51 protein-coding genes, 1 tRNA gene and 1 pseudogene (1 of these 53 running past the window's edge) are annotated in these 57,671 nt (G+C 46.9%); 36 read left to right on the top strand and 17 right to left on the bottom strand.

The features are described 5' to 3' along the window. The 3 genes in view from kdsC to ACF8PK_RS20525 are tightly spaced (at most 12 nt apart) and all read right to left on the bottom strand, a layout consistent with a single transcriptional unit that may run on beyond the window. On the bottom strand, nt 1–158 hold the beginning of the coding sequence (kdsC, locus tag ACF8PK_RS20535) for a 3-deoxy-manno-octulosonate-8-phosphatase KdsC (protein ID WP_014204382.1). 400 nt of this gene lie to the left of the window's left edge; the window shows 158 of its 558 coding nt (coding positions 1–158); it begins with the start codon at nt 156–158; its stop codon lies off the left edge, out of view. Beyond that, entirely contained in the window at nt 158–1,132 is a 975-nt protein-coding gene (gene kdsD, locus ACF8PK_RS20530; protein ID WP_014204383.1) for an arabinose-5-phosphate isomerase KdsD, read from the bottom strand. The genes kdsC and kdsD overlap by 1 nt, the downstream gene beginning before the upstream one ends. Before the next feature lie 12 nt (nt 1,133–1,144). Further along, nucleotides 1,145–2,110: a calcium/sodium antiporter gene (locus ACF8PK_RS20525; RefSeq protein WP_143680304.1), complete on the bottom strand. Its 966-nt coding sequence runs from the start codon at nt 2,108–2,110 to the stop codon at nt 1,145–1,147. 346 nt (nt 2,111–2,456) lie between these two features. Between ACF8PK_RS20525 and mlaF the strand changes: the two genes are divergently transcribed. The 8 genes from mlaF to ACF8PK_RS20485 all read left to right on the top strand — a co-directional run bounded on the left by mlaF (nt 2,457) and on the right by ACF8PK_RS20485 (nt 7,861). Then, the gene (gene mlaF, locus ACF8PK_RS20520; RefSeq protein ID WP_038152623.1) at nt 2,457–3,260 is read left to right on the top strand and encodes a phospholipid ABC transporter ATP-binding protein MlaF; all 804 of its coding nucleotides are present in this window, start codon (nt 2,457–2,459) and stop codon (nt 3,258–3,260) included. Next, nucleotides 3,250–4,041, top strand: a complete 792-nt coding sequence (gene mlaE, locus ACF8PK_RS20515; RefSeq protein WP_004728668.1) for a lipid asymmetry maintenance ABC transporter permease subunit MlaE — start codon at nt 3,250–3,252, stop codon at nt 4,039–4,041. The genes mlaF and mlaE overlap by 11 nt, the downstream gene beginning before the upstream one ends. 2 nt (nt 4,042–4,043) lie before the next feature. Continuing rightward, nucleotides 4,044–4,538: an outer membrane lipid asymmetry maintenance protein MlaD gene (gene mlaD, locus ACF8PK_RS20510; RefSeq protein ID WP_004728669.1), complete on the top strand. Its 495-nt coding sequence runs from the start codon at nt 4,044–4,046 to the stop codon at nt 4,536–4,538. A gap of 2 nt (nt 4,539–4,540) precedes the next feature. Continuing rightward, on the top strand, nt 4,541–5,200 hold the full coding sequence (locus ACF8PK_RS20505; protein WP_004728670.1) for a phospholipid-binding protein MlaC: 660 nt from the start codon (nt 4,541–4,543) through the stop codon (nt 5,198–5,200). Beyond that, a complete protein-coding gene (locus ACF8PK_RS20500) occupies nt 5,197–5,526 on the top strand; it encodes a lipid asymmetry maintenance protein MlaB (protein ID WP_014204386.1) in 330 nt (109 codons plus the stop codon). The genes ACF8PK_RS20505 and ACF8PK_RS20500 overlap by 4 nt, the downstream gene beginning before the upstream one ends. Continuing rightward, nucleotides 5,519–5,773: a BolA family iron metabolism protein IbaG gene (gene ibaG / locus ACF8PK_RS20495; protein WP_004728672.1), complete on the top strand. Its 255-nt coding sequence runs from the start codon at nt 5,519–5,521 to the stop codon at nt 5,771–5,773. The genes ACF8PK_RS20500 and ibaG overlap by 8 nt, the downstream gene beginning before the upstream one ends. Nucleotides 5,774–5,782: 9 nt before the next feature. Then, nucleotides 5,783–7,048 carry a UDP-N-acetylglucosamine 1-carboxyvinyltransferase gene (gene murA / locus ACF8PK_RS20490; RefSeq protein WP_004728673.1) on the top strand — a complete coding sequence of 422 codons (1,266 nt, stop codon included), beginning with the start codon at nt 5,783–5,785 and terminating at the stop codon, nt 7,046–7,048. A gap of 72 nt (nt 7,049–7,120) precedes the next feature. Next, entirely contained in the window at nt 7,121–7,861 is a 741-nt protein-coding gene (locus ACF8PK_RS20485) for a 1-acylglycerol-3-phosphate O-acyltransferase (RefSeq protein WP_004728674.1), read from the top strand. A gap of 56 nt (nt 7,862–7,917) precedes the next feature. Here the strand turns inward: ACF8PK_RS20485 and ACF8PK_RS20480 are convergent, their stop codons facing one another. The 5 genes from ACF8PK_RS20480 to ACF8PK_RS20460 all read right to left on the bottom strand — a co-directional run bounded on the left by ACF8PK_RS20480 (nt 7,918) and on the right by ACF8PK_RS20460 (nt 12,629). Further along, nucleotides 7,918–8,307, bottom strand: coding sequence for a RidA family protein (locus ACF8PK_RS20480; protein ID WP_004728675.1), 390 nt, complete (start codon nt 8,305–8,307; stop codon nt 7,918–7,920). A 106-nt stretch (nt 8,308–8,413) separates the two neighbouring features. Beyond that, nucleotides 8,414–8,881, bottom strand: a complete 468-nt coding sequence (gene pyrI, locus ACF8PK_RS20475; RefSeq protein WP_004728676.1) for an aspartate carbamoyltransferase regulatory subunit — start codon at nt 8,879–8,881, stop codon at nt 8,414–8,416. A 12-nt stretch (nt 8,882–8,893) separates the two neighbouring features. After that, the gene (pyrB, locus tag ACF8PK_RS20470; protein WP_004728677.1) at nt 8,894–9,823 is read right to left on the bottom strand and encodes an aspartate carbamoyltransferase; all 930 of its coding nucleotides are present in this window, start codon (nt 9,821–9,823) and stop codon (nt 8,894–8,896) included. A 307-nt stretch (nt 9,824–10,130) separates the two neighbouring features. Beyond that, entirely contained in the window at nt 10,131–11,135 is a 1,005-nt protein-coding gene (gene argF, locus ACF8PK_RS20465; RefSeq protein WP_392443363.1) for an ornithine carbamoyltransferase, read from the bottom strand. A gap of 117 nt (nt 11,136–11,252) precedes the next feature. Then, nucleotides 11,253–12,629 carry a PhoH family protein gene (locus ACF8PK_RS20460; protein ID WP_004728679.1) on the bottom strand — a complete coding sequence of 459 codons (1,377 nt, stop codon included), beginning with the start codon at nt 12,627–12,629 and terminating at the stop codon, nt 11,253–11,255. A 417-nt stretch (nt 12,630–13,046) separates the two neighbouring features. Between ACF8PK_RS20460 and rapA the strand changes: the two genes are divergently transcribed. Next, nucleotides 13,047–15,956 (top strand): RNA polymerase-associated protein RapA, encoded by a 2,910-nt coding sequence (rapA, locus tag ACF8PK_RS20455; protein ID WP_206981738.1) that lies wholly within the window; start codon nt 13,047–13,049, stop codon nt 15,954–15,956. 61 nt (nt 15,957–16,017) lie between these two features. On the opposite strand, the gene ACF8PK_RS20450 is transcribed toward rapA, so the two are convergent. Further along, a complete protein-coding gene (locus ACF8PK_RS20450; protein ID WP_392443356.1) occupies nt 16,018–17,289 on the bottom strand; it encodes an Nramp family divalent metal transporter in 1,272 nt (423 codons plus the stop codon). 305 nt (nt 17,290–17,594) lie between these two features. Between ACF8PK_RS20450 and ACF8PK_RS20445 the strand changes: the two genes are divergently transcribed. Together ACF8PK_RS20445 and ACF8PK_RS20440 are read left to right on the top strand one after the other, a co-directional pair. Continuing rightward, complete coding sequence (locus tag ACF8PK_RS20445; protein WP_038152636.1) at nt 17,595–18,332, top strand: RluA family pseudouridine synthase; 738 nt, start codon at nt 17,595–17,597, stop codon at nt 18,330–18,332. A gap of 45 nt (nt 18,333–18,377) precedes the next feature. Further along, a complete protein-coding gene (locus tag ACF8PK_RS20440; RefSeq protein ID WP_392443354.1) occupies nt 18,378–19,340 on the top strand; it encodes a D-2-hydroxyacid dehydrogenase in 963 nt (320 codons plus the stop codon). 81 nt (nt 19,341–19,421) lie between these two features. Here ACF8PK_RS20440 and ACF8PK_RS20435 read toward each other — a convergent pair whose 3' ends face one another. The 3 genes from ACF8PK_RS20435 to pepA all read right to left on the bottom strand — a co-directional run bounded on the left by ACF8PK_RS20435 (nt 19,422) and on the right by pepA (nt 24,409). Continuing rightward, complete coding sequence (locus ACF8PK_RS20435) at nt 19,422–22,283, bottom strand: valine--tRNA ligase (RefSeq protein WP_392443352.1); 2,862 nt, start codon at nt 22,281–22,283, stop codon at nt 19,422–19,424. 92 nt (nt 22,284–22,375) lie between these two features. Then, nucleotides 22,376–22,825 (bottom strand): DNA polymerase III subunit chi, encoded by a 450-nt coding sequence (locus ACF8PK_RS20430; protein ID WP_004728685.1) that lies wholly within the window; start codon nt 22,823–22,825, stop codon nt 22,376–22,378. 75 nt (nt 22,826–22,900) lie between these two features. Further along, nucleotides 22,901–24,409: a leucyl aminopeptidase gene (gene pepA / locus ACF8PK_RS20425; RefSeq protein WP_004728686.1), complete on the bottom strand. Its 1,509-nt coding sequence runs from the start codon at nt 24,407–24,409 to the stop codon at nt 22,901–22,903. A gap of 191 nt (nt 24,410–24,600) precedes the next feature. Between pepA and lptF the strand changes: the two genes are divergently transcribed. Together lptF and lptG are read left to right on the top strand one after the other, a co-directional pair. Next, the gene (gene lptF, locus ACF8PK_RS20420; RefSeq protein ID WP_014204393.1) at nt 24,601–25,704 is read left to right on the top strand and encodes an LPS export ABC transporter permease LptF; all 1,104 of its coding nucleotides are present in this window, start codon (nt 24,601–24,603) and stop codon (nt 25,702–25,704) included. A 3-nt stretch (nt 25,705–25,707) separates the two neighbouring features. Further along, a complete protein-coding gene (gene lptG, locus ACF8PK_RS20415) occupies nt 25,708–26,778 on the top strand; it encodes an LPS export ABC transporter permease LptG (protein ID WP_004728688.1) in 1,071 nt (356 codons plus the stop codon). 60 nt (nt 26,779–26,838) lie between these two features. Here lptG and ACF8PK_RS20410 read toward each other — a convergent pair whose 3' ends face one another. Continuing rightward, a complete protein-coding gene (locus ACF8PK_RS20410) occupies nt 26,839–27,312 on the bottom strand; it encodes an RDD family protein (protein WP_055465800.1) in 474 nt (157 codons plus the stop codon). A gap of 278 nt (nt 27,313–27,590) precedes the next feature. Between ACF8PK_RS20410 and ACF8PK_RS20405 the strand changes: the two genes are divergently transcribed. From ACF8PK_RS20405 to ACF8PK_RS20395, 3 genes are all read left to right on the top strand, one after another. Continuing rightward, on the top strand, nt 27,591–28,964 hold the full coding sequence (locus ACF8PK_RS20405; RefSeq protein WP_392443347.1) for a GGDEF domain-containing protein: 1,374 nt from the start codon (nt 27,591–27,593) through the stop codon (nt 28,962–28,964). 143 nt (nt 28,965–29,107) lie between these two features. Continuing rightward, nucleotides 29,108–29,192: transfer RNA gene (locus tag ACF8PK_RS20400), tRNA-Leu, on the top strand. 510 nt (nt 29,193–29,702) lie between these two features. Next, the gene (locus tag ACF8PK_RS20395; RefSeq protein ID WP_029841376.1) at nt 29,703–30,263 is read left to right on the top strand and encodes a hypothetical protein; all 561 of its coding nucleotides are present in this window, start codon (nt 29,703–29,705) and stop codon (nt 30,261–30,263) included. Nucleotides 30,264–30,777: 514 nt separating this feature from the next. Here ACF8PK_RS20395 and ACF8PK_RS20390 read toward each other — a convergent pair. Next, nucleotides 30,778–32,331, bottom strand: coding sequence for a helix-turn-helix domain-containing protein (locus ACF8PK_RS20390; protein ID WP_392443345.1), 1,554 nt, complete (start codon nt 32,329–32,331; stop codon nt 30,778–30,780). Between the two features lie 422 nt (nt 32,332–32,753). Here ACF8PK_RS20390 and ACF8PK_RS20385 point away from each other — a divergent pair, with 422 nt between their 5' ends. The 4 genes from ACF8PK_RS20385 (at nt 32,754) to ACF8PK_RS20370 (ending at nt 35,552) form a co-directional block, all read left to right on the top strand. Further along, nucleotides 32,754–33,989, top strand: coding sequence for a tyrosine-type recombinase/integrase (locus ACF8PK_RS20385; RefSeq protein ID WP_392443343.1), 1,236 nt, complete (start codon nt 32,754–32,756; stop codon nt 33,987–33,989). Nucleotides 33,990–34,091: 102 nt separating this feature from the next. Beyond that, nucleotides 34,092–34,475 (top strand): hypothetical protein, encoded by a 384-nt coding sequence (locus ACF8PK_RS20380; protein WP_332192732.1) that lies wholly within the window; start codon nt 34,092–34,094, stop codon nt 34,473–34,475. A gap of 44 nt (nt 34,476–34,519) precedes the next feature. Beyond that, a complete protein-coding gene (locus ACF8PK_RS20375; protein WP_332192734.1) occupies nt 34,520–35,020 on the top strand; it encodes a hypothetical protein in 501 nt (166 codons plus the stop codon). 100 nt (nt 35,021–35,120) lie between these two features. After that, nucleotides 35,121–35,552 carry a DUF2787 domain-containing protein gene (locus tag ACF8PK_RS20370; protein WP_392443340.1) on the top strand — a complete coding sequence of 144 codons (432 nt, stop codon included), beginning with the start codon at nt 35,121–35,123 and terminating at the stop codon, nt 35,550–35,552. Nucleotides 35,553–36,562: 1,010 nt separating this feature from the next. Here the strand turns inward: ACF8PK_RS20370 and ACF8PK_RS20365 are convergent. Next, complete coding sequence (locus ACF8PK_RS20365) at nt 36,563–37,444, bottom strand: helix-turn-helix transcriptional regulator (RefSeq protein ID WP_392443338.1); 882 nt, start codon at nt 37,442–37,444, stop codon at nt 36,563–36,565. 267 nt (nt 37,445–37,711) lie between these two features. Here ACF8PK_RS20365 and ACF8PK_RS20360 point away from each other — a divergent pair, with 267 nt between their 5' ends. The 9 genes from ACF8PK_RS20360 to ACF8PK_RS20320 all read left to right on the top strand — a co-directional run bounded on the left by ACF8PK_RS20360 (nt 37,712) and on the right by ACF8PK_RS20320 (nt 45,864). Further along, nucleotides 37,712–37,957, top strand: coding sequence for a hypothetical protein (locus ACF8PK_RS20360; RefSeq protein ID WP_392443336.1), 246 nt, complete (start codon nt 37,712–37,714; stop codon nt 37,955–37,957). Between the two features lie 146 nt (nt 37,958–38,103). After that, nucleotides 38,104–38,301 carry a hypothetical protein gene (locus tag ACF8PK_RS20355; RefSeq protein WP_044362227.1) on the top strand — a complete coding sequence of 66 codons (198 nt, stop codon included), beginning with the start codon at nt 38,104–38,106 and terminating at the stop codon, nt 38,299–38,301. Nucleotides 38,302–38,862: 561 nt separating this feature from the next. Further along, nucleotides 38,863–39,162, top strand: a complete 300-nt coding sequence (locus ACF8PK_RS20350) for a hypothetical protein (protein WP_392443334.1) — start codon at nt 38,863–38,865, stop codon at nt 39,160–39,162. 284 nt (nt 39,163–39,446) lie between these two features. Next, nucleotides 39,447–40,604, top strand: a complete 1,158-nt coding sequence (locus tag ACF8PK_RS20345; protein WP_392443331.1) for a tyrosine-type recombinase/integrase — start codon at nt 39,447–39,449, stop codon at nt 40,602–40,604. 10 nt (nt 40,605–40,614) lie between these two features. Continuing rightward, entirely contained in the window at nt 40,615–40,797 is a 183-nt protein-coding gene (locus ACF8PK_RS20340; RefSeq protein ID WP_044362224.1) for an AlpA family transcriptional regulator, read from the top strand. A gap of 94 nt (nt 40,798–40,891) precedes the next feature. Continuing rightward, on the top strand, nt 40,892–41,323 hold the full coding sequence (locus ACF8PK_RS20335) for a hypothetical protein (protein WP_392443329.1): 432 nt from the start codon (nt 40,892–40,894) through the stop codon (nt 41,321–41,323). Nucleotides 41,324–41,387: 64 nt separating this feature from the next. Continuing rightward, nucleotides 41,388–44,123, top strand: coding sequence for a DNA polymerase (locus ACF8PK_RS20330; RefSeq protein ID WP_392443327.1), 2,736 nt, complete (start codon nt 41,388–41,390; stop codon nt 44,121–44,123). A gap of 187 nt (nt 44,124–44,310) precedes the next feature. Then, the gene (locus ACF8PK_RS20325; RefSeq protein ID WP_392443324.1) at nt 44,311–45,147 is read left to right on the top strand and encodes a hypothetical protein; all 837 of its coding nucleotides are present in this window, start codon (nt 44,311–44,313) and stop codon (nt 45,145–45,147) included. Nucleotides 45,148–45,243: 96 nt separating this feature from the next. Continuing rightward, nucleotides 45,244–45,864, top strand: a complete 621-nt coding sequence (locus ACF8PK_RS20320) for a LysR family transcriptional regulator (RefSeq protein ID WP_222745363.1) — start codon at nt 45,244–45,246, stop codon at nt 45,862–45,864. Between the two features lie 172 nt (nt 45,865–46,036). Here ACF8PK_RS20320 and ACF8PK_RS20315 read toward each other — a convergent pair whose 3' ends face one another. Beyond that, nucleotides 46,037–47,587, bottom strand: a complete 1,551-nt coding sequence (locus ACF8PK_RS20315) for a diguanylate cyclase (RefSeq protein ID WP_222745361.1) — start codon at nt 47,585–47,587, stop codon at nt 46,037–46,039. Nucleotides 47,588–48,124: 537 nt separating this feature from the next. Between ACF8PK_RS20315 and ACF8PK_RS20310 the strand changes: the two genes are divergently transcribed. The 4 genes and pseudogenes from ACF8PK_RS20310 to ACF8PK_RS20295 all read left to right on the top strand — a co-directional run bounded on the left by ACF8PK_RS20310 (nt 48,125) and on the right by ACF8PK_RS20295 (nt 53,104). Further along, a complete protein-coding gene (locus ACF8PK_RS20310) occupies nt 48,125–49,996 on the top strand; it encodes a methyl-accepting chemotaxis protein (protein ID WP_222745359.1) in 1,872 nt (623 codons plus the stop codon). A 143-nt stretch (nt 49,997–50,139) separates the two neighbouring features. Beyond that, the gene (locus tag ACF8PK_RS20305; RefSeq protein ID WP_392443319.1) at nt 50,140–51,645 is read left to right on the top strand and encodes an EAL domain-containing protein; all 1,506 of its coding nucleotides are present in this window, start codon (nt 50,140–50,142) and stop codon (nt 51,643–51,645) included. Between the two features lie 127 nt (nt 51,646–51,772). Beyond that, nucleotides 51,773–52,564 (top strand): annotated as a pseudogene (locus ACF8PK_RS20300) (PAS domain-containing protein); the annotation flags it as partial. A gap of 33 nt (nt 52,565–52,597) precedes the next feature. Beyond that, nucleotides 52,598–53,104, top strand: a complete 507-nt coding sequence (locus tag ACF8PK_RS20295; RefSeq protein WP_392443520.1) for a methyl-accepting chemotaxis protein — start codon at nt 52,598–52,600, stop codon at nt 53,102–53,104. 483 nt (nt 53,105–53,587) lie between these two features. On the opposite strand, the gene ACF8PK_RS20290 is transcribed toward ACF8PK_RS20295, so the two are convergent. Then, nucleotides 53,588–54,016, bottom strand: coding sequence for a hypothetical protein (locus ACF8PK_RS20290; RefSeq protein ID WP_004728691.1), 429 nt, complete (start codon nt 54,014–54,016; stop codon nt 53,588–53,590). Between the two features lie 450 nt (nt 54,017–54,466). Between ACF8PK_RS20290 and ACF8PK_RS20285 the strand changes: the two genes are divergently transcribed. The 3 genes from ACF8PK_RS20285 (at nt 54,467) to ACF8PK_RS20275 (ending at nt 57,370) form a co-directional block, all read left to right on the top strand. Beyond that, nucleotides 54,467–55,429: an isopenicillin N synthase family oxygenase gene (locus ACF8PK_RS20285; RefSeq protein ID WP_004728694.1), complete on the top strand. Its 963-nt coding sequence runs from the start codon at nt 54,467–54,469 to the stop codon at nt 55,427–55,429. Between the two features lie 157 nt (nt 55,430–55,586). After that, on the top strand, nt 55,587–55,991 hold the full coding sequence (locus ACF8PK_RS20280; RefSeq protein WP_055465798.1) for a VOC family protein: 405 nt from the start codon (nt 55,587–55,589) through the stop codon (nt 55,989–55,991). Between the two features lie 113 nt (nt 55,992–56,104). After that, nucleotides 56,105–57,370, top strand: coding sequence for an HD-GYP domain-containing protein (locus ACF8PK_RS20275; RefSeq protein WP_038152628.1), 1,266 nt, complete (start codon nt 56,105–56,107; stop codon nt 57,368–57,370). Nucleotides 57,371–57,671 lie beyond the last annotated feature (301 nt).

The raw sequence follows: 57,671 nt of genomic DNA, 5'->3' as shown, positions 1-57,671 counted from the left end.
GTATGAAACGTTTTCAACTCTTCACCGTGATTGCCCATGTAAATCAGGCCGTCGGAGAAGACGCCATCGACGTCACAAATCAGCAGTTTGATCGTTTTGGCAATCGCCAGCAGTGATGCATCGACTTCACCGTACAGGGTTTCAACCGGTTGGTTCATTACATCACTCCAGCTTTGAGTAAATCGTGCATGTTCAAGGCGCCAACCAGTTTGCCGTCTTCGACCAACATCAAACCATTGATGCGTTTTTCCTGCATCAAGTTCAGCCCTTCAACCGCCAGAATGTTGGGCGAGGCGACGGTGGGGTTGCAGGTCATCACGTCGCGAATACTGGCGGTGTGAATATCAATGCGTTTGTCGAGAATGCGGCGTAAGTCGCCGTCGGTGAAGATGCCCAGCAGATGATCGTCTTCGGCCACCACCGCGGTCATGCCGAGGCCTTTCTGGCTGATTTCTAGCAGCGCATCGCGCACCAATGCATCGGGAGACACTTTGGGCAGCTCTTCACCACTGTGCATGATGTCATGCAGTTTCATCAACAGTTTACGACCCAACGCGCCGCCAGGGTGAGACAGTGCAAAGTCTTCGGCAGTGAAGCCGCGCGCCTGTAATAACGCGACCGCGAGCGCATCGCCCATCACCAACGTTGCCGTGGTGCTGGAGGTCGGGGCCAAGCCGAGCGGGCAGGCCTCTTTCGGCACCGTGATTTGCAAATGAATGTCCGCCAGTTTCGCCATATTCGAGTGCGGGTTGCCAGTCATGCTGATGATGCGGTTATTGAGGCGTTTTAACACTGGGAACAGGGCCAGAATCTCGGATGATTCACCAGAGTTGGAAATGGCCAACACGATGTCGCCGCTTTCAATCATGCCCAAGTCGCCATGTGACGCTTCCCCGGGATGAACAAAGAACGCGGATGTGCCGGTGCTTGCCAGCGTCGCCGCAATTTTCCTGCCGATATGGCCAGACTTACCAATACCCATCACGACCACTTTCCCGCTGTTGTTGGCGAGGATCATCTCGCACGCACGGCAAAAGTCATCATTAAAATATTGGTCGAGTTGTTGCAGAGCTTCGATTTCCGTTGCCAGCACTTGCTGGGCAACACCGCGGTAGTCAAAGTGATCAGACATTCTAAACTCCAGTTAAGCTGCCATATTCATAAAGAGGTAAACCTGATATGCGAGAAACGCCGCAAATAGGATAGCTCCTTCAATGCGGTTGATACTGCGAGATTTACCCAGCGCCATCAGAACCAGCAGGAGTGACACTGCCAGCATGACCCAAAAATCACGACCCATCGCTAAGCTGCTCAGCAGCGATGGGTTCAGAATACCCGGTAGACCCATGACGGCCAGAATGTTAAAGACGTTGGACCCGATGATGTTGCCCACCGCCATGTCATCTTCACCTTTCAGAACGCCAGCCAGCGAGGCGGCCAGTTCTGGTAGGCTGGTGCCGATGGCGATGATCGTCAGGCCTATCACCAAATCGCTCATGCCAAAGTATTTGGCGATGATGACGGAGTTATCTACCAACAAGTTGGCTGCCAGGGGCAGCAGAATCAACCCAATCACCACCCACATGATGGCTTTTTGATTGCTCACGTTGTCTGGAATTTCAGATTCATGTTCTTCAAGCAGGCTGTCGCCATTTTTGTGTTCACTGCGGCTGATTTTCAGCATGGCTAAAATAAAAGCGGCGAACAGCACAAACAGCAGCACGCCTTCGTAAAAGCCGAGGTGGTTGTCCCATAAAATCGCGCCCGCCAGTAATGTGACGCCAATCATCAGCGGAAGTTCACGACGCACGACCGTGGAACTTATGGCCAGTGGCTTAATCAAAGCGGTAATGCCAAGAATCAAAGCAATGTTGGCAATGTTCGATCCCAAGACGTTGCCCACGGCGGTGTCGGTGTGGCCGTCAAGCGCTGCCGTGGCGGACACCATCATTTCTGGCGCGGAAGAGCCCATGGCCAGAATGGTCATGCCGATCACTAAAGGGGAAATGCCAATGTTGCGTGCGAGGGCGGCGGATCCGTAGACCAATTTATCGGCACTCCAGACCAAAAGAATGAGACCTACAATAAGAAACGCAACGGCTTCAAGCATGACAATTCCTAACGTTGTGAAAAATAGAACGAGTAACCGCTAATTTTGACGTGTTGGTCATTAAAAGGGAAGTCGAAGATCCAATTTATTGTCTCATTTTCGCTGTTCATTGGGGTGGGCAAGCGTGCCAAGAACGGACGAATTTTGATGTTTGGACAAGATGTTACCCGCATAATCCGTAGGCTAGAGTGATGAGTTTATCAACAAAAATGCGGGGAAAACTGGAATTCATCCTTAATTTCAGTTTGAATGTTAAATGTAATTGAACAGTGCTTTTAATTTACGGGCAATGTGCTTATGATTGCCCATTCTTTGGATGGAAACCCCACAACAGCGAATCGTGAGTATGTCCGAAACCGATCTAGTGACCATAAACAATCTGACGTTTTCCCGAGCAGAACGGGTGATTTTTGATGACATCAGCCTGCAAGTCCCGAAAGGAAAAGTCACCGCCATTATGGGGCCTTCCGGGATCGGGAAAACCACTTTGCTGCGCTTGATTGGCGGACAGTTACTGCCGGAAAAGGGCGAGATCTGGTTTGATGGCCAGAACATCCCCACCTTAACTCGCAGTAAACTCTACAAAGCCCGCAAAAAAATGAGCATGTTGTTCCAGTCTGGCGCACTGTTCACCGATCTGAATGTTTTTGATAACGTCGCTTTTCCCTTGCGTGAACACACGCAACTCGATGAATCCCTGATTCGCACGCTGGTGCTGCTCAAGCTCGAAGCGGTGGGGCTGCGTGGCGCGGCACAATTGATGCCCAGTGAACTGTCCGGCGGCATGGCTCGCCGAGCGGCGCTGGCGCGAGCCATTGCACTCGACCCTGAACTCATCATGTTCGATGAGCCGTTCGTGGGCCAAGACCCGATCACCATGGGCGTGCTGGTGGAACTGATCCGCAACCTCAACCAAGCGTTGGGCGTGACGTCGATCGTGGTGTCCCATGACGTGCCGGAAGTGATGAGCATTGCCGATTGGGTGTATCTGCTCGCCGATGGCAAAGTGATTGCATTTGGGTCGCCGCACGATCTCATCAATAATCCCGATCCGCGGGTGCAACAATTTTTACAGGGCGAAGCCGACGGTCCGGTGCCTTTCCGGTTTCCGGCCCAACCGATAGAAAAGGATCTGTTCCATGTTGGATAATCTGCAGCGCTGGATCAGCGGTGTTGGCCGACGCGTGTTGTCAATCTGCGAATCGTTTGGCCGTGCCAGCTTGATGCTGTTTGGAGCGCTCGCGGGGCGCCCGCGTCCGATTCAAAACCTCCCTTTATTAATCAAACAACTGTACAGCGTTGGCGTGCAGTCACTGGCGATCATCGTGGTTTCCGGCCTGTTTATCGGCATGGTCTTGAGCTTGCAAGGCTACGTGATTCTGGTCGACTACGGCGCGGAAACCAGCTTAGGCCAAATGGTGGCCTTGTCGCTGCTGCGTGAACTCGGGCCGGTGGTTACTGCCTTGCTGTTTGCCGGACGTGCCGGCTCCGCGTTGACTGCTGAAATCGGGTTGATGAAAGCAACCGAACAGCTGTCGAGCCTTGAAATGATGGCCGTCGATCCGCTCAAACGCGTGATTGCTCCGCGTTTGTGGGCGGGGCTGATTTCGATGCCGCTTTTGGCGATGATCTTTATGGCGGTCGGTATTTGGGGCGGTCAATTGGTCGGCGTGGATTGGAAAGGCATTGATCATGGCAGCTTCTGGTCGGCGATGCAGGCTTCCGTCGAGCTGGGTGAAGATATTGGGAACAGTGTGATTAAGTGTGTGGCGTTTGCTATTACTGTCACTTGGATTGCTCTGTTTAATGGCTATGATGCGATTCCGACTTCTGAAGGCATCAGCCGTGCGACAACACGAACCGTTGTACATTCGTCCTTGGCTGTTTTAGGGCTGGACTTTGTACTAACCGCATTGATGTTTGGGAACTAATCATGCAACAAACACGAAAACTAGAATTTTGGGTAGGCAGTTTTGTGCTGGCAGGAATTTGCGCAATTCTGGTGATGATTTTTCAAGTCGCTGACGTGAAGGGCATTGGCTCCAACGATACTTACTTGGTCCAAGCGGAATTTGATAACATCGGCAGCCTGAAAGTTCGTTCGCCTGTGAAAGTTGGTGGTGTGGTGGTGGGGCGCGTGCAGTCGATTGCACTCGACACCGAACGCCTACTGCCGTCGGTCACGCTGGCGATTGATAGCCGTTACAATCAATTTCCGGAAAACTCCAGTGTGCAGATCCTGACGTCTGGCTTGATTGGTGAACAGTACATCAGCTTGATTCCCGGCTTCATCTTCGATGACGAAGAGATGCTGAAAGATGGCGACCGTATTGAAGACACCAAGTCGGCGTTGGTACTGGAAGATCTGATTGGCCAAGTGCTATACAGCATGGGTGGATCAGACAAAGACGACAAGAAGAGTGAGTAATCATGTTCAGCAAAACAAAATGGCTAAAACAATACGTTATTCTTCTGATGAGTGTGCTGCTGTCTTGGACGGCCAATGCCGCGCAGGAGATTGATCAGACCGATCCGTATCTGATGATGAAGCAAGTGGCGCAAAAGGCATTTGACCGCCTGAAAGCGGAGCAGGATCTGGTGCACAAGGATCCGGACCATTTGAAAGTGATTGTTGAAGAAGAGCTGATGCCTTACGTCAACGATCAATACGCGGCGCTGAAATTGCTCGGCTCGAACCTGAAAGGAGCCAAGCGCGAAGATGTGGGTGAATTCATCAAAGCATTTCGTGCTTACTTGGTGGCGAACTACGCGCAAGTCCTGACTCAGTACACGGATCAGACCATTGAATTTGGTCCGGAACCATCGGTGGGCGATGATCGTCGCATCACCAGTGTGAAAGTCGATATCGTCGACACGCCGCGTCCGAACATCAAACTGGAATTCAAACTGCGCAAAGAGAAATCCGGTGAGTGGCGTGCGTTTGACATGATTGCTGAAGGCATTAGCTTGCTGTCGAGCAAACAATCGGAATGGAACGGGAAGATTCGTCAGGAAGGTATCCTGTCGGTTGCGAAAGAGCTGGAAAGCTTGGCAGCACAACCGATTCGCTTTGAGAGTAAAACCCAATGAGCCATCCACAATGGCAACTGCAAGGCCCAGCACTGGCGGCGTTAAGTGGTCCATTAGATCGTGATACGGTGCCCGAATTGTGGGCCGTTTTGCAACAATGGCAGCCACAAAACGCTGAATGTGAGCTCTCGCTGAAATCGGTCACACGTATCGATTCTGCGGGGATGGTGATGTTAATTCACTTATTAGAGCATGCAAAAAAGCAAAACTGTCATATAATGCTGAGTTTTGTGCCAGAGCAACTGCGCACATTGTTTCAGTTGAGTAACATCGATGCAATGATGTCTCAACACATTAAACAACCAGCAGGGGTGAATTGTGGATAGCGCACAAGTACAACAGATATTAGAACAAGCACTCAATCTTCAAGAGATTCACGTCAAAGGTGAAGGCAGTCATTATGAAGTGATTGCTGTTGATGCCGCTTTCGACGGTATGAGCCGTGTGAAGAAACAGCAGCTGATCTACGCGCCTCTGATGGCGTACATTCAGCGTAATGATATTCATGCTGTGTCAATCAAAGCGTTCACGCCTGATGAGTGGGCTCGCGATAAGAAGTTGATGTCGCTATAAGGTTTGTGAATGGATAAGTTTCGAGTTATTGGGTCTGATAAACCGCTGCAAGGCGAAGTGACCATTTCTGGTGCAAAAAATGCTGCACTGCCTATTTTATTTGCTTCTATTCTGGCGTCTGAGCCGGTAGAAGTTGCCAACGTTCCTCACTTACGTGACATCGACACCACCATGGAGCTGCTGAAGCGTCTGGGTGCGAAAGTCGAGCGTAACGGTTCTGTCCACGTCGATCCAAGCCAAATTGATCAGTTTTGTGCGCCTTATGATTTGGTGAAAACCATGCGTGCGTCTATCTGGGCATTAGGTCCTCTCGTGGCGCGTTTTGGTCAGGGCCAAGTTTCACTGCCTGGCGGCTGTGCGATCGGTGCTCGTCCGGTGGATTTACACATCAACGGTCTGGAGCAACTGGGCGCGACGATCACATTGGAAGACGGCTACGTGAAAGCGAGCGTCGATGGCCGCCTGCAAGGTGCGCACATTGTGATGGATAAAGTCAGCGTGGGTGCCACCATTACCATTATGTGTGCAGCCACACTGGCAGAAGGCACCACGGTGCTGGACAACGCCGCGCGTGAACCTGAAATTGTGGATACCGCGATGTTCCTCAATAAACTGGGCGCGAAAATCAGCGGTGCAGGCACCGACACCATTACGGTGGAAGGGGTTGAGCGTCTGGGCGGCGGCAAACATTCTGTGGTTGCAGATCGCATTGAGACCGGGACCTTCTTGGTAGCTGCTGCGGTATCTCACGGTAAGATCGTGTGTCGTAAAACCAACGCAAAACTGTTGGAAGCGGTGTTGGCGAAGCTGGAAGAAGCGGGCGCATTGATTGAAGTCGGCGACGACTGGATCAGCCTTGACATGACCGGCCGTGAACTCAAAGCAGTCTCGATTCGTACCGCGCCACACCCAGGTTTCCCAACCGACATGCAAGCGCAATTTACCTTGCTGAACATGATGGCCAAAGGTGGCGGTGTGATCACCGAAACCATTTTTGAAAACCGTTTCATGCATGTGCCTGAACTGATGCGCATGGGTGCCAAAGCGGAAATCGAAGGCAACACCGTGATTTGCGGCGATGTCGATTCTCTAAGTGGTGCTCAGGTGATGGCCACGGATCTGCGCGCTTCGGCGAGTTTGGTGATTGCTGGCTGCATTGCCAAAGGCGAAACCATCGTGGATCGGATTTATCACATCGACCGTGGTTACGAGAAGATTGAAGACAAGTTGTCGGCTCTGGGCGCAAACATTGAGCGCGTTCGCGAGTCGAGTTAAACTGCCATTTCATCAATGGGCCGAAATCCAAGGGTTTCGGCCTTTTTATTCTAGCTCCTTTGGAGAATCTGAATGATTGCTTTACTCCGTATTCTTGCGGTGGCGCTGTTTGCCGTCGTGATGTTTGTGTTCGGTTGTGGCTACTGTTTGTTGAGCCCGCGGAATCCGAAACACGTATTTACCTTTGGCCGCCTGTTTGGTGCGATGTCCAAAGTGTTTGGCATTAAGCTGGAATTGCGTATTCCGGATGATGCCTACAATCGCGGCCAAGCGATTTACATTGCCAACCACCAGAACAACTGGGATTTGTTTACCGTCTCTTCAGCGGTGACGCCAAAAGTGGTGACGGTGGGGAAAAAGAGTTTGGCGTGGATGCCGCTGTTTGGTCAGCTTTACTGGTTAACCGGGAATATTCTGATTGACCGTGCGAACAAAACCAAAGCCAAAGGCACCATCGACCAAGTGGTCGATAGCATGAAAAACAGCGACGTGTCGGTGTGGATGTTCCCGGAAGGTACCCGTTCACGCGGTCGTGGCTTACTGCCGTTTAAAGCAGGCGCGTTTCACGCGGCCATTGGTGCTGGCGTGCCCATCATTCCGATTGTGTGCAGCTCAACAGATAAACTGCGTTTGAACCGCTGGAACAACGGCCACATCATTGTGGAGATGTTGCCCCCAGTGAGCACTGAAGGGCTGGGCAAAGAGCATGTGCGTGAGCTGTCGCAACGTTGCCATCAAGAGATGAAAGCCAAGCTGCAAGCGCTGGATGACGAAGTGGCCATGCGTAACGCGAAAAAAGCGACGTCTAACTGAGGTCAGGCCAATAAAAAAAGGTTGCTCAATGAGCAACCTTTTTTGTTTTCATCACCTTACTTGCGTACGGCAATGGCTTCGATTTCGATACCCACATCTTTGGGCAGACGAGCCACTTCCACGCAAGAACGCGCTGGGTAGTGCGCGACTTGGTGCTCATCAAAGAATTTGCCGTACACGTCGTTTACGGTGCCGAAGTCGTTGAGATCTTTCACGAACACGGTCATTTTCACGATGTCGCCGACGGTCAGGCCTGAGGCCTCAACAACGGCTTTGACATTGTCCAGCGACTGACGCGCTTGCGCCGCGATGTCTGCTGGTACTTCACCCGTGGCTGGGTTCACTGGGATCTGGCCTGAAGTCAGAACCATGTTGCCAAGATCAACGCCTTGAATGTAAGGGCCAATCGCTGCAGGAGCAGAGTCTGTATGCAGAACTTTTGTCATGCTTGTTATTCCATTGGTTAAGCAAAAAAACGAGCGGTCAGTGTGCCTGTTCTTGGCGGCGAGGTAAAGAGCCGACCTTGGAATTTCACCCGGTCGGCCTCATGGCTTACGCTTCGCGTTCGGTCACGATTTCGCGTGAAAAGACTTTCTCGCAGTACTTACATTTCAGGCGAATGTCGTGGGCTTTTTCAAAAATGCGGAAGCTGCTTTCCACCGGCTCATTGTGTGAAATGCAGTTGCTGTTTGGACAGGCAAACACATTGTTGATGCGCTCCGGCAGTTCCAGCGCCAGCTTTTTCACCACTTCGTAGTTTTCAATCTGGTTCACTGTCGCGTGCGGTGCATACAGCGCCAGCTTGTTGGCTTGCTCTTCACTGATGAATACGTTCTCGATTTTCAGCAAATCTTTGTGGCCCAGCGCCGATGAAGGCAGGTTGAGGCCAATCGTCACGCGTTGATTGGAGTGGTGCATATCAAACAGCTTGAGCACTTTCACGCCCACTTTCGCCGGAATATGGTCAATCACCGTGCCGTTTTTAATCGCTTCAACTTGCAGTTTGGTTTCTTTACTCATGACAGACTCCGATTACAGTGATTCGTTCAGAACAAGGGCAAGCAAGGCTTCACGGGCGTACACGCCGTTTTCCGCTTGTTGGAAGAAGTAGGCGTGTGGCGTTTTGTCCACATCCGTCGTGATTTCATCCACGCGTGGCAGCGGGTGTAGCACTTTCATGTTTGGACGCGCATTGTCCAGCAGCGCAGCGGTCAACACGTAGGCGGATTTGATGTGGGCGTACTCCGATTCATCGAAACGCTCTTTCTGCACGCGAGTCATGTAGAGAATATCCAGTTCAGGAATCACGCTTTCCATGTCGGCATGCAGGCTGTATGTCACGCCGGCTTCGTCGAGTTCTTCACAGATGTAATCTGGCATCGCCAGCGCTTCCGGCGCGACGAAGAAGAAGCGGTTGTTGTTGAATTTTGCCAGTGCCTGAGCCAGCGAATGCACGGTGCGACCATATTTCAAGTCACCGACGAACGCGACATTCAGGTTGTCGAGGCGACCTTGCGTTTCGAACAGCGTGAACAGGTCCAGCAGTGTTTGGCTTGGGTGTTGGTTGGAACCGTCACCAGCATTGATGACCGGTACGCCGTGAGAGAATTCAGATGCCAGACGCGCAGCACCTTCTTGTGGGTGACGCATCACGAAGGCATCCACGTAAGAAGAAATCACCTGAACCGAGTCGGCCAACGTCTCGCCTTTCTTGGCCAGAGAAGTGTTCCCACCGTTATCAAAACCAATCACGCTGCCACCGATGCGTTGAATCGCCGTCTCAAACGACAGGCGTGTGCGGGTCGATGGTTCAAAGAAACAGCTTGCGACGACTTTGTGTTTGATCAGTTCCGGATTTGGCTGAGCTTTAAGCTGGCCTGCCGTGTTTACAATCAGTTCCAGTTCTTCACGTGAAAGCTCAGAAATGGAGATGATGTGCTTTTGAAAAAGCGAATTCGCCATGATCTTCTTCCCTATAAATGTGTAGCAATACCCGGCTTTTAGCCATAAAAAAGCCCCCCGATCTGGGAGGCTTTAAAAATCAATGGAGGGGGCAAATACGACGCCCGGTAAGCATACGTGCTCACTGAATGTGTAATGTGTGACCTGGACTAGTTTCACCGGCGACCCCTCAGACAAATTGCTCGGCATTATACGCCTAGTTTGTGTGAGCGCAAGCGATTAACTCACAATCTTCTGCATCCTGGTCACTGTCGCGTTGTTCGCTGCTTTCGCTCGCTCGGATCACATACCGAGTTGTCTCGGGAACTCAAGAACCTAGCGTTGCGACCATCACCGCTTTGATGGTGTGCATGCGGTTTTCGGCTTCATCAAATACGATCGCGTAGTCGGATTCAAACACCTCTTCCGTCACTTCCAGCCCTTTCATGCCGTATTTCTCAGCAACTTGTTTGCCGATGGTGGTTTCATCGTTATGGAATGCCGGTAGACAGTGCATGAATTTGACATGCGGATTGCCGGTTGCTTCGATGGTGTGCATGTTGACTTGATATGGGGTCATCATGGCGACGCGTTCATCCCATGCATCGGCGGCTTCGCCCATCGAAACCCACACATCGGTGTAGAGGAAATCACACCCTTTCACCCCTTCAGCGACATTTTCCGTCAGCGTAATAGTGGCTCCGGTTTGCTCGGCAATCTGCTGGCAGGTGTGCACCAAATCGGCGTCTGGCCAGAATGCTTTTGGTGCAACCAGACGGATATCCATGCCCATTTTCGCCGCGCCGACCATCAGTGAGTTGCCCATGTTGTTACGTGCATCACCCAAGTAAGCAAAGCTGATTTCATGCAGCGCTTTGCCGCGTCCGTGCTCTTGCATGGTCAGAAAATCGGCCAAAATTTGGGTCGGGTGGAATTCATCGGTTAAGCCATTCCAGACGGGAACACCGGCGAACTGGCCGAGTTCTTCGACGATCTCTTGGCCAAAACCACGGTATTGAATGCCATCGTACATGCGGCCGAGTACGCGTGCGGTGTCTTTCATCGATTCTTTGTGGCCGATTTGCGAGCCTGATGGACCGAGGTAACTCACTTGCGCGCCCTGATCAAACGCTGCCACTTCAAACGCACATCGGGTGCGAGTAGAGGACTTTTCAAAAATGAGCGCGATGTTTTTGCCCGTTAGGGTTTTCTGCTCGGTACCCGCATATTTTGCGCGTTTCAGTTCGGCAGACAGATCCAGCAGAAACTGAATTTCTTTCGGGGTGAAATCGAGCAGTTTGAGAAAATTGCGGTGACGTAAATTGAAAGCCATATCTCAGTCCTTTGCGGTAACAGTTGAGTCCGGCTAGTTAAACATACAAATGCTATAAAAGTGAATAATTATTTTAATAAAAGTGGCGAGATATAAATAATATCTCGCCAAATGTGATTATAAATTCTCTTCGGCGAATTCAGCCAAGCGGCTGCGGACGACGCCGTTGAGGTGGATGTTGGCGCTGCCTTCGAAGTTTTTGAAGCGCTCCACCATGTAGGTTAACCCGGACGTGACCGGGGTGAGGTAAGGGGAGTCAATCTGCGCTAGGTTCCCGGAGCAGACGATTTTGGTGCCTTCGCCGCAGCGCGTAATGATGGTTTTGATTTGTGAGGCGGTGAGGTTTTGACACTCATCGAGTAGCACGAATGCGTCTTGAATCGAACGGCCGCGCATAAAGTTGATGGATTTGAATTGAATGTTGGCCTTGTCGACGATGTATTTCAGCGACCCTTCCGTGCAGTGGTCGTTTTTATGCAGCGCTTCTAAGGTATCGGTGACCGCCGCCAGCCAAGGCATCATTTTCTCTTCCTCGGTGCCCGGTAGAAAACCAATCGATTCGCCGATGTCTGGCGTATTGCGTGTGACGATGATCTTGTCGAACATCTTCTTCTCAATGGTTTGTTCAAGTGCGGCAGCCATGGCCAGCAATGTTTTCCCACTCCCCGCCGCGCCGGTCAGGATCACCAGATCGATGTCTGGGTCGAGCAGGGCATCAAGCGCCATGCCTTGGTAGATGTTTTTGGGGGTAATGTCCCACGCTTTGCGGTGCAACATGCGTTCACGACTGAGATCGCGCAGGGTGATTTGGTCTTCGGTGATGGTTTCAACCCGTGCGGCGAAGTCGCTCTCTTCATCGAGCACGTATTGGTTGATGTAGGTGGGTTCAAACGGTTCGCGATCCAATTTATGGAACGTTTTTCCGCCCAAGGTGTAGCTATCGACGCTATCCACTTTGTCCCAAAAATGCCCCGGACGGGTTTGAAATCCTTTGGTTAAGTACTGAACGTCGTCGATCAGTTGGTCGGTGCGATAATCTTCCACAAACCGCACGCCGGCGCCTTTGGCACGCAAGCGCATGTTGATGTCTTTAGTGATCAGCACCACCGAGCGGGGTGCTCGTTTGTTCTGCAGATGGAGCACCGCATTGAGGATTCGGTTGTCGCCCTCTTTGTCGGTAAATGCTTTGACGCTTTCGTGCACATCGTAGTCGGCAAGGATAGAAATGGTGCCGGTCGCACTGCCGTGCTTGGTAAACGGAATCCCTTCTGAAATCTCATCTGGAGTCGCGTCGTGGAACATATTCTCCAACGCCCGAATCGCCACACGCGCATCACGTGCAACATCGCGTTTGCTGTCTTTGATTCGGTCGAGTTCTTCGAGGACGGTCATAGGAATGACCACATCATGTTCTTGGAAGGAGTAGATGGCTAGCGGTTCATGAAGCAGGATATTGGTATCCAGTACAAACAGTTTCCGATCGGTATCGCCCATAAGCGTCTCCTTGCTACGTTGTAGCTTGCTTTGCAAAGGATGTTTGCCATCAGTGCAGCCAAGGATCGTACGCATTGGGCAGGCTTTCGATCACTTGTCGACTGGTGCAAACCCGTGTTGATACTCTCTGTTTGAACTTGCAGACTTTGTGCCAAGGTTTTCACCTCAGTTTGTCGCGCCTTCAAAACGATTATAGCAACTTTGTCTTTTACAAATGCCACTGGTTTCTTACAGTTTGATGTCAGTTAGATCTTGACGAAAAAAAGCAGGGAATGGGCGTGACCTCCATCACGCCATCAAGTAAGATTAGCGACCTTTTTCTGCACCACGCTTTCAGAACTATCATAATTAGACTCTCCCTTCTTGTGGTCGCAGGTCACTTTAAATTCCAATCCAAATTGATGAGGTAGTCGATTCATGACTTTTGCTTTGGGGCAACGCTGGATAAGCGATACGGAAAGCGATTTAGGTTTAGGTACAGTGGTCGCGATGGACGCCCGTACCGTGACACTGATGTTTGCTGCATCCGAAGAAAACCGCGTGTACGCACGTAATGATGCCCCGGTAACCCGTGTGACGTTTAATGTCGGCGACGTGATTGACTGCCAAGAAGGCTGGTCGCTCACCGTGGAACAAGTGGTGGAAGAGAACGGTCTGTTGACTTATCTGGGCACACGTCAAGACACCGAAGAATCGGGCGTCGCGCTGCGCGAAATTTTCCTCAGCAACCAAATTCGCTTTAACAAACCGCAGGACAAACTGTTCGCTGGTCAAATTGATCGCATGGACAACTTTGTGCTGCGCTATCGCGCGCTGACCAACCAGTATCAACAACACAAGAGCCCGATGCGTGGCCTGTGTGGCATGCGTGCAGGCTTGATCCCGCACCAGTTGTACATCGCCCATGAAGTGGGCCGTCGTCATGCGCCGCGTGTGCTGTTGGCCGACGAAGTGGGCCTGGGTAAAACCATCGAAGCGGGCATGATCATTCACCAACAAGTGCTGTCTGGCCGCGCGGAACGTATTCTGATCGTGGTGCCAGAAACCCTGCAGCACCAATGGTTGGTGGAAATGCTGCGTCGTTTTAACCTGCATTTCTCCGTGTTTGATGAAGAGCGCTGCGTGGAAGCGTTCGCGGAAGCCGACAACCCATTTGAAACCCAGCAGTTCGTCCTGTGTTCGCTCGACTTTCTGCGTAAGAGCCGTCAGCGTTTTGAACAAGCGTTGGATGCGGAGTGGGATCTGTTGGTGGTCGATGAAGCGCATCACTTGTCATGGAGCCAAGACAAACCGAGCCGTGAATATCAGGTGATTGAAGCGTTGGCAGAGCGCACGCCGGGCGTGCTGCTGCTGACGGCAACGCCAGAGCAATTGGGCCGCGAAAGCCACTTTGCTCGTCTGCGTCTGCTTGATGCGGACCGCTTCTATGACTACGACGCGTTCGTGCAAGAAGAAGCGCAATACGAACCGGTGGCAGATGCGGTGAGCGCGCTGTTCTCTGGTCAGGTGCTGCCAAACGAGGCGAAAAACCAAATTACTGAGCTGTTGTCAGAGCAAGATGTCGAGCCGTTGTTCCGTGTGTTGGAAAGCCAAGCGGATGACGCCGAGAAGGCATCCGCACGCCAAGAGCTGATTGATAACCTGATGGACCGTCACGGCACGGGACGCGTGCTGTTTCGTAACACTCGCGCGGCAATCAAAGGCTTCCCGGTGCGCAATGTGCACTTGATGGCGATGGACATTCCACAGCAGTACACCACGTCGATGCGTGTTGCTGGCATGATTGGCGGTAAGCTCAGCCCTGAAGCACGTGCGATGAAAATGCTCTATCCGGAAGAGATCTTCCAAGAGTTTGAAGGCGACGACGCCAGCTGGTGGCAGTTTGATTCCCGTGTGAACTGGTTGCTTGAAAAAGTCAAAGCCAAACGCAGTGACAAGATTCTGGTGATCGCATCTCGCGCCAGCACTGCATTGCAACTGGAACAAGCGCTGCGTGAGCGGGAAGGCATTCGTGCGACCGTCTTCCACGAAGGCATGTCGATTCTGGAACGCGACAAAGCGGCGGCGTACTTTGCCCAAGAAGAGGGTGGCGCGCAGGTGCTGATCTGTAGCGAAATCGGCTCAGAAGGTCGTAACTTCCAATTCGCCAGCCAATTGGTGATGTTCGATTTGCCATTCAACCCAGACTTGCTGGAGCAGCGTATCGGTCGTCTTGACCGTATCGGTCAGAAGAACGACATCGACATTCATGTGCCTTACCTCAAAGGCACGTCGCAGGCGATTTTGGCGCGTTGGTACAACGAAGGCCTGAACGCGTTTGCCGAAACCTGTCCGACAGGCCGCGCGGTGTACGATGAGTTTGCCGAACGCCTGATTCCGATTCTGGCTTCCGGCGATGACAGCGAGCTGGATGCGATCATCGATGAATCGGCCAAAATGAACAAGGCGCTCAAAGCGCAGCTTGAGCAAGGCCGTGACCGCCTGCTGGAAATGCACTCTAACGGGGGCGACAAAGCGGAGCAGATTGCCAAGCAAATCGCCGCGACTGATGGCGACACCAATCTGGTGACGTTTGCGTTGAGCCTGTTTGATACCATCGGCCTTAACCAAGAAGACCGTGGTGAGAACGCGCTGGTGGTGACGCCGTCGGAGCACATGATGGTACCGAGCTATCCCGGTTTGCCGTATGAAGGCGCAACCATCACCTTCGATCGTGATACCGCGCTGTCGCGTGAAGACATGCACTTTATCAGCTGGGAGCACCCGATGGTGCAAGGCGGCATCGACTTACTGATGAGCGAAGGCGTGGGCGTTTCTGCGGTCTCGCTGCTGAAAAACAAAGCGCTGCCCGTGGGCACGATTTTGCTTGAGCTGGTGTACGTGGTGGATGCGCAAGCCCCCAAACGCACTGGGATTAGCCGCTTCCTGCCACAAACGCCAATCCGCATGTTGATGGATGCGCGTGGCAATGATTTGTCGGCGCAGGTGGAGTTTGAAGCGTTTAACCGTCAGCTCAGCCCGGTGAACCGTCATTTGGCCAGCAAACTTGTGAGCTCAGTGCAAAACGATGTCCATCGTTTGATTACCGCCAGTGAAACGCCAGTGATGGAACAGGTGAAGGCGATTCGCGAGCAAGCGCAGAAAGAGATGCATCAAATCCTCAACGGGGAGCTAGAGCGTTTACAGGCGCTTAAAGCGGTCAACCCGAACATTCGTGATGAAGAGATTGAGGTGCTGGAGCAGCAGATTGAGGAATTGACCGGTTACATCGCGCAGGCGCAGTACCAACTGGATTCCCTGCGCATGATTGTGGTCGCACACAACTAAGTGCGCTGAAACGCAAAAGGCCTTCCAACGGAAGGCCTTTTTTGTGTCGGTGAGCTAGCGATTACATCAACCACTGCCACCAGATGAACAGCGCTAAAAACCCAAATAGGTAAATCAGTCCGAGAATCGACAGCGCTTTGAGCTTCGGACCCACTTTCAGCTCTTGCGGCAGTTCCGTGCGCGTCACCAAAATGTAGTTCAGCAAGGCAAATACGGGCGTGGTCATGAACGCCATGATCATCGCAAAGTTGAGCAGCGGCATCAGCGCTGACGCGAAGAACATGATGATCGCCAGGGCCGCCGCCGAGACCAGAATCATCCAGCCTTGCAACACTTTCGGGCTCTGCTCTGGCTGCTCTTTCAGCAGACGCTGCGATTCGGCAATCACGCGTGAGTAGCCATCAATCACCGTAATGGTACTGCCGAAAATACAGAAGAACGCAATTACCGCAATCAGGTAGCGTGACCACTCTCCGATGGTGGAGGCATACAAACCGACCAACTGATGCGAGAAGCCCACACCGGATTTCGACAGTTCGACACCGCTGCCATGCAACACCAACGCGCCCAGCGCGAGGAAGACAATCGCCAGAATCGCGGTGCCAATGTAGCCGACGTTGAAGTCAAACAGCGCCGATTGCGGTGTGACGCGTTGGTGACGACATTGACTTTTCAGCCACACAGACGTGAGGGATGAAATCTCAATCGGGGCTGGCATCCAGCCCATGGTCACCACCAAGAAGCCGATGGCTGCCAGTGTCCACGGCGATGGCGCTTCGGCAACGATGGTCGCGGGTGCTGGGTTAGCGGCAGCAATCACCACGGCCAGCAGCGTCGCGATGGTCAAGACCGCCATGATCACCTTCGACAGCGTATCCAGCGCGCGGTAGTGACCGGCAAACAGAATGATGAGGCAGGTGGCGAGCACGATGCCAGACAACACCGGCAACGACAGCTCAAACGGAATGAAGTAACTCAGCAAGCTGGCACTGAACATCAGCAGCGCTGCGGTATTGACGATGCCGGAGAACACCGCCAGAACCGCAAAGATCCACAGGTAAGGTTTGCCCATTTTGGCGTAACCTTCGACCAAGCTGTCGCCTGTGCCCATGGTGTACTGAACGCCTGCTTTGAAAAAGGGGTATTTAAACAGGTTGACCAGCAGAATGAGGATCGCGAGTTGCCAGCCATAAATGGCCCCCGCTTTGGTCGAAGCCACCAGATGAGAGCCGCCAACGGCAGCAGCAGCCATCATGATGCCCGGACCCAAAGATCGAAGCAGTTGAGGTAAAGAGAGCCGTTGTTCGGATGAATAAGGGACGGCGTTTTCCATTCTTGTTCCTTATGAATTGTTATGTTGTGTTTGATTGTATTTATGATTTGCCTTGTCCTGCGTGGGATTGGCTGATTTTTTTGTCAATACCCTTCATCAATATCACACTGATTGTTAGTGTCAATTTATACTTACAACTTCGGCGTAACTTTTTGTTCACGTCATGAAAGGGCAGGATAAAGCCTGAAGTGGCGCTATGATGGCGGGGGCGCCGCGGCAGGCGCGACACCAAGGCGTGATTCAGAGGTGATGTTGGGTATATAATGCGCCGTTTTTTATTATCAGCGCGTTTGCGAGAGAAATTTATGGCAATGACCGAGTACCACCCACCAACGGATCCGTGGATTGATGTGGTCTTTGAGGATGACTACATTCTGGCGGTAAACAAACCGTCCGGTTTACTTTCCGTGCCGGGCCGTCTGGCGGAGCACCACGATAGCATGTGGAGCCGCCTGCAAGCGCAATATCCGGAGATTCAAGTGGTGCACCGTTTGGACATGTCAACTTCGGGGCTGATGCTGTTTGCCAAAGACAAGTACATGGAAGCGGCGCTCAAGAAACAGTTCCAATATCGTCTGACGCATAAAATTTATTACGCTCGCGTGTGGGGTGTGATGGCGCAGGATGAAGGTGAGATCGATCTGCCGCTGATTTGCGATTGGCCAAATCGCCCGAAACAGATGGTTTGTCATGAAACAGGGAAACCATCGCAGACATTGTTTCAGGTCGTCAAACGTGAAGCGCACACCACCGTGGTGCGCCTGCTGCCGATTACTGGCCGGTCACACCAACTGCGCGTGCACATGCAGGCACTCGGGCATCCGATTGTCGGCGATGAGTTTTACGCGCCGCAAGAAGCGATCGATTTTACGGATCGACTGGCGTTGCATGCCGCGGAGCTGAGCTTTTATCATCCTCGCAGTCATTGGTTACGTTCGATCTTTGTTCCGTGTGACTTCTATCCCGAAGCGCAGGAAGAGATATTGCAGCATTTCGATCCTGAGCGAAAATTGCCGGATTATAAAAAACTACCCCGTCCTTAATCGATCATGTGTCATTGATGGCAGTGGGTAGGCAAAGGAGAAATTATGGCTTTACCCACTGTTGTATTCCTCGATCGCGCAACGATTCCCCGCCACATTCATGTGCCCGCACTGACGTTTTCCCATCGCTGGCAAGAGTTTGATTTCACCGCGCCGGAGCAGGTGGTCGAGCGCTTGCAAGAGGCAGAAATCGTGATCACCAATAAAGTGGTGCTGAGCGCTGCGATCTTGGCGCAATTGCCGAAAGTGCGCTTAATTGCGGTGTCTGCCACGGGGTTCAACAACGTGGATATCGACTATTGCCGCGCCCACCACATTGCGGTGTGCAACGTGCAGGGGTATGCGACCCAATCGGTGCCTGAGCATGTGGTCGCGATGATGTTTGCTCTGCGCCGGAATCTAATGGGCTATCACCACGATATTGCCGCTGGTGAATGGCAACGCAACAAGCAGTTCTGTTTCTTTACCCATCCGATTGGCGATATCGCAGGCAGCACGCTGGGTGTGGTCGGTGGCGGCACGTTGGGACAAGGCACTGCGACACTGGCGAAAGCGCTGGGCATGACGGTGCTGTTTGCGGAACACAAAGGTGTGTCGACTTGCCGCGCAGGCTACACGCCGTTCGAGCAAGTGTTGCAACAGGCCGATGTGCTGACGCTGCATTGTCCGTTAACAGAAGCCACCCACCATCTGATTGGTGAAGCGGAGCTGGCGCAGATGAAACCGAACGCGCTGCTGATCAACGCGGGGCGCGGCGGTTTAGTGGATGAAGTGGCGCTGGTGGATGCGTTGAAAAGACGTCAGATTGCCGGGGCAGGGGTGGATGTGTTCACTCAGGAGCCCGCAGACATCACCAATCCGTTGGTTGCCAATATGGACTTACCCAATTTGCTGCTGACGCCACATGTGGCGTGGGGCAGTGATTCTGCGATTCAAAAACTGGCCAGTATTCTGATCGATAATATTCAGGCGTTTGTTGAAGGTCGTCAGCAGAATCGTATTGTTTGACCTGCGCGTGTCCACAGCGTTAACGCAAGGCAATAAAAAAGGCAGCGAATTCGCTGCCTTTTGCTTGGGTGAAGGTCTGTTTTACAGCGCCGCGATGGTCGCTTGCTGCTCAGCCAGTTTCACCAAGGTTTCTTTGTAACCGTCTAGTTTTTCACGCTCTTTGGTGATGACCGCTTCTGGCGCTTTTGCAACAAAGCCTTCGTTGCTCAGTTTGCCTTCGATGCGTTTCACTTCACCTTCGGTTTTGGCGATTTCTTTTGCCAGACGTGCCAGCTCAGCGTCTTTGTCGATCAGACCCGCCATTGGGATCATCAGTTCAGATTTGCCAACCAGTGCTGTTGCGCACGCGGGTGTTTCTTCACCGGCAGTCAGTATGCGAACGTTTTCCAGTTTCGCCAGAGACATCAACACTTGTTTGTTCGCTTCCAGACGCGCAGCATCGCTGTCGCTTGCGGCTTTGAGCATCACATCCAGTGGTTTACCTGGGTTGATGTCGTACTCGGCACGCAGGTTACGAATCGCGGTGATGAAGGTTTTCACCCACTCGATATCATCCAGCGCGTCTTGGTGGAAGTTCGCCGCATCAAACTGAGGCAGCGCCTGCAGCATGATGGTATCGCCTTCCACACCATCAACCAGTGGCTTGATGCTTTGCCAGATGGTTTCAGTGATGTATGGCAGAACTGGGTGAGCCAGACGTAGCGTTTTTTCCAATACGGTGATCAGGGTGCGACGTGTTGCGCGTTGTTGCGCTTCACTGCCTTTCCACAGTACGGGTTTTGTCAGCTCTAGGTACCAGTCACAGAATTGGTTCCAGATGAACTCGTACAGCGTGTTCGCGGCCATATCCAGACGGTAGTTGTCGATGTGCTCGTTGAACGCTTTGGCAGCCAGTTCAAACTGAGATTCGATCCATTTGTCTGCCAGCGAGTAGTCCAGCTCAGCACCCGCGCCAAAGCCACAATCTTGCTCTTCTGTATTCATCATGACGTAACGGCTTGCGTTCCACAGTTTGTTACAGAAGTTACGGTAACCTTCCAGACGCTTCATATCCCAGTTGATATCGCGGCCAGTTGATGCCATTGCGGCTAGGGTAAAGCGCAGTGCGTCAGTACCGTAAGGTTCGATACCGTTTTCAAACGTTTTACGTGTGTTTTTCTCGATCTTCGCTGCCAGTTGCGGCTGCATCATGTTGCCCGTGCGCTTGGTCACCAGTGACTCAAGATCGATGCCGTCGATCATGTCGATCGGATCCAGCACGTTGCCTTTCGATTTCGACATCTTGTCGCCGTTTTCGTCACGGATCAGACCGGTTACGTACACGGTTTTGAATGGCACTTGTGGTTTGCCGTCTTCATCTTTGATGAAGTGCATGGTCATCATGATCATACGGGCAACCCAGAAGAAGATGATGTCAAAACCGGTCACCAACACTTCAGATGGGTGGAAGACTTTCAGCGCATCTGTTTTCTCTGGCCAGCCCAGTGTACCAAAGGTCCACAGTGCAGAAGAGAACCAAGTATCCAGTACGTCTTCATCTTGGCTCAGTGCCACATCCGCAGGAATGTTGTTGTCTGCGCGCACTTCGTCTTCGTTGCGGCCAACATAAACATTGCCTTGTGCGTCGTACCACGCCGGAATGCGGTGACCCCACCACAGCTGACGCGAGATACACCAGTCTTGAATGTCACGCATCCAAGAGAAGTACATGTTTTCGTATTGCTTCGGTACGAATTGAATGTCGCCGTTTTCAACCGCTTCAACCGCTGGTTTTGCCAGAATGCCTGCGCGTACGTACCATTGGTCCGTCAGCATCGGTTCGATCACCACGCCGCCTCGGTCGCCGTAAGGCACGGTCAGGTCGTGATCTTTAATTTCTTCCAGCAGACCCAGTTCGTCGAATTCTGCCACGATCGCTTTACGCGCAGCAAAACGCTCCATGCCTTGGTATTTCGCAGGAATCTCAGTGCCGTAAGCGGTGCTGGCTTCGCCGTTTGAGTTGAAGACTTCGGCTGCATCACGAATGTTCGCATCGAATGTCAGAATGTTAATCATGGGGAGCTGGTGACGCTTACCGACTTCGTAGTCGTTGAAGTCGTGCGCTGGTGTGATTTTCACACAGCCGGTGCCTTTTTCCATGTCCGCGTGCTCATCGCCCACGATAGGAATGCGACGATCCACAAGCGGCAGAATGATTTCTTTACCGATCAGATCTTTGTAACGCGGATCTTCTGGGTTAACCGCAACACCGGTATCGCCCAGCATGGTTTCAGGACGTGTGGTGGCGACCACAATGTAGTCTTTGCCTTCAGCCGTTTTCACGCCATCAGCCAGCGGGTAGCGGAAGTGCCACATGTGGCCTTTCACATCTTTGTTTTCAACTTCCAGATCCGAAATTGCGGTGTGCAGTTTTGGATCCCAGTTGACCAGGCGTTTGCCGCGGTAGATCAGGTCGTCTTTGTACAGACGAACGAACACTTCCTGAACCGCTTTGTAGAAGCCGTCATCCATGGTGAAGCGCTCACGGTCCCAGTCGACAGACGCACCTAGGCGACGCAACTGTTTGGTGATGGTGCCACCGGATTCGTTTTTCCATTCCCAGATTTTGTCGATGAACGCATCACGACCGTAATCGTGTTTGGTTTTGCCTTCTTCGGCAGCGATCTTACGCTCAACAACCATCTGAGTTGCGATACCCGCATGGTCCGTACCCACTTGCCACAGCGTATTTTTACCTTTCATGCGTTGGCAACGGATCAAGGTATCCATAATGGTGTCTTGGAAGGCGTGACCCATGTGCAGGCTACCAGTGACGTTCGGTGGCGGAATCATGATGCTGTACGCGTCTTTTGATGTGTCACCGTGAGGCTTAAAGTAGCCTTTCTCTTCCCAAGTCTTATACAGATCTTGTTCGATGGATGTTGGGTTGTATGTCTTTTCCATAGTGCTCTTTAATGGATACTTTGATGGTTAATTCGGTCAATCGCTATAAGTGAGTTCTCTTGCAAAGAGAGCTTAACTATAAGGATGAACCGCTACGGATAATGGATCTCGATGGTTTGCAGTTGATAACCCGCCTGACGGTACAACTTATAACGCTCGCGAGACCGCTGTTTCGCATTTTCTTCGTTGGGGACGAAGTCTACCACCTCTGCGAAGGCCTTCGCAAAGGTTGTATGATTATCGGCCAAATTTATTGCCAGCTGTCGGTTCCAAGAGGGTTTCACCCCCACATGGCCAATTTCAATATTGGTGCCGTATTTCGGCCCTTCCCCCACCAGATTATGGCCCAGAAAGTCTTTGGCTTCGACTTGCCAGAATCGCTCTGCAATCTGTTCGGCGTGCTGTTGCGTCGCGCACTGTAAATACACTTTTGCCCCCTGACGAGCAAAGTGCTGACTCAGAAACACAACATACGCTTCAAAACCGGCTGCCGTGGCTTGCGGCGAGTCGGGTCGAACGATGTAAAACGTAGCGGTGGCCATGGTGAACCGTGTCTCCTTGTGGGGTGAACTGGGAAAAACAAAAAAGGGCCTTGCGGCCCTTTTCATGGATGAGGTTTATTCCTCGGTCTCTTGGCCACTGCGGTTGAGCAGGAATTGGACAAGCATCGAGACCGGACGACCCGTCGAGCCTTTGGCTGCGCCAGAACGCCACGCGGTGCCCGCGATGTCAACGTGTGCCCAGTTGTACTTCTTGGCAAACTTAGACAAGAAACAACCTGCTGTGATCGCGCCGCCAGGACGGCCACCGATGTTCGCCATATCGGCAAACGGGCTTTTCAGCTGTTCATGGTATTCGTCTGCTAGCGGAAGACGCCATGCACGGTCACTCGCTTGTTCAGAGGCATTCACCAGTTCGTGCGCCAGTGGATTGTGATTCGCCATGACGCCGCTGATGTGATGACCCAGTGCAATCACACACGCGCCTGTCAATGTGGCCACATCGACCACGCAATCTGGTTCGAAGCGTTCAACGTATGTCAGGGCATCACACAGCACCAGACGGCCTTCAGCGTCGGTGTTTAGGACTTCGACAGTTTGACCGGACATGGTGGTCAGAATGTCACCCGGACGGTACGCATTGCTGCCCGGCATGTTTTCACAGCCCGCCAGTACACCAATGATGTTGAGTGGCAGGTTCAGTTTCGCGATCGCCTTCATGGTACCGAATACCGATGCCGCACCACACATGTCGTACTTCATCTCATCCATGCCTTCACCCGGTTTGAGTGAGATACCACCTGAATCGAAGGTCAGCCCTTTACCCACCAACACAATCGGTTTGGCGTCTGCATCAGGATTGCCTTTGTATTCGATCACCGACATCATGGATTCGTTTTTCGAACCGCGACCCACAGCCAGGTATGAACTCATACCCAGTTTTTCCATCTCTTCTTCACCGATGATTTTGGTGGTGATGGTTTCGTAATCGTCAGCCAGGCGACGAGCCTGAGACGCTAGGTAAGCTGGGTTAGCGATGTTCGGCGGCATGTTGCCAAGGTCTTTACACGCTTTCACGCCTGACGCAATGGCCAGACCGTGAGTGATTGCGCGCTCACCGAGGCTCAGTTCACGACGAGTCGGCACGTTGAACACCAGCTTACGTAGCGGACGACGGGTTTCCGGCTTCACGCTCTTGAATTGATCAAAGGTGTACAGGCCATCTTTGGTCGCTTCCACGGCTTGGCGAACTTTCCAGTAGGTGTCGCGGCCTTTGACGTGTAGTTCAGTCAGGAAGCATACGGCTTCCATCGAACCCGTTTCATTCAGGGTGCTGATGGTTTTTTGAATGATTTCTTTGTATTGACGTTCACCCAGTTCGCGCTCTTTGCCGCAACCGACCAACAATACGCGCTCAGATAGGACACCTGGCACTTGATGCAGCAGTAGCATCTGCCCCGGTTTACCTTCTAGATCACCGCGGCGAAGCAGTGAACTAATATAGCCGTCGCTGATCTTATCTAGCTGTTCTGCTACTGGAGAAAGGCGGCGTGGTTCAAAGACTCCGACAACGATACATGCGCTACGTTGTTTTTCAGGGCTACCACTTTTAACACTGAACTCCATGCGTACTCCTACATCCTAAAGACAAATAGAACTAAATGTTAGATAATGCGTTCTTACTTGTTGAATCCTTAATCGGATCTACCCTTTGTGTAAGCGCTCTAACACATAGCGAAATTTTAAAAAATAAAAGGTTCAACGGGAAATTATAGTGATTCAATCAAAAAAACAAGTTTTGCATAGGTTATTTCAGCGTGATTATTGTTAGATATTTGATCCGCGAGACACTAAAAAGTCAATTAGCAATCTTTTTCGTGCTGTTTTTAGTGTTTCTGAGCCAAAAATTTATTCGCGTTTTGGCCGATGCGTCTGATGGCGAAATTCCAGCTCGCTTAATTCTATCTATCGTGGGTTTGAACATGCCTGCGATGGGGCTATTAATGCTGCCTTTGAGTCTATACATCGGGATACTGCTCACCTTCGGACGCCTGTACGCGGAAAGTGAAATCACGGTGATGAACGCGACCGGGATCGGAAACAAGTTTCTGATTCGTGCGGCGTTGTACCTTGGCATCATTACGTCTTGTCTTGCCGGTTTCAACGCCCTGTGGTTATCGCCATGGAGCCAAGACAAAGTTCAGTCGGTGATGGAACAATTGGCGGCGGAAAACAGCGTCGATTTGCTGCAAAAAGGCCAATTCCAGCGCTCACCCGATGGCTCGTCCGTGGTGTTCATCGACAACATCGAAAATAAAAAACTGAGCAATGTGTTCGTTGCCCAGTTGACGCCGCGTGAGTCCATTTTACCGAGTGTGATGTTTTCCGATGCGGGCGATGTTAAAGAGCTGAGCGACGGTCGCCAAGTGATCACCATGTACAATGGGACGCGCTATGAAGGTGTGCCGACACGCGTCGACTACATGGTCACTAAGTTTGATGAATATGAAGGCTTGATTGGCCAGCGCGCGGTGAAAGAGAAAGGCCGTGACTGGGAAGCGATTCCGACGTTGGAACTGGTCAAGAATGCAGATCGCAGTGCGCAAGCCGAATTGCAATGGCGTATTTCCCTCGTGGTGTGTATTCCTTTGCTGACCATGCTGGTGGTACCGCTGTCGGCGGTGAACCCGCGTCAGGGGCGTTTTGCCAAAATGGGGCCAGCGATCCTGATTTATCTGACGTACTTTTTGGCCATCAGTGCGACCAAGTCGGCACTGGAAGATGGGTCGATTCCGGCCATCGTTGGCATGTGGCCCATCAATGCGGCCCTGCTGATTGCGGCGATCATTGCCAATACGCTCGACAGTGTTCCGGTAAGAAAATTCAAAGACAAAATAAAACAGAAGAGAAAGGTGGCGTAAGTCGTGTTTAAGATTCTTGACTGGTACATTGGCCGGACCATTATCGCAACCACTATGCTGGTTTTGGCTACGTTTGTGGGGTTGTCTGGCATTATTAAATACGTCGAACAGCTGCGCAAAGTGGGTGACGGTACCTACGATTTGATGCAGGCCTTGCTGTTTGTGGTATTGAGTATTCCCCGGGACATTGAAATGTTTTTCCCGATGGCCGCGCTGTTGGGCGCGCTGATCGGCCTGGGTGCGTTGGCGGCAAGCTCTGAGCTGGTGGTTATGCAGGCTGCGGGTTTCTCGAAATTAGACATCGGTTTGTCGGTGCTCAAAACGGCGGTGCCGCTGATGATCATCATCACGCTGCTCGGGGAGTGGGGGGCGCCACAAGCGCAAAAAGCAGCGCGTGACCTGCGTGCCTTTGCCACTTCTGGCGGTAAGATTCTCTCGGTGCGTACCGGGGTGTGGGCGCGTGACATTAACGACTTTATCTTCATCGGAAAGATTGATGACAATCGCCTTTACGGCATGAACATGTGGCGGTTCGACGAGCACAAACAACTGCGGCATGTGATTTTTGCCAAGCAGGTCGATTACCTCGGCGGGAACAGTTGGGTGATGAAAGATGTGGAAGTGACCGACATGAATGACGACGTGGTGATCACCAAACAGTCGTTGCCAGAATACCGTTGGGAGACGTCACTGGCGCCGGACAAGTTGGCCGTGGTGACAGTGAAGCCGGAAGAACTGGCACTGAGCGGTTTGTATGATTACGTGCATTATTTGAAGGCGTCCGAGCAAGATGCATCGCGTTATGAATTGGCGTTTTGGCGTAAGATCACGCAGCCGTTTTCGATTGCTGTCATGATGCTGATGGCGCTGTCGTTTATCTTTGGTCCGTTGCGTAGCGTGACCATGGGCGCGCGGATTTTGTCTGGGGTGATCGCTGGATTTACCTTCTATATTTCCAGTGAATTTTTCGGCCCGCTCAGTTTGGTGTATGGCATTCCACCGGTGTTTGGTGCTGTGGCGCCGAGCATCGTGTTCCTCAGTATTGCCTTGTTGCTCCTGAGACGAAAATTGTAAAACGAAAAAGGAAGGCATGGCCTTCCTTTTTTTGTCTGTGCCCGTTTGGCCGATGGCGTGTTAACGCACTTTCGGGAGCACCACGACTTCTGTATTTGCCCACATGTCTTGAAACGCGCGCTTTTTCGGATCCAGTGGCACAGTCAAATTCCCCAAACCAAAGAGCGAGGTTGCCAGTCGAATTAGGGCTTGGGTCGTGCTGATGCGGTGACCATCTGCGTTACGCACGACAATCTTCCAAGCACGCATGCCCAGCGTTTGTCCGCCACGCGTCCAGAAGTAGACAAAGAAATAGAGCCAGCATGCTGCCAGATAGAGCGTGTAAACCGGGTTCCAGATCGGATGACGCGTGAGGAGATCGCCGGCATCTTGATAAGGCGCATAGTTGAAGAGTCCCGCAGCAACCAGTGCTTCCAGCACGGCCACCACCACACCGCCAGCAATCATTAAGATAGCCATCACCACCAGTGAATCATAAAACAGGGCGCCAAGACGGCGAAACAGTCCCGCAGGGGGCAGAGTTGATGTGCTCATAACAACCTTTCGTCTTCCATAAAGGCGGCAAGCATATCGGCTGAGCGCTATGCTGAAAAGAGAGCTGTCGCACAGCTTCATCAATCGGCGCCAACTTTCCCCGTTCACAGAGCGTGCTGGGTCATCTGAGAAAGGTCGAAAATACGGCGGTAGACACCTTGTCACACGCCACGAGCGGGGTAGAATGAAACGCTTCTTTTTCGGCCGAATGGCGCTCTGTGAATGTCACGCGCAAAGGGGCATCGACCGAGTTCTCACATCGTATGGCAAGGTTTCTCATGTCCGTCTTTAACTGGTCTCACGCCTCGATCAAACAGAAGATTGGTGGTCTGTTTGTGCTGCTGTTGTCGTTTCTGTTATGCGTCATCGTTTACTCCAGCTACAAAATTAAGCGGATTGAAAAGGAGATGCGTGAAGTCGCTTATCTGGATATTCCGCTGAATCAAATCGTGCGCCAGGTGGAATTCATCGAACTCGAACAACATCTGCAATTTGAACAGTTTCAACTTGAACGCCAACGCGGTCATCAGGCGCGCACCCCTCATCAACAACTGATATTCCAACAACAAAAACTGAAAAACTTGTTGGATCGTGCCGTCATGCTGATTGCCGAAAACCTTCACTCACACAAAATTGTGCTCGATGAACAAGATCATCAAGACGTCATGCGGGCCATCGAACGCTACGCCGAGCAAAGTGCCGTGTTTGAACAGCATCTGGCGCAGGTTTTTAATCGCCAGAGTCTCAGTGAGGCGGAACGTGCGAATATGGAAGCGATGGCGAAAGCGTTGGAACACGCTGAGAATACGATTTTGCAGCAACTCAGGGACATGACCAACAATGACGCGCTCTACACTGAGCAGCACGAGGAAGATTTTTTGTTGGTCAGCTTTTTGTTGGGATTGTGTGCGGTGGTGCTCGGGCTATTGCTGACGGTATACATTGTGCGCGCCATTTTACAGCGCATTCAACGCATCAAAGGTGAGATCAAAACCCTTAATAGCTCGTTGGATCACGGTGAAGCGTTCGCGGTTGAGGTCGCCGAACAGGTGAAGACCAACGATGAGTTGGCTGAACTAGAACACGACATCAAAGTGGTGATGTCTCGATTGGCGCAGGAAATTACCTGTCGCGAGCAAATCGAAAAGCAACTGCTGATGTTGGCAACTCAGGACAAACTGACTGGTGCTTTCAACCGGCATAAATGGGACGAACAAATTGAGATGCAGCTTGGTTTGGCGCAGCGCGGTGGCTATTCGTTTGGCCTGATTGTGTTGGATGTGGATTACTTCAAACAGGTGAACGATCAATTCGGCCATCAGGTCGGGGATCAACTGCTGCAACAATTGGTCAAACAGTTGCAACAACGCATTCGCGCGACAGACACCTTATTTCGACTCGGCGGCGAAGAGTTCGCGATTTTGCTCCCGATGCAGGACATCGACACGACGTATACACTCGCAGAAACCCTGCGAGCACAAATGGAAGCGCTGCAGTTGGATGGCCTACCTGCTTTTACCATCAGTCTTGGTGTGACGTGTTATCAACCGATGGATAATGAAACCGCCATTTTTCGTCGCGCAGATATGGCGTTGTACCGTGCCAAAGCGCAGGGCCGCAATTGCGTAGTGCAGCAATTGGTTGAGGAATAGCAAGGGCTGAGGGCGCCATGTGAACGGAAAATGGCCGTCATGGCGAAATATTCAGCAAACGATTTAGTTTTCAATATTTTGTTATTGCGCCAAGCCGTTTCTTCCGTATAATGGCCAACCATCAAAGGGACATACCCTAAGATGCCGGTGTGGTGAAATTGGTAGACACGACGGATTCAAAATCCGTTTCCTTCGGGAGTGGCGGTTCAAGTCCGCCCATCGGTACCATGATTCATATGACAAAGCCTCGACGACAGTCGGGGCTTTGTTGTTTCTAGGCTAATCAAAAGCTTACCTCAGTTTTCCTTTCCTGCTATCGCCTCTTATCTTCCCAAAATAGACTCACTTTATCTACCTTAAAATTTCTCCCATGGTCCATATATGGTTCATCGCTTGACGATTCTGTGCGCAAGGGAATCCTAGTAAATCCAACAAATGCAAAAAGCAGCCGTCGCACAAGCCAGTATTACCAAGGGCTTCGAGCGAGAAGAACCATGGTACGACCATGGTGACTTTACGGTGCTATGAGGTTTTAGCTTTGCCTTTATAGAACAACTGATCGTTTTGATGGATAGTCGAAAAGTCGGTTTGAGATAGGAGGTTTTGCGGTGTGTGTAGTAAACGCGTTGGGGTAATACATCTACAATCAATCACACAGATGAATTAACTCCAAGTTGATATCAATATGCAACTGTGTAATCTTCTTTATAGTGGTGAATAAATGGAGCTTGGCCAACTATGAAGATGATTTTCGTCGATGCTGAAAATGTAGGACTTAAGGAGCTAGAAAAAATTAACGCTTCTGTTGTTGATAAAGTCTTTGTTTTTTCTAAGTCAGATTCAGTCAAGCTTGTTTGTGAAAAGTCGTTGTACCTGTTCTTATCTGACTATCCGACAGGTCAGAATCAAGCCGATTTCTATATCATTGCATATCTTTCTAGGGTACTACTTGCTTTAGATAAAAAGCAGTTGGGCTCTGTTCATTTTGAGCTATACAGTAACGATGAAAGTTTAATTTCAGCATTTGAATTTCAGTGCAAGCAATTAGGCGCACCTTTTCAAAGCATCAGGACTAGAGAGAATACCGTTGTTCCAATTGTTAAGCCACAACAGACACCTCAAAAATCTCCTGAAGACAAGCTTCTTCATGCTTTGAAGTCTCCTCGTGCTTTAGATCCTAGCTTTCAAAAGCAGCTAGGGCTGTCAAAGTCAGATTTTACCAAGGCAATCAATGAGCTTTCCAAAAATAACCAAATCAAGCGTAGTCCTCAGTCCAAGAAAAAATGGGTTAGGTGTTAGTACGCTGACTTACCGACCTCATTAAAGTGTAATAAATGGCGGTATTCTCCATCGCTATTACTAACCATCAGTGTGTGAATATCGCTGTCCTAAGCTTATTCGGTGGCTACTAGAGTACCTTCTGGTGGTAATTGTGCGGGATTAGTGTCTCGGCTCTCGGTGTGCTCTGAACTATATGCTTGTGCTTGAGTTTCTATGCGAGAGATAGGGACTCGCTTTGCTTCGGGTGTCTGTGATTTGGTGATTGTGCGAATGTTGCGAAATGAACTGAGAGCTAGGGTTGTGATAGGATCTTGATATTAAATATATAATAACCAGTACAACAGCTTGCCGTAGGCCGCTGTTGTACTGGTTATTATTAATGGTATGTTCTTGAGTCTGACTGTGAATTTCAAAACATCATTGATGTAGAAAGTGCTTGAACAGTATGGATTTTAACGCGGATATCCAACTCTATGAGTGTGCTCTCAGAGCTTTAAGCACGCATGAAGTTGTGTGCTTAGAGTTTTCACCTCTACCCTAGAACCTCGACGTCGCTGAACATGTAGCCGTGTTCTAGTAGTGATTGCTTCGCTGACCCTTTGATATCGGCATCAATATGAGTGAGTAATTCTTCTGCTGCTAGCTTGGGTTGTATTGTCAAGATTTGTTGGTTGCAGATGCTAGCTTCTTGCAGAAGAACCAGATCATTATTATTTAACGAATATATCAAAGTCTTTCCTTTGGTTTCTCTTTCTTTAGAGAAGACTAATTGACCACCTATTTGAACGAGATGGATGATTGGCTCTGGCGTTAGATCATTGAGCATTTCTTTGAGTCCGTTTAATAGCTCTAATTCATGTTTTTCCCCATTTAAAGCTATTGGTAGTTTGTCACATTTCAAAATGCTGTCTGCAAATACCGCTAGGTTGCTCAGACGAGCGTCTTGTACACCAAGTTCTTTACCAGATGCTAGAGCCTCACAAGTCTTTTGGCGGAAAACTTTGCCGCTATCCAGCTTGGAACTGAGTTCCAGTTCTTTCTCTTTGAGTTTGAAAAGAGCGGAGTAGCGTTCTTGCTGTTCTTCGATGAACTTTTCAAAGTTACCCTGAAGCTTTTTAGCAGAATCAATTGCGAACTCGATATCTTCAAATTCGATAAAACCTTCTGGTTTTTTAATCGAGTCAGAGTAATACATATTCTGACCATCTAGTCGCATTGTGCCGTACTTAGGTCCAAATTGACTGTCATCGAGAAACTGGGCAACCCTCTCCATAGTACGAATAAGCTCAGAGAGCGGATGGGAGAAATAGGAACCTGAATATTGAAAGTCCTCTAGTGCTTTATGTATATGAGTAAGAAGCTCTTTCTGTACATTTTCAAGGTTTATTTCAGCGTTGACATGAAGTGCAAAACTTCTTTGTAGAGTGTTTGAAATAGAATGTTCAACGGTGCTTCTGAAGAATTTTTGATTTTCTTGTTCTCGATGTTGTTTCTTTGCTATCTGTTCTTCTGCCTCTTGAATCGCTTTTTTAAGCTGTTCGAGTACTGAGTGCATGGTATTTTGGTAACTTGATGGTAATACGCCAAATGGTTTTACGTATGGCGCCATTTGGTTAACTACATGTTCTTGTCTTTTAGTGAAATAGAGGTCGGAATCAACCTTCTTGCAAACATACAAGTGATACTGAGTCGCGATAACCTCATTTAATGATTCTAATGACTCTGCACTGTCGAATTTCTCACGCAACTCGAAGGGAAGTGAAGGAAGCTCTTCTATAAAGGCTTTCATTTGCTTCACTAGAAATAGGTCTAGATCTTCTTTAGCTAAAGCTAAACGCACGCATTTGGAAACTTGGAATGTTTCCGCTTTATGGTTTGGTAAGCGGAGGTTTAATAATGCTCTTAGTTTTTGAAGATTTTCACTACCCGCTTTTTCTCCATTTTCCCATCCATTAATTCTGGACTGGTTGACTCCACATCTGCGGGCTATTTCTGACCTAGGGATATTCAAAGATACTAGTTGCTCGACAATGCTTTTAGCGCAGTCCTTATCAAGCTTTTGATTGTGGGTTATTGATTCTGACATAGACACCTCTTTTTGGGTTAAGTTTTAAATGACTATAAATGCATATAAGAATGAAATAAAAGGAAAATTTACGGAAGTGTGATTTTGTAATTAATTGAAATTAAAAGGTAATTATTCTTTTTAAAGAAATTAATAAAGAAATTTTGGATGTTTTTAAGGTGTTTTTGGCTGAAAGACACCTTGTCATTCGTTACTTTTGGGAGATTTTTTACATGAGAGGAGAGTTATTGAGCTTAAATGCCATTCTGCGTAAATTTTACATAAATAAACCTTTCTGGTTGATTGATATGTTTATATTTTTATTTGGTTGCACAGAATTTTCGCGTAATTGTCGTCATTTCTCCAACCGTATCGCGTTGCCGTAACAAACAACCATTCAAACACATATTAACTAATTGAATATCTAGTTAATGGAGGTTTGAATGAGTAAATCACAACGACTCACCACCACTTTCCTCAACAACCTTAAACCCAATCCCAAAACCGCCAAGTTCGCCGATTACGAAGTCAATTTATCTGCTATGAAAGACAGTGGTTTACCTACAGGTGTTCGCTGCTTAGTAGGTAAGTCTGGAGGGAAACGCTTCCTTCTGCGTTATACCAGTCCGGTAACAGGTAAGAAGGCAAGCATTGGTCTTGGTAAGCACCCTGAAACCGACCTCACCACATTGCGCAAAACAGCCAAAGAGTATCGTCAGCAAATTATAGAAGGCATTGATCCCAAGCTTGAACGTGACAATCAGACTTCCGAGAAGATGATGACTCTGGAACGGTTCTTTGATGAAGTTTACCTGCCACTGGCTAAACAGAAACGCAGTTGGAAGGATGATGTAGCGCGATTTCGTTTAGCTAAGTCGATACATCATATATCGATTCATGACCTAACCGCCGCCGATATCATCAAAGTCCAAATGGAGATGCAGAACGCCGTTACGATTAAAGGCAAGCCTTATGCTCCTGCTTCGATTAATCGCGTTTTGGCTCTATTGAAAACGATCAATCGTCAAGCATACAAGTTGATGGATGCTCCGCTCATTGCTGACAAGGTGAGCTTGTTGAAAGAAGATAACGTGCGAACTGGGTACTTGTCCGAGTCACAGCTAAAGGAGTTTATAGGTCACGCTCTGAACCATGAAGACAAAAGTATTGGCGCATACCTAGCTTTGCTGTTTTTGACTGGCGCGAGGGATAAGGAACTGCGTTTACGCTTGAAATCCGATGTGAATTGGGAAGAGAAATCGCTCACTATCCCGCATACGAAAAACGGTAGTAGCCACGTTATTTACTTGAGTGATTACATGCTTGATATTTTGAGGTCAGTGCCTCATGTGGCGAATAATCCGTATCTCTTTCCTGGACGCAAAAAGGGTAAACCAGTAGGGCAACCTAGGCATGCTTTCAAGGCTATCAAAGCCAAGATGGGACTGCCCGACATACCCGGTGATAAAGCGAACCTAACCCTGCATTCAGCGCGCCATACGGTTGGGAGTTTGTTAGCTAGCCAAGGAGTCTCGTTACACGACATAGCCAAGCAGTTGAATCATGCTGACCTGTCATCAACAAGACGCTATTCGAAGCTGACTGTAGGGCGTCGGAGGGAGATTGGCTCTCGTTTATCGGATATGGTGACTGCGAAGCCAGAGATACGTTGGGAATGAAGAAGTTAGGTTTAACCAGTTAATTTAGAAATGACATTAGAAAAGCCCCTGTTTAGCGACGAGCTAAACAGGGGCTTTTTCATTATTAGAAGGAAATTCACGATGAAAACAGTAAACAAGTTTGAAGATATTCAATCACTGCCAATGCCTGATGGTGTGAAAGCAAAACTGCTAGAGCACCTGATAGAACCATTCGGTGATGAAGAAAGCACTAAAGCGTTTTGGGATGAGGTCGGTACGACCTTGTACTTGATTGAGGAAGGGGATACCAACAAAAAACTTAATGAAGAATCTGAGGAAGATCTGCACTTCCTTCGCTTTGTCACTAATTACCCTGAATGGGTGTTGTTGTTAAACGATGATGCCTGTCCTTGGTTGCTGGCGGTCGCCATAGTGACCATGGAAGGCTCAGGTGTGTACTGCTGCGCTCCAATGAACAGTCCAACGTTCCCTGTCGCCAAGTTAGCTGACCAAACTGAATCTTAAAACCAAATTAAACCTGAACAATTCCAACTTAAAGGAGGTGTCGTATGGCACGTAAATCAAACCAACAACAAGAAACGGTTCAACCTGAAATCTTAGAAGGCAATGAACAAGTCACGGTCACTGACGATCAACCAGTAGACCATTTCACTCATATCGTACGCGAGGGGAAAGCGAAAAAACTATCACCGAAAACAGAGAACCACGTGTTCTATGAAATAGCCATTCATGATGAAGAAAACGAGCTCTATATTCGTATGTCTGGAAATCAGGGTGGTGGTCTGCACAGCAAGGAATGGATTCCACTTAAAGATATTACCGCTGTTCTGGATGTGCAGGGTGATAAGCCGTTCAAGAGTTCTGTGCTGAAGTGTGTCTTTTCCGGGCAGTCAGCGAACAACGCGGGTTTTATGGCTGCTTGTTGCAGGGGGCTTGGTCTTATCATCCAGTCAGAGAAATCGGTGTTTCTCCACGTTCTAGCACCTGACTACGAGCAACGTCGTGATGAACTCCTGTCATTAGTGGGCGGTGAAACCGAAGCCAAATAACTCCAAATCCACATCAATCCTTACCCATTAAGCCAATTCTGGCTTTCATACCGAGCACTTAACAAGAGTGCATCCCTAACAAACTAAAAGAGATTTTATTATGAACTTAACTTTTGACGTTGAGCGATTACTGCTGCCTGTCAGTGTCGATCTTCAAGATGCTTTAAACCGAGTGATCAGCGAATCAGGCAAATGGACACCTATGATCCAATCGGTCGTATTTAACTTCCGAGATTCATCCTACAGTTCGGAAAACGGCGGTTGGCATCCAGTTGAAATCAGGCTTGTCCGCCTCTACGACCAGTGGATATTTGATTACATCACTGACTTTGCGTATTGCGGCGGTCCTTATCCCGAACTGGTTAAAGAGGTGGATTTTAACTTCTCATCTGGAACAGCAAGTTTTTCCTATGTTCCGGATTTACCGATAACAAGTAGTGAGGTAATGGAGTTCTATTCGATGTGGGAGTCCAACTTCCTTAGCTACGTGGAAATGGGCGTGTTCGATGAGATAAAAGTCACCGTGGATTAGTCCATTCGTCCGGAACCAAGTTGAAAGCACCGTATATGAACCATAAAATTGGTTACTCACTTCCTAGTGACACTGAGGCTTCCTATTGCTCCATGTTAATCATGGCGTGATGGGAAGCCTTTTTCATTGGGGCAAGTTTTAGCAACGTTTACCCAATCCGTTGCCTTCGGGATTCAGAGGGGATGGCGTTGCTGGATTGCGATGGACGGTGGAAACACCAAGGAAGGGAGCGTTAATTTTAACGAGTTTGGTTGGTTTGTTCTGGTGTTTTGTTATTAAAAACCCCCATTGCTATGTCGAAGCAATGGGGGTAGTAAAGGTAGGGAAGCCTATGGGAAATACCGAGAGAATGATTTGTCTGATGCTATCTCTGCTACTTAGGGGTAAAGGCTTCCCTTAATATCAGCACCAAGAGTGCACCCTTAATTCATTTGTTCGTAGTTCGGTGCGAAAACTTGGGCATTTTCAACGTTGCTATGCGCGGTAAGCGGTAATCCACGATTCCCAATCATTAACTTCAAACCCGTTGAGTTAAAAAGGAACTTGTCACTGGAATCTATAGTGACAAGTTCAATTCATGGCTCAGTTATCCGGTAATCAAGCAAATCAGATAGCCAATGGCAGCAAAGCTTAACAGGTTGGCTATATCAACAAGGAAAAGATACGGGCTTGAGCTAGCGAGTTGGAGCAGAGTTCGTGCATCAGACATCATGGTTTTACCCTCTATTAAAATTCAGCTTCCTTCGGAACTATTTTAGTGTTTCCTAATTAACGACAAAAAACAGCATCATTTTGAGTTTTACCTTGCGCGGTATCGGTTTGTGGTTCTGCTAAATCAGTCACTTCCCATACCCAACATAGGTGACTTGAAAATCAGAGCATAGTGGTAAGTTCTTGGTGAGGGAGGGCTGCAGTGGCCCAGTGAAACAACATTATGTCGCGGTAACTGGACAGCACAGCGTTCTACCATCAAGAGGGCATTGTTCACCGTCAATCAGTGCGCTAGCTTTCTACTTGGTTGAGTCCAGGTAAGTTTGTAACTCTTGCTTCAACAAGTAACGAATCCAGTCAGGTGAGAGCACTTCGGCATGAGGAAGCCACGCTTTGAGCTGACGTAGTAACCGAGGAATGTTCTTGGTCTGGTGGCTGATAAGCAGGCTACCCGAATCCAGTTCTTTCAATACTTGGAAGTCGTGAGTATTACTTTCATTTAAGAATGCGTCGGTCACTTTACTGCTCATCTGCATAAGAACCTCAACGGGATTGAGTAACTCCCTTTCATATTCTCGACCAGTGAGCTTCTGTTCAACGCTAGGGTCGGGAGAGTATTTATCTTCGTAGCGGATTAAATCCCGAATTTTCACGATTCTGAGTGACTCTAGGCGGTTTCTCTGAGTCCCAGCTACGTACCACAATCCATATTCATTCACCAAGCGGTAGGGGTGAAACTCATCGTAAGTTTTACCTTCGCAGGTAAAGCCAATCACATTTCGCCTCTGAACCGATTCAACCAGTTTCTCAAACACATTGGAGTAATTACTGATGTCCTCGATGTGCGGGTTCTTGAATAGAAACGGCGGTGTCGATTTGTTGTTGAGCACACCGTTACTCAGATAGTGCTTACCCGAAAACAATGTATCGAGTCCCATGTTGGCGAGTAACGTAGATATTTCGTGGTTGGTCTGCCTACCCAGAACCTTTGGGTCAAGAAAGTAACAGGCCCCTTCGCGTTGAATAGGGAGGTAATTTAAGCGCTCATTGAAATCCCGTTGTAGAGTTCGTTCACTCACACCGAACTCTCGACTCAATTCTTCCAGATACAACCGTTCTCCCGTATTCAAACGGGTCAGGATAATACCAAGTCTTTTCGCTAGGGTGTCATGCTCTTTCATGCTACGCATTGTAGATAGACCACTCGTCAGGGTGTGTCACGCCAAGAAAGAATGTGATTATTTCTAGCTGATTTTCATAAGGTTACTGATATTGCTATCGCTTTTATTGGTCGCCACAGCGTATGTCTGACAAGGCATATATAACCTGAGTGAAATTGATTCACTCGTCTCGACACAACCTGTCGATCACCCTTTTTAAACTATTAACCATTCGCGCTCTCGGTGCCTTCACTGATGGCGTCATGATGTATTCAAGGAAACAACACAATGAAAAAATCAATCATCCTGCTAGGTCTATCGTGTCTATTCGCAACCGCCTCATCATTCGCTGGTGGTACGTTCGGCGGTAATCCAACTGACATTTCGAAGATAGAACAATCCTGGAATGGGAAAGCAGGTAAACAAGTTTACTCTCAGTCTGGCCCTCGTATTGAGTGGTATGCCGATGCCTGTGGGACCATGAATGGCAAAGTCATGGATGCAGCGAAATGCCAGCCTAAGACCAATAAGTAATCATTTCGAAAAACAGGTTTGTTGTATTGCTCTAGCTTCTGATTTGAAAGTGGGGACTCTCGGTTAGAACAGAGCAATGCAACATCAACAAGGGCGATATCATCAGTGGTATCGCCCTTTCCCATATTTACAGGAAAGGACATACCATGGCGAAAACACATTTTTACTCCAAACCCCAACAGCGATGGGTGAAACCTAGCGCATCCACGGGCATCAAGTTTGCTCAATACGGGGCAACACTCGGCACTCGATATGGGCCTCAAGGCGTTGTAATCGGCGGCGCACTCGGTTTTGTCGCTGGTGCTCTTGTTGGTGGTGTACTGGATGAGTTAGACATTATCTAGCTGGAAAGTAGAGACACTATCGTCTCTACTTTTTTCTTGATCGTAATTGGCGGGAGAGAGTTTCCCTTTATCGCATAGGGGGTAACGGTTGGTGTGTGATTAGTTCGATGGGGATAGACAGTAACAACTAATCACATGCTACCCACCGTAGATATTTTGTTCCCAATATAGTTAGCGCAAAAACTATGCGAAATATCCAAGCTCAAAGTGGAGTAAGCACTTTTCTTATAGATTTAATTGGCATTATGTTTTTATTTATAATTCCATTTAGTTATACATGGTTTGGTTGAAAAATCAGAATGAAGGTTACACAAAAAACGAATCTTGGAATTTCGTGGCTTCTTTAAGGCGTAAAACTTTGTGATCGAAATGTTACTACGCTTTTCCGGAAATAGATTGATTTTATCGTTATCTTATGTCTGTGGTTTTGGTGTTAACTTTATGAAAAATAAGTGGTTGATAAAGTTTTTCCAGCGTCTATCATTTCCATGAACTACAACGCGTAGTGATGAGTTTTCTTTATGAAAACGGTTTTTTAATAACATTTTTAGGTAAAAAAATATGAGCATTAAGATCGATGTAAATGCTACAGCTGCGAAACTTACAGCTGATATAAAAGATATTGTTTTGACATCTGAGTCGAAGCATTATTCGGGCAATGCAGATTACTTCACTGGTGTTACAGCATGTGTGATTGATTCTGCTGACTATGAGCTGGGCGATCGCGAATATCTTAAAAACAGTATCGCGTATCGTTTGAGAACAACCCGTGATGCTAAGGGTAAGTTGGTAACAAACTGGGGCTACAAGCGAGTCTTGCAGGTTGTTGAGAAAGCTTTTAAGTATGTGAATAAGCCTTAATAAAGGGCCACATTTCTGAACCTTGGTCTAGCAAGTCGTTTTGCCTAAGTGCGCACTATTTATACCCATCTACATTGAATCAGTCTCAGTCGAGCACCAGTCCCCATAGGGCAACCTTTCATTTTCCGTTTTCACATATCCGATAGCCCGCAAGTAATTTTGGTTAGGGATCATTGCGCCTTGTTATGTCTGAACAACGTATCCAACCAAAGTTTCTTGCACTGAAGTATTAACCCTTGCTGCGACAGAAAGCAGCAATAAAAAGCTGATTTTGGATGGAAAATATGAGCAGTACATCTATAGAAATGAACAAGAAGGTACTCAATGCCTTGCCTCGTCCTGCTAAGGGCGAGCAAGGTGTTGAGTATCCTTGGAATAAAAACTCACGACTACGCGTCCTTGTGACTGAGAAGAGTATGCGCTGGATAGTTCGCCTTGGCTGGAAGGGAAAGCGTTACTACGAGTCGTTTGGGACTTGCCCTGAAATGAAGTTTGCTGAATTCAATCAGTTGGCTTACCAATTTATCGCTGATGTTCAATCTGGGGTATACCAGAAGGGCTCGCGCATGACGGTTCAGCAGCTCTTTGATGACGTTGTGCTTCCATATAGTCGTAATCATCACCGTGATTCTAAGACCTTTTTATCCCGTTCTAAGCGCGTAATGGCTGCGTTTGGTAAAGAACGTGTTACGGATGTGACTCGCCGTGATGTTGAACAGTTTCTCAATTCACTTACTGACTTAAGCAATGCGTCTATCAACCGTTACCACGCCTTCTTGTCGAAACTTTTCTCGATGGCGGTTGAGCACGAGATTATCGATAAAAGTCCAGTAAAGGGCGTTAAAAAGCTGGTGGAGAACAACCAGAAAGACCGAGTGTTGTCCTCGAAAGAAATGGAAAGCTTTTGTCGCCATGCGTGTGCTGAGCCTAACTTCATTCACAGTTACGCACTAATCCTTAGTCTGTTAACTGGTATGCGCATTGGTAATGTGATTAGCCTGACTCGATCTATGCTTGCGGATGATCTTTCTTCTGCTCTCCTGCCGATGACTAAATCTGGTAAATCGCAGCGCGTCTACTTCTCCGAGCCAGCAAAACGTCTGATCCGTAAATGTCTCAAAGTGTCGTTCAATGATTGGGTGTTCCCCTCGTTGAAGAATCAAGGCGAGCACATTGCCTACCCACGCGCTTGTATGGAGCGCATTCAGCAAGCCATGAAAGCGGAAGGTTCGCTAGAAGCACCTTTCACTATCCACGATCTACGTCGTACCTACGCAACTCAAATGCTGATTGCAACGAACGATATTCGTCTCGCGCAGCAAAGCCTTGGTCATTCCAATGTGAATGTCACCGAGCGGTACGCCTACTATCAAAATACCCATTTAGCGCAAGCCTCTCAGCAGACCGTTGACGCCATGCTACCTAATTTCCAATTCAGCTAAGGAGTACCCGATGAAAAATGCATTAACAGTAGAAGAGTTTGCAGAGGCATACAGCCTTAACCCTGCCACGGTGAGAACCAATGTCACTCGTAAGCCAGACAGCTTACCTAAAGTGCTGCGTATTGGTCGTAGTGTTCGTTTTTTGCGCGCTGAAATCGAGAAGTGGGAGAAAAACTTACTCGATGCTGCGTAAAGCGCGATTTCTTCCAAATCTTTCCAGCTTATTCAGATGTACCGGACGCAGTGTCTGGTACTGAAATTTTTTAATATTAAACGGAGATATCCAAATGACTACTCAAGCTAAATTCGTTCGTGACGGTTCACAAGTTGTTAATGTTGCTACTGCGGCTACCCTGACCTGCAACGACAAGTTCATTCTATTGCTAGATAAAAAAGGTAAGAAGGTTCTTTACCGCAAAGGTGAGGGGATTGCTGCTCTTTTCTCTGATTTCAAGAAAGTCGTTAAGCCAGATGAAGAATACGGTTTGGTACTTGATGATGGTGGTTTCATCGATCTTCGCAGTGTATCTACCGTATTCACCTCGCCAAAAACGGGTAACTTGGTCGTATTGAGCCATGATGAGCGTGCGTTGTATGTCTTTCCTAAGAGCACGTATAAAGATATCGATGGATTATCTGAGTCACTTCTTGATGTCCTAGTTAACGTCGGCCCTAAAAAGAAAATCGCAAAAATCGACTGGGATGCCTACAAAGGCTAACGATTTAACGTTGTTGACTTAATGGCTCTTTCGGGAGCCATTTTTGCATCTAAGGAGTGAAAAAGTGGAAGAAAATATGAATGTATGGGCTCAATCGGTTGAGCTTGAAATCAACGAAGAGTTGATGTTCTCTGACGTTGAGGCTGATTTTGCAAGTGCATGGGGAAGCTCGGATGAGCTATTAAATGAGTACGCAGAAGGTGAGACGCGAAGTCTAGCTGATGTTGTCGTTGAAACCGCGTCACCAATTGACTCTGAGGCTTTAAAAGCATGGACAGAACCCAAGAAGAAAGGCCAGCGCCGTATTGGTACAAAGTTTTATGATCGACCGATCATTGGTTTTGATACCGAGTTTGAGCTATCCAAATGCAAGAAGTATAACCATGTAATTAGCTACCAGTTTGTAGTGCGCCATAAAGGTCGAATGTCAAAGTTGGTTTTATATCCGGATTCCAACAAAAAATCGGGACGGCTAGCGATGGATTACTGCTTGGCGCGAGTAATCGAAAAGGCTATTGACGATGGAACGCTTGAACGCTGGCCTACAGATGTGATCATGACAGCTCACTTTATGAAAGCTGATCTCTTTCACTTCAACAAAGCGTTCGACCAGATCAAGACGCACATTAAAGGTATAAGAAAGACTGTTGCGAGTTTGGGTGATGCTTACGCCTTGGATTTAAGCAAAGTCCTTAGTCGCCGCATTGACGAAGAGCCTGTTGATGTTTACGACAAGAATCGGAATAAGAAGACGTTGTTTCTCAACTTTTTCGATACGATGCTTTTGGCACCTGCGGGAAAATCATTGGCTGATGTCGGTGCGCAGGTCGGTCTACCTAAACTAAAAATACCTGAGCCGTACAGCATAGAACGCATGGGAGAGTACCTTGCTGGTGATAAGCAGGGCTTTGAAGCTTACGGGTTGAGAGATGCTGAATTATCTGCACTTCACTTCGAAAAAACGGCCAATCTGTGTAAGGAGCTTGGGCTTAAATCAGTGCCGTATACGATAGGTGGTATGGCAGTAAAAGCGTTTATTAACTCACTCGATGATCCGAAAAACTATCGAGAACTTTTTGGTTTTGAGAAGAAGACCTTCGAGGTCTGGTCTAAAGATCAAGCGAAAGTGAAAACAGTCACGGTTGATGAGCCGACACCCGCTCGTAGCACCATGGAGTGGTTTGCGTCTGAGTGCTATAGCGGTGGAAGAAACGAGGCGTTCTGGGCTTCTGCGACGCATATCGACACTTGGAATGACCTAGACGTTCCCTCATGCTATACGGCGATTAGCAATGCGCTGCGACCGATTGCTTACGATAAAATGTATATGAGTAATCGAGTCGAAGATTTCTTCGGTGACAAGATGGCATTGGCTTGGGTTGAATTCGAATTTCCCCCTCAAACCCGTTTTCCTTCGTTAGTAGTAAGAAATAAAGACTCTCTTATATTCCCACTGAGCGGTGAGACGCATTGCACTGGACATGAGCTTGAGGTTGCGTACAACCAAGGCGCTAAGATTACGATAAAGCAGGGCTTTATTCTCCCATGGGCGAGTGATGAGCGAATCTTCGAAAAGTACATGCTATGGGGGAGACAAAAGCGAAAAAGCTACCCCAAAAACTCATATCAGGAAAAGCTAATTAAGGAGATGCTTAACTCTACGTATGGAAAATTTAGCCAAAACGTCAAGCAGAAGAAAACATTTTCAGTTGCAGACGGTTACAGTCAGCCTCAACAACCGTCGAAATTGACGAATCCATTTTACGCAAGCTTCACCTGTGGGATGGGAAGAGCATTATTAAGTGAGATCCTTGCGGGTGTACCTGATGATAAAACGGTAGTTTCTCTAACGACTGATGGACTAGCAACCAACGCGACAGTAGATGAGATCGACTTGACTGGTCCAGTATGCCAGCGTTTTCGAGAGTTGTTTCATCGTATGGAGCCCAACGGTGGTGAAATACTGGAAATTAAACACAAAGCTAAGCAGTTGATATGTGCCAAGACGCGAGCGCAGTTTACTGTGATTCCAGAAGAGGGCTGGGAGCCTGTTTTAGCTAAAGGTGGGGTTCGTCCACCAGAAGGTGAAGCTGACCACAATCGATACATGGTGAATTTGTATAAGGATCGAACCCCCGAACATACGGTTGATACGTCTCACCTGACGTCTTTACGTGTGATGTGTACCGAAGGGCAAGACATGAAGATGGAGCGTAAAGAGTCGCGCCTTAATCTTGAATTTGATATGAAACGTGAATTGATTAAACCAATTATGGTTGATATTGAAGGTCAACCTCACGTTAGCTTTGACACCAAACCGTTTAAGAATGCCTTTGAGATGCGTTACACCCGAATACGCTTTGATGCTTGGCGTAAGAGTGGTCACTGTTTGAAGACCTTGGAAGACTGGCATGACTGGCAAGAGCGATTAAATATGTACAAGGCTAAAGATAAAGCGATGGCAAATGAGGATTGTAAAGTCAGATTTAAGAAGGATGAGAAAGCCGATGAGTTGATGGCACGTTTGTTTGTTCGATTCTACGGTCATGAAGTATCGGGTATTAGCAAGAAGGATATTACCGCGAAAGCTTTGTCTGAGTTTTTGGTTGGCCTCGGTTATGACATTAAGCCGAGTCTCGTTCGTGGTGCAGGGCGAACAGAGTTAGTAGAAGGCGTCGTGCCGTTGATGCATTCTACTTTGCAACTGGCTAAGCAGTTAGTAGAGAGATTTCCTCAGTTTGATCCAACCCCACTCTTTGATGTCGATGATGCTGAAGAATTGAAGCACTCGTTAAAGTAACAAGATAAATTTTCGTACCCCTTAATGCGTAAAGAGCCCTTGTCCTGCAAGGGCTCTTTACGTGTGTGTCTTAAGAATGTGGGGGAATAGCATCAAACATTACACACGAATCATCCAAATCTTCCAGATTCTTCCAGCCGATACCTATACCACAACATCGTGGTGATTAATTTATAAGGTATATGAAATGAAAAAGCCGAAAATGAAACCGATTGTAATCTTGCGCGGTCACAAGACCTCAGTATTCCCAAGTGATAACGAGGCTAGACCTTACTACCAGGGTTATAAAGGTATTCGCGCCATCTTTTACAAATGCGGCACTATTGAGGAAGGTATGCGCGACCTGATTGCCTTTCAAAAGTGGGAAGCAATTGCACCGGAGTTTAAACAGCGGAATGTATCGGCAAAAGAAGCCGAGGTAATCATTCAGGCTATGCTGGCTGATGAAGATAAGTTTGTTGCTGAACAGCTTGCTGAAGTCCAGCTAGAACGTGCAGAAAAGCTTGCTGAGGAAGAGCGAATAAAGTCTCAACCCACGATGGAAGAACGTTCTATTGCTGCTTCTAAGAAAGCCACTGAACAAGCATGGAATCGACTTCAGGATGAACTAGAGCACAACAAAAAACACGTTACTTTTAAGTGCGTTCTTGGAACTAGTGGTAAAGCATCGCGAGTCGAGCAGTTATCAGCAAGTGTTAGCATGGTCGAGTACGAGAAAGGTGCGAAAGTATCATTCAAACGGATGTCTTTGGGGTATGCAGCGCTAAAACAAGCTGATAAGGCACTTAGTGGTGGTGCTGAAACCGTAAAAATTTTGGGATTGGATGTCACTGTGGTGAACACTCTGATGTTATGGGCACCGAAGTGGAAGCAACAGAACTGGGTGAAGCCTAACGGGCAGCCGAGACCGAACGCAGAACTCGTACGCGACATGCTGGCGTTGTATGAGCAGATTAAATCTAAGGTCAGCTTTGGCGAGGGTATAGCTCAAAAAGATCCTGTAGACGATGATGCCCCGTTTTAAGACCTATTTTGAGTAGTAACCATGCAGAGGTCGTCTGGCTTGTCCAGGCGGCCTCTGTGTGGTTTTAGATTTAACAAATTGAAAAGAGATAACAATATGAAAAATATCTATGAAATTGATGGGGTTGAGTTCCCTTCCCGCACCGCTGCTGCGCGTCACTATGGTTTGAATCCTAAACTGGTCAACGAACGCATAACCAAGTTCGGGTGGACGCTAGAGCAAGCTCTTGAGCTTGAAACACGACCTAAATGCGACTACCGCAAGAAAGTTGTTATAGATGGCACCGAGTACTCAAGTATGCGCCAAGCGGCTAGAGAACTAGGTGTGGCGCAAAGTACGCTGATGAACCGCATAAAGGCTGGCATTGGCTTAGAAGAAGCGCTGTCTGCTGCACACACCGAGCGTGAGAAGTTAAAAGGTCAGTCCAAGCCAATGTTCTACGGTAACAAACTTTACCCTTCTGCGCGCCATTTGTTGCTTGCTAACCCTGCGCTGGTTGCTGGTGGTGATTTGGGTAAGGCCGTTACCTCGTTGAATGATAAGGCTCGCCGAGCTAAGAATCATGGTGAGGTTTTGAATCTGTCGTTGGATCAAGTTACTGCTGAATATGGCTTAGCGAAAATTGGGTTTGCTGATGAGTTTGATGGTTTTGTTGTACAGTTAGTTGAGCAAGTTGGTGACGCGGCTTTGACCGAGCTGTTCTACGAGCTGAAGTAGTCCGAATTGGCTTTCTGAAGGGAGTAGTTGCGTTGAGTGACTGCTCCCTTTTTGTTGTCTGCATTTTATGCTGGTGGTTTTGTTGTCGGAGTGGTTGACTGAATCTTCGCTGTTGATGATTGAATTAATAATAAATTTTGTGTTTTTATCACTAGACCTTAATTCACTAAAATTAGTGAATTACATCATTCCATAAAACTACTTTGTCTCTGCCTGTTTTTTTTGCTTGGTATAGAGCGCGGTCTGCTCTATCAATGACTATCTCCATTCCTTCATCTGATTTTAGTACTTCTGATATGCCTAAACTAATTGTTATCGGTTTCTTTCCTGTGAATTGGTGTTTCTTGATATGAACTCTCAAAGACTCCGTCAGTATCAGTGCTTGATTTACAGATGTCTCTGGTAGCAGAATGATGAATTCTTCTCCTCCCCATCGTGCAAAAATATCACTTTTTCTCAGTCTAGATTTAATCAAATTGGTAAGTTCTAATAAGTATTTGTCGCCAACAGTATGTCCAAATTGGTCATTGATGGATTTGAAATAATCCACATCAATCATCACAATGGAGTATTTTTCTCCATTTCGTAAAAAACGCTCATATTCATAAGATAAAAACTCCATAAACCTGTGTCTGTTGAAAGATTTGGTTAAGTAATCCAAGCTAGATAAAGTCTTTAATTTAATGCTGTATTGATGATTTCTATAAAAAAACCAACTATACAGTATGAATATTACAATTGTGAAAGCCGCAAATTTTTCATAATCTGATTGCATGTCCTGAATTAGATGGTCTTTGTGGGTTGCAATTAAATAAGCAACATGTTCACCCTTGATGTTAATTATCGATAAGAAGTTTAGAATATAATAAGACGTATCTGTTGATAAGCTAAATGAAAAATTACTTTCTGTATTAATTCTAGGCTGAAGTTCTTTTGATAATGTTTTTAAATCGTCTAATAATTCCGGAAAGTTTCTGTTTTCATTGAACTTATTATGAACCTGTTTATCATAATAGTAATTGTCTGATAAAGTGCTTAGTGAGTAGTTTTCTTTCATACTTTCAAAAACACTACTATCGACCACCTCTTTTTTTATCAGAAAATAAAAATCAAAGTCGGTATATAGGCTTGAAAGAACATCGATAATGCTAGACATTGAAAGTGATACTTCCATTGTTCCTAAAAATTTACCGGCCTTAAATATTGGATAAACGAATCTATAACCATTGAATATTCTTCCTTCTTCAAACCCTTCAACAAACTCTTTTCTTTCATTTGCTAATCTTATAGATTCTCGGATGGATAATAAGTTATCTCCATATTTATCTGGTTGATGAACTCGTAAGAAACTATCACCGTTTGGAAAGTGAAAATGTAGCTGTCTAAAATTACTTTTCTTTAATAGAGAATATTTATTTTTCACTATTGAAAGTAATTTGTCTCTGTATGTTTCCTTATCTTTTACATTGTACGCGTCTTCCATAATTTTTAGCACGTCATTATTGGATATGATGTCTCGATATATATATTGTGAAAATAGTTTATAAGTCGCTAAGCTTGATTTAACTTTTGCTTGGAATTCATAAGAAGAGCTCTGAAGAATTCTTTCTTTCTGTTGCGTATAATCCAAACTTACACGCCATAAGAAAAAAGCAAGAAATATTAATAAACTTGATAAAATGATAAATACTAATTGTTTGCTAAATATGTTTTTTTCTAACATCCAAGTCTACCACTGTACCTATTTTTAATTTTTGTGCATCAATATCCCAAACGAACCATGTACTTCATATAAGTCATTGATGTCTTATTATACCTTTTAGTTATAACTAAACCTTACCTCTTAAGGAGTAGTTGTCTACATAGTAGTACTATAACTATCCAAAATCTGCCACTTTGTAGGTCTAAATGGGTGATGAGAAAGTTAGTTTTTGAAAATGACATGGTGTTCCTTAAGAATGATTTGGCATCTAAGTATCATAACCCTAAAGTTTAAACAAACTACGTATTTAGTTTATTTTTTAATTAAATTAGTAATTTACAATCTAGCGATTGAGGTTTGATTTGTAGTAACGGCATTTAAAAATTATCGGTTTCACATCTCTGACATTACCATGAATGGTGTCTATCATGGTGTGCTTTAGACATGCCTGATTTAGCAATTAATGAAGATAGGTATATAATTGTGGCTAATGACTCATTTTTGAAGTCTAAGTTCAATAACACTGTGATTTTGCAGTAGAAATGGAATGGAATGCATATGAGGTTTAGTCAAAAGATTGTTGGAGCGTCGTCTTTACTATTGTTAATGACAGCATCTATCTTATCAATCCAACAAGTAAATACCGTAAGAGCAGAAGTCACTGAACTGATTGGTAGTAGCCTAAAGGGGTTCGCTGAAGGGGTTGCCGACACCGTCGCAACCGAATTAGAAAGTAAAAAGGCCTTAGCTCAATCCACAACGGAAGTGATACAACTAGATGCTAACAATCGTGATTTTGTAAGAGATGTACTGGAAACAAATCGACTAAAAAGCAGCTTCATCTTTGCGGGGCTTGGCTATGCTGACGATGGTAAGATGATAGAAAACGATGATGGTTGGAACCCTGATACAAATTATGACACGCGTTCTCGACCTTGGTTTGTTGACGCTAAAAAAGAGAGAAAGCTGACAATTACTGAACCTTACATGGATTCTTCATCCGGAGAGATGGTGATATCGATTGCGACACCTATTATTCAAAGTGGGCAGTTTATTGGTGCGATGACTTATGACATGAGTTTAGGTCGACTTGCTGAAATGGTTAACAAAGTCAACTTATTTAATGCAGGTCACATGTTTATCATTTCTTCAAGTGGTATGACGATTGCTCATCAGAACGCTAAATATAATGGTCAAGATGTCACAGCTTATCTACCTAATGTACATATCAAAGAAGGGGCGCAAGCTCTTACAATAGATGGTAAAGAATTCGTGGTTGGTTTTACGTACATGCCGAGAGAAAACTGGTATGTAGGCTCTCTAATAGATCGCTCTAAAGCTTTTTCTGCAATATCAAAATTGCGCAACAGTGCAATAGTTTACACGATCATTGGAGTGGTTCTTAGTATCATCATACTTACTTTTTTGATTAAGTATTTAATGACACCTCTTAATGCTTTAAATAATGCAATTCAAGACGTCGCTTCAGGTCATGGTGATTTAACTAAGCGCCTTAGTACAGAAACAGACAAAGAGTTTGCTGAACTTGCTATCGGGTTCAATACTTTCGTCTCAACATTACAGAATCAGATTAAAGCTACGAAAGCGATTGGAGAGGAAATTAAACATGGTGCAGAGCAAACTATGGATAATATGCATAGTTCTGCTCAAGCAATGAACTCTCAACTTCAAGAACTAGAGCAACTTGCTGCTGCTATGAATGAGATGGCTGCATCAGCAACAGAGGTTGCAAACAGTGCTCAAGGAGCTGCCTCTGCTGCTCAAGATGCAGACAATGCTACAAAACAAGGTTCGACAATTGTTGGCGATACGACAACTTCTATAGGCGTACTCTCAGATCGTATAGAACAAGCTGTAGAAGAGGTTAAAGGACTTGAGTCAGCTACTACAAATATTGAATCGATCTTGAAGGTTATCAATGATATTGCTGACCAAACAAATTTACTCGCTTTAAACGCAGCTATAGAAGCTGCAAGAGCTGGAGACTCTGGTCGTGGTTTTGCCGTTGTAGCAGATGAAGTCCGAACTCTTGCTCAGCGTACACAACAATCAACAACTGAAATTCGTGTTATGATTGAGCAGTTACAGGCTGGCTCTAATTCTGTGTCGGTCGCAATGTATGAGAGTAAAGCGACGGCAGAAGAAGCCGTTAACAAAGCTCAATTGGCAGATAATGCATTACAGAAAATTCGAGGTGCGATTCAACACATCAGTGACATGAATATGCAGATCGCGTCTGCTGCTGAAGAGCAAAGTCTAGTTGCTGAAGAAATTAACCATAATACTCTCAAAATAAAGGACCTATCAGCACAGGTGTCTGACTCAGCACAAGAGGCAAATATTTCCATGCAGACACAGAAAAATAAAGTTCATGATCAAAATGATATTTTAGGTAAGTTCATCGTATAACTTTATAAATTGAAAGGATTATTAATATGATGATTTTAGCCGTTTAATGGGCATGTTAAATGGCTAAAATTTAATGTAATTGAAATTATTCGGATAATGTGGTTGGTGGTTATGATATTTTATAGAAAGTGGAAAATGCTAGAGTGAAAAATAAATTATTACTTGCTACCGTGTTCTTCTCCAGCTTCATAACGTCGATTATAATTGCGACATTCATTTCTTATCAATTCCAAAAGATAGAACAGAATAAGTTTTTATCGGAATTACTAACGAACTCTGAGAAAGTGACGACACAGTTAGTGAGAGTATTATCTGTAGCTAATCGTCTACAAAACTTCGAATGTGACCAAAGAAATATAAATGAGCTGCGTAAACTAGTCCAAGAAAGCTCTGAAATTTATGATATTGGATATATTGTCGATAAAACTGTGTATTGCACTGCTAATTGGGGTGTGGTTTTTCCCACTAAATTGATTTCAACAGATATTGGTAAAAATAATAATTATCAATTTTATGCCAATGAACATAGTCTCTACAATATAGTGGAAGATTATAATATAACGGCTAGTGGTAATTTTTTTGCAGTGAATATAACAACTCCCTATTCTCGGCAGATAAAAACTATGCCTAAATTTGCATTTGAGATTTACTCTTCAAGTATTGATTATATTTTTGAACGCTACACACCGTATAGCACCAACAATATACTTTATGGCTTGAACCTTGAGGCTGAGTTATGTAGTGAGCGTTACGAGTACTGTGTAAAAGCAGAAAATAGAAATGCGGGATTAAACTATTACAGCACTAATACAATTGTTTTAATAATTGTTTTTATTATTATTTTTTGTTACTTGATAACACATTTGGCATCATCACTAATCGACAATGCTCAGTCAATTGAAAGTCGATTTAGACGTGCATTAAAAAAAGAAATTCTACATATGGAATATCAACCCATAATAGATATTGAAAGCAGCAAAATAATATCAGTAGAGTGTCTTGTTAGGTGGTCAGATGAAAAATATGGAAAAGTTGCACCTCCACTATTTATTAGTATAGCTGAGAAATTATCTTTATATCCTCAGCTCACGTCTTTCACTACGACGCGTTCTATCACGGACATGGCTTCAATTTTAAAAAATGATCGTGATTTTTCTCTAAGTATCAATATAAGAAGTTATGAAATATTAGATAAAATGTTTCTCGTATTTCTACATAATCTTACTAGAAAACTGGATGTTAAACCGAGTCAAATTAAGATAGAAATTACTGAAGAAATTGATGTTGGTTTAAAAGAATTATCGGATTTTTCAACCAGAGCACGTGCGTTAGGATTTATTGTCGTGCTCGATGATTTCGGGACTGGTGTTGCAAATTTGGTATGGTTAACTGAAATTAACTTTGATTGCATTAAAATTGATCGTGTTTTCGTAAAAGCATTAAATTATGACTTAAAGAAAAGCATGTCTGAAGCAATAATGGATCTTGTGACTAGCTTGGGTAAGCGAATTGTTTTTGAAGGTGTAGAGACAGAGAAAGAGTATAAAATTATTAAAGAGCAATGTTCAACTGGATTTATTCAAGGATGGTACTTCTATAAAGCCATGCCAATTGATGACTTGATATCATTACTCGAAGGCCGTCGTTAGTATGTAGTTAGTTTTATATACATACTCTGTCTGTAAAGTTTGCCCATGTCATAGGGACTGCTAAGCCGTTTAATGGACTTAATTATAGTAAAAGCGTGCGATTGCTTTATAATATAATGATAATAATATCAATAAAATTTTTACCTATTGTGTAGAGTCGAGATATGTTTTTTCTAAAAAGAAAGAGTCACCTATAAAATCGAGTCATTCTGATGAAGTATACAATGCCATTAAAAAACACGTGGCGTGGGTCGAGTTCAATCCAGAAGGATTCATTCAAGATGCAAGCCCGTTATTTTTGAATTTTTTGGGTTATAAACTGGAAGAAGTCAAAGGAAAACACCATAAAATTTTGTGTTCTGAAAGTCATGCGAATTCATCGGTATATCAGGCTTTTTGGAAAGAGCTTGTTAATGGAGTGACTAAAGAAGGTACCTTTGAGAGAAGAAATAAAAAAGGTGAGACTGTCATTCTTGAAGCTACATACTTTCCAATTAAGGACTCCAACGGTCATGTAACTGGTGTAGCAAAAATCGCAGCCGATATCACAAAGCTTTACTACAAAAATCAAAAGAATGAAGCACTTTTTAGCGCACTAGACAAGTCTCTGGCAATCATTGAATTTGATCCGCAAGGAAAGATTCTTAGCGCGAATGCAAATTTCTTAAATACATTGGGCTATAGTGCTAATCAAGTTGAAGGTCAACATCATCGCATATGTTGTTTTGACGATTTTTATAGTGAAAATCCTTGCTTCTGGCAAGAATTACAAGCTGGACAAATTAAGTCTGGACTGTTCCAGCGTCGTAGCTCTCATGGGGCGAGTATCTGGATTGAGGCAACATATAATCCAATCCGTGATGACACAGGTCAAGTTGTAAAAGTCGTTAAGTTTGCCAGTGATATTACAGAGCGTGTTGAGCGAAACCGCACAATAGCTGAAGCTTCAGAAGTGGCGTACTCTACGGCAGTAGAAACAGCGCAAATAGCTCAGGAAGGAGCGAGACTTTTGGCTGAGACCGTTCACGTTTCATTAGATATCTCTGATAAATCAGAAGATACAGCCAAGAAAGTACTGCAATTAAAAGATACATCACAAAATATTCACAACATTGTGGCGACTATTCAGGGTATAGCGGATCAAACAAATCTATTGGCACTTAACGCAGCCATAGAAGCAGCCAGAGCCGGTGAACACGGAAGAGGATTTGCAGTGGTTGCGGATGAGGTTCGAAAACTGGCATCACGTACCTCTGATTCCACAGATGAGATTGTAAAAGTGGTGGAAGAAAATCAAGGTCTTATCAATGAAGTTACGGATAGAATGTCTGAGGTTTCATCAATTTCAAAACAAGGTAATGCAAAAATTACTGAAGTCTCGACGGTAATGGATGAAATTTATAAAGGGGCTGAAAATGTTTCAAATACCGTTATGAACTTATCGAATAGTCAATCATAGATATATAGGTGAGCTGTCTAATCTAAACGATTATTGTTAATGCGATCTGCACCAATAATATTTGAGTAGACGTCATGTGACTTTTGACATACCTAAAGTAATTTTTGGATTGCTAATCTGTGCTCGACGTGTGCTAAAAAGATCCTATGAAATCCTATTTCATGGTCCTTGATATCCAAAGGAGTCCTCTTAAATGCAAGTAATTACAAGAGCTTAAGAGGAATTCAAAATCCGTTTCCTTCGGGAGTGGCGGTTCAAGTCCGCCCATCGGTACCATGATTTAGAAAGGCTGCTTATCAAAGCAGCCTTTCGTCGTTTTGGGCGCTGTCAATTTCAGCGGTAATCTCTGATGTGTCGATGTTCGTTGAATGATAGAAAAACGATGTTTTTCGGCGTGGCGGCTTGAGCGCAAGCCAGAATGAGCGCTGTCTATCGCGGGCATAAAAAAATGGGCATCGTGTGCCCATTTTTATCAACGTCAGATCACTGAGCAGTCACTACCGCCATGACCAATTGACCATTTTCCTTCACTGGGCCGTCAGCTTTGGCGCCGAGTGTATATTCAAATACGCCGGTTTTCATGCCACCGGTTTCACCATGCAGCATCAGCATGAACATCTCTCCCGATTTCACAGGTTCGGTCAAAATAGCGGTGACGTTTTGATTGTTGCCTTTCTTCAGCGGGGCATAACCGACGACGGGGCCCGGTTTCATGTTGCTGTCGGTACGATGCACGACCATCCAGCCATTTTCTCCGGCCATGACCATATTGGCGGTCACGGTGCCTCCAGACATATCCTGATCTGTTCCTTTGACCCCGAGGTGATGCCCTGCAAGCGCAAAAGAGGAGACGCCGAGCAGTGACAAGGCAAGACACAATGTTTTGGCTGAACTAAGTAAATGAGTTTTCATAATGGGTATCCGTTGTAGAGTGAGATGTTTGTGTGTGTCAGCGTTACATCGACCAACAATCAACTGATACGAGCGGCTGACGCTTTGAGTTGGAATAAATTGTCTACGGGGGCGATTCCCTGAGCGAAAATTACCGTGATGTACGGCTTGATGATTGAATTTATTCATGAAGTTTGGTTTAGGTTGAAATGTAACCAAATGTGAATAGCTGCGAATTAGAATGATGAGGTCAGGGGGAAACCGCGATGCCGGCGCTGCCAAATTGGTGCAATGCCAATGGTGTTTGTACCTTTTCGGTGCGTAGCTGGCCTCGTCGTATTTCTCAAAACGTTATGTTCTGGTTGCTGATGAGAAGTTGGCTGACTGGTCAGCTTTTTGCTTAACCCATTCACATCACTCTCGATGCTTCAGTCCGTGTGGATGACGGAAGCCAGACAACAAGGAAACAGTATGTCATTGCCGATTATCGATATTTCGCCGCTCCACTCTGCCAATCGCAACGATTGGCAACCCGTGATTGACCAAATCGACCGAGCGTGTCGGGAGCTAGGTTTTTTCTATGTGGTGGGGCACGGTATCCCTCAAGCTCAGTTTGATGGCATTGAATCGATGGCGGACACGTTGTTCCGTTTACCTGAAACGGAAAAGCAACGCATATCGATTGAGAACAGCCAGAACCATCGAGGCTGGGGGCGGTTAAGTGCGGAGAAACTCGACCCGCAGGGAGAGCTCGATTGTAAAGAGTCGTTTGATATGGCGTTGGATCTCTCCCCTTACCATTCTCAAGTGTCGCGTTGTCCAACGCTCTATGGCCCAAACCAATATCCGAACATTGCAGGGTTTACGCAGGCGATGAATCAGCATTATTCGCTGACTCTCGATGTCGGGCTGCGGATTCTCAAAGCGATGGCCATTGCGCTGAACGAAGCGGAAGATTTTTTTACCCAGCACTTTAATTTACCGATCTCGGTATTGCGCATGTTGCACTACCCAAGCCAGACCCAAGCAACCAATGGTGCTGGAGCGCATACCGACTATGGGTGTATCACGTTACTCTATCAGGATGCGAGCGGTGGTTTGCAGGTGTTGAACACACAAGATGAATGGATGGATGCCCCACCGGTCGCGGGCAGCTTTGTGGTCAATATTGGCGATTTGATGCAGCGCTGGACCAATGATATCTACCGTTCAACCAAGCACCGAGTCGCGAGCCCAACTCACGGACGTTCGCGTTTTTCGATGCCGTTTTTTGTCGAACCTGATTTCGACACGCCGATCGTCACCTTAGCCTCTTGCTTGGCAGAGAAAGCGGGGCAGGGGGGCTATCCAGTAATCACCGCCGGTGATTGGATCGTGTCTCGTTTTACTGAAACTTACGCCTATCGCCGTGAGCGTGAAAGCACCGCAGTTTAAGGCATTTTTGTCGCGGTCGTTTGGCCGCGGTAAATGAATCGTCCTCTTCATTCGTCATCAAGGCATGACAGCAACGACAGCTTGCGATCTCACGGAGCAATGAGGAGCAGCGTTGAGGGATCGTCTATGCTTCAAGAAAAGAGTGATGGAGGTGGGTATGTTTATCCTAACACCTTATTTGTTTTTTTCTGGTCGTTGCGAGCAGGCGTTGGATTTTTACTGTCAGTGTTTCGATGGATACGTGCTGACCAAACGTTACTTTCATGAATCTCCCGAACACATTGAAGGGGTGAACCCCAATTGGGTCATGCATGCTGAGCTGATTACCCAACACATGAAATTGATGTTGTCTGACGGCATTGCCGCGCAACAGCTGGTCGACAATCAAATTGCGTTGTCATTGGTGATGGATGATCTCGACCAACAATTGATTTTGTTTGATCGATTGGCTGAGCGCGGAAAAATCATGATGCCGTTAGCCGATACATTCTGGGGGACGCGCTGCGGTAAAGTGGAAGATCAGTTTGGGATTCGTTGGATCATCAATTGTGAGTTTGGTTGATGGAGGGTGAAAGGCATCACATTGTGGCATATAAGCACGATGTTGCATTGATGATCTTGTTATCAACTTCTTCTAAAATAATAAAAATTTCCAAGTAAAGGTGTTGGTAAATTGTGGCGAGCATAAAGATCACGGTAGATAGGTTGCAGCCAGGCTTACATATTCGTTTGCCAGTTAAATGGAATGAGCATCCCTTTCTACTCAACAGCTTCAAAATCAAAACGCAGGAACAGATCATGCTGATCAAGCATCTGGGGATTCAGCACGTGTTTCTTAATCCTGCGCAGAGTGACACATCCCCTTTGCCGCCGAATAGCGAGCCGAGTGTGGACGCGGCAGAAAGTGACGCATCAAACGCAGCGATTCATGATGAAGCGGATAAGCTGTGGCAGGAAAAACAAAAGCGTATAGAAAAGCTCAGTGCGTATCGTCGCCGCGTGATCAGTTGTGAGAAAGAGTTCGAGCGATCGCTTGCTCGCATGCGTGCCGTGATGAACAAAATCCGCAATCGTCCACAAGATGCTGTCGATGAAGCGGCGCAATTGGTTGAAGACATCGTCGAGAAATTATTGAGCGATGATAGTGTGACCCTACATTTGATGAACAGCAAAAGTGAGTTTGAAGATATCTACTTTCATTCACTCAACGTTTCGGTCATCGCCATGATGATCGGTAAAGCCAAAGATTACCCGGCTGAAAAAATCAAAGAACTCGCGTTTGCCTCTTTATTCCATGACATCGGTAAGATTCGTGTGCCCAGTGCGATTGTTCGTAAACAAACACCACTCAATGAACCGGAAAAGAATTATCTCAAACTGCACACCAAATACGGCATGGAAATCGCGGCGAGTACCGAACACTTTCCTGCCAGTGCGATGAAGGTGATCGAGCAACATCACGAACTCAATGATGGGTCGGGGTATCCGCAAGGATTAAAAGAAGAGGAGATTGATGAGTTGGCGCAAGTGGTCGCAGTCGCCAATACCTTTGATAATCTGTGTCATCCCAACATTCCGTCTGAGCAAAAGATTCCGTATGTAGCACTGTCCCACTTATATAAGAACTGCAAGCATCTTTATAATCACGATAATCTGAACATACTGGTGAAGTTCATGGGGGTGTTTCCGCCGGGGACCGTTGTGCAGTTGTCCAATGACATGATTGGGCTGGTCATTTCCGTTAACGCGAAAAGCCTGCTGTTTCCGAATGTACTGATCTACGATCCGTCAGTGCCGCGCACTCAAGCACCGATTATCGACCTTGCTGATAAAGACATTAAAATCGTCAGTGCGATCTTGCCAAATAAATTACCGGATAAAATTCGTGAATATCTCAATCCACGTTCGAGGATTTCGTACTTTTTTGATAGCGATGACTAGTTATCCACAGGAATTTGTGAGTAAAGTGTGCTCATCTTGAAGATAAGATCTGCATAAAAAGGCGTTCGTTTGATTATTGGTCAAACGAACGTTTTTTTATAAAAAAATGCCTTTTTGTACTTGCCAAGTTTAAGCAACTCTCTATAATGCCGCCTCACTGACACGGCAGACGCCACAAGGCTTCAGCGGTTGTCATCGAGGTGAAAGCTTCTAAAAAAGAAAATTGAAAAAAGTGTTTGACACGCTCAGTTATCTCGCTAGAATGCACCTCCGCTTTGAGAAGAAAGTTTCGAAAAAGCAA

It is taken from the genome of Vibrio sp. CJQ_6 (assembly GCF_043106745.1).
GTDB classification, from domain to species: domain Bacteria; phylum Pseudomonadota; class Gammaproteobacteria; order Enterobacterales; family Vibrionaceae; genus Vibrio; species Vibrio furnissii.
The sequence above is the reverse complement of the archived record's forward strand: the minus strand, read 5'-3'. Positions and strand labels throughout refer to the sequence as shown.

Bases quoted from the DNA above. Each gene is read 5' to 3' on its own strand.
- kdsD (WP_014204383.1), bottom strand. From the start codon at position 1,132: ATGTCTGATCACTTTGACTACCGCGGTGTTGCCCAGCAAGTGCTGGCA.
- ACF8PK_RS20525 (WP_143680304.1), bottom strand. From the start codon at position 2,110: ATGCTTGAAGCCGTTGCGTTTCTTATTGTAGGTCTCATTCTTTTGGTC.
- mlaF (WP_038152623.1), top strand. From the start codon at position 2,457: ATGTCCGAAACCGATCTAGTGACCATAAACAATCTGACGTTTTCCCGA.
- mlaE (WP_004728668.1), top strand. From the start codon at position 3,250: ATGTTGGATAATCTGCAGCGCTGGATCAGCGGTGTTGGCCGACGCGTG.
- mlaD (WP_004728669.1), top strand. From the start codon at position 4,044: ATGCAACAAACACGAAAACTAGAATTTTGGGTAGGCAGTTTTGTGCTG.
- ACF8PK_RS20505 (WP_004728670.1), top strand. From the start codon at position 4,541: ATGTTCAGCAAAACAAAATGGCTAAAACAATACGTTATTCTTCTGATG.
- ACF8PK_RS20500 (WP_014204386.1), top strand. From the start codon at position 5,197: ATGAGCCATCCACAATGGCAACTGCAAGGCCCAGCACTGGCGGCGTTA.
- murA (WP_004728673.1), top strand. From the start codon at position 5,783: ATGGATAAGTTTCGAGTTATTGGGTCTGATAAACCGCTGCAAGGCGAA.
- ACF8PK_RS20485 (WP_004728674.1), top strand. From the start codon at position 7,121: ATGATTGCTTTACTCCGTATTCTTGCGGTGGCGCTGTTTGCCGTCGTG.
- ACF8PK_RS20480 (WP_004728675.1), bottom strand. From the start codon at position 8,307: ATGACAAAAGTTCTGCATACAGACTCTGCTCCTGCAGCGATTGGCCCT.
- pyrI (WP_004728676.1), bottom strand. From the start codon at position 8,881: ATGAGTAAAGAAACCAAACTGCAAGTTGAAGCGATTAAAAACGGCACG.
- pyrB (WP_004728677.1), bottom strand. From the start codon at position 9,823: ATGGCGAATTCGCTTTTTCAAAAGCACATCATCTCCATTTCTGAGCTT.
- argF (WP_392443363.1), bottom strand. From the start codon at position 11,135: ATGGCTTTCAATTTACGTCACCGCAATTTTCTCAAACTGCTCGATTTC.
- ACF8PK_RS20460 (WP_004728679.1), bottom strand. From the start codon at position 12,629: ATGGGCGATACCGATCGGAAACTGTTTGTACTGGATACCAATATCCTG.
- rapA (WP_206981738.1), top strand. From the start codon at position 13,047: ATGACTTTTGCTTTGGGGCAACGCTGGATAAGCGATACGGAAAGCGAT.
- ACF8PK_RS20450 (WP_392443356.1), bottom strand. From the start codon at position 17,289: ATGGAAAACGCCGTCCCTTATTCATCCGAACAACGGCTCTCTTTACCT.
- ACF8PK_RS20445 (WP_038152636.1), top strand. From the start codon at position 17,595: ATGGCAATGACCGAGTACCACCCACCAACGGATCCGTGGATTGATGTG.
- ACF8PK_RS20440 (WP_392443354.1), top strand. From the start codon at position 18,378: ATGGCTTTACCCACTGTTGTATTCCTCGATCGCGCAACGATTCCCCGC.
- ACF8PK_RS20435 (WP_392443352.1), bottom strand. From the start codon at position 22,283: ATGGAAAAGACATACAACCCAACATCCATCGAACAAGATCTGTATAAG.
- ACF8PK_RS20430 (WP_004728685.1), bottom strand. From the start codon at position 22,825: ATGGCCACCGCTACGTTTTACATCGTTCGACCCGACTCGCCGCAAGCC.
- pepA (WP_004728686.1), bottom strand. From the start codon at position 24,409: ATGGAGTTCAGTGTTAAAAGTGGTAGCCCTGAAAAACAACGTAGCGCA.
- ACF8PK_RS20410 (WP_055465800.1), bottom strand. From the start codon at position 27,312: ATGAGCACATCAACTCTGCCCCCTGCGGGACTGTTTCGCCGTCTTGGC.
- ACF8PK_RS20405 (WP_392443347.1), top strand. From the start codon at position 27,591: ATGTCCGTCTTTAACTGGTCTCACGCCTCGATCAAACAGAAGATTGGT.
- ACF8PK_RS20395 (WP_029841376.1), top strand. From the start codon at position 29,703: ATGAAGATGATTTTCGTCGATGCTGAAAATGTAGGACTTAAGGAGCTA.
- ACF8PK_RS20390 (WP_392443345.1), bottom strand. From the start codon at position 32,331: ATGTCAGAATCAATAACCCACAATCAAAAGCTTGATAAGGACTGCGCT.
- ACF8PK_RS20385 (WP_392443343.1), top strand. From the start codon at position 32,754: ATGAGTAAATCACAACGACTCACCACCACTTTCCTCAACAACCTTAAA.
- ACF8PK_RS20380 (WP_332192732.1), top strand. From the start codon at position 34,092: ATGAAAACAGTAAACAAGTTTGAAGATATTCAATCACTGCCAATGCCT.
- ACF8PK_RS20375 (WP_332192734.1), top strand. From the start codon at position 34,520: ATGGCACGTAAATCAAACCAACAACAAGAAACGGTTCAACCTGAAATC.
- ACF8PK_RS20370 (WP_392443340.1), top strand. From the start codon at position 35,121: ATGAACTTAACTTTTGACGTTGAGCGATTACTGCTGCCTGTCAGTGTC.
- ACF8PK_RS20365 (WP_392443338.1), bottom strand. From the start codon at position 37,444: ATGAAAGAGCATGACACCCTAGCGAAAAGACTTGGTATTATCCTGACC.
- ACF8PK_RS20360 (WP_392443336.1), top strand. From the start codon at position 37,712: ATGAAAAAATCAATCATCCTGCTAGGTCTATCGTGTCTATTCGCAACC.
- ACF8PK_RS20355 (WP_044362227.1), top strand. From the start codon at position 38,104: ATGGCGAAAACACATTTTTACTCCAAACCCCAACAGCGATGGGTGAAA.
- ACF8PK_RS20350 (WP_392443334.1), top strand. From the start codon at position 38,863: ATGAGCATTAAGATCGATGTAAATGCTACAGCTGCGAAACTTACAGCT.
- ACF8PK_RS20345 (WP_392443331.1), top strand. From the start codon at position 39,447: ATGAGCAGTACATCTATAGAAATGAACAAGAAGGTACTCAATGCCTTG.
- ACF8PK_RS20340 (WP_044362224.1), top strand. From the start codon at position 40,615: ATGAAAAATGCATTAACAGTAGAAGAGTTTGCAGAGGCATACAGCCTT.
- ACF8PK_RS20335 (WP_392443329.1), top strand. From the start codon at position 40,892: ATGACTACTCAAGCTAAATTCGTTCGTGACGGTTCACAAGTTGTTAAT.
- ACF8PK_RS20325 (WP_392443324.1), top strand. From the start codon at position 44,311: ATGAAAAAGCCGAAAATGAAACCGATTGTAATCTTGCGCGGTCACAAG.
- ACF8PK_RS20320 (WP_222745363.1), top strand. From the start codon at position 45,244: ATGAAAAATATCTATGAAATTGATGGGGTTGAGTTCCCTTCCCGCACC.
- ACF8PK_RS20315 (WP_222745361.1), bottom strand. From the start codon at position 47,587: ATGTTAGAAAAAAACATATTTAGCAAACAATTAGTATTTATCATTTTA.
- ACF8PK_RS20310 (WP_222745359.1), top strand. From the start codon at position 48,125: ATGAGGTTTAGTCAAAAGATTGTTGGAGCGTCGTCTTTACTATTGTTA.
- ACF8PK_RS20290 (WP_004728691.1), bottom strand. From the start codon at position 54,016: ATGAAAACTCATTTACTTAGTTCAGCCAAAACATTGTGTCTTGCCTTG.
- ACF8PK_RS20285 (WP_004728694.1), top strand. From the start codon at position 54,467: ATGTCATTGCCGATTATCGATATTTCGCCGCTCCACTCTGCCAATCGC.
- ACF8PK_RS20280 (WP_055465798.1), top strand. From the start codon at position 55,587: ATGTTTATCCTAACACCTTATTTGTTTTTTTCTGGTCGTTGCGAGCAG.